Raw genomic sequence first — 44,497 nt, forward strand, 5'->3', positions numbered from 1 at the left:
AAACGAAGTAAGGTGGTAACACGGCAAAACGCCCGTCCTTTCAAAAGAAGGACGGGTTTTTTATTGGCAAAAAGCCTTACGGATGGTTTGGTTTTTACTTATTATAATGAAAACAATAAAAAGGAGAGATACTTGTGGCTAAAGAAAAATTTTATATCACCACTCCCATTTACTACCCCAGTGATAAGCTGCACATCGGTCATTCCTACTGCACAGTAGCGACAGACACCATGGCACGCTACAAAAGACTGCGTGGGTATGACGTAATGTTCCTGACAGGGACGGACGAGCATGGGCAGAAAATCGAAAGAATCGCAACCGCACAGAACATGACCCCCAAGCAGTACACCGATAAGGTGGTTGCGGGTATTAAGGAGCTGTGGAAGCTGATGGAAATTTCCTATGACAGATTCATCCGCACCACAGATGATTACCATGTGAAAGCCGTACAGAAAATTTTTAAGCAGCTGTATGATCAGGGAGATATCTACAAATCCGCTTATGAAGGCTGGTACTGTACCCCCTGCGAATCCTTCTTCACAGAAACACAGCTGAAGGACGGCAAATGCCCCGACTGCGGACGTGACGTAGAACTTCTGAAGGAAGAAAGCTATTTCTTCCGCCTTTCCAAATACGGCGACAGAATCATCAAATATTATGAAGAAAATCCCGAATTCCTGCAGCCCAACACACGCCAGAATGAAATGATTGCAAACTTCCTGAAGCCCGGTCTGGAGGACTTAGCGGTTTCCCGTACCTCCTTTAAATGGGGCGTACCTGTAGACTTTGACCCCAAGCATATTGTATATGTTTGGGTTGATGCACTTTCCAACTATATTACCGCTCTTGGCTACGGCAGCGACAACGATGCGGACTACAAAAAATACTGGCCTGCGGATGTGCATGTTGTCGGCAAGGAAATCGTGCGTTTCCATGCAATTATCTGGCCTGCCATGCTGATGGCACTGAATATTCCTCTGCCTAAGAAGGTATTCGGTCACGGCTGGCTGGTTATCAACGGCGGCAAAATGTCCAAATCCGTCGGGAACGTGGTTGACCCCGTTGTTCTGGTGGAAAAATACGGCGTGGATGCCATCCGTTACTTCCTGCTGAGAGAAATCGCTTTCGGGCAGGACGGCAACTTCACAAACGAAGCACTGATTCAGCGCATCAATTCCGATTTGGCAAACGATCTGGGCAACCTCGTTTCCAGAACCGTTGGCATGATTGAAAAATACTTCGGCGGCAAGCTGCCCGCAGACAGAACCGAAACTGCTTTTGATGCAGACCTCAAGGCAATGGCTGCGGCAACCGTTCCCAAGGTAGAGGAAAAGATGGACAACATGCTTTTCTCCGATGCTTTAATTGAAATCTGGAACCTGATTCGCCGCACCAATAAATATATCGACGAAACACAGCCTTGGGTACTGTGCAAGGATGAAGCAAAGAAGGCAGAGCTTGCAAATGCTCTCTACAATGTTGCGGAAAGCATCCGTATCATCTCCATTTTGATTCAGCCCTTCATGCCCCTGACCCCTGCAAAAATCTGGGCACAGCTGAACATCACAGAGGGTGCGCTGACCAATTGGGAAAGCACAAAGACATGGGGTCTGCTGCCCGCGGAGCTGACTGTTACAAAGGGCGAAACCCTTTTCCCTCGTATTGATATGAAGAAGGAGCTGGAATCTCTGGAGGCTGCCATCAAGGCGGCACAGGCTACCTCCCTTGCAAATCAGGCAAAGAAGGAGGAGCCCAAGAAAGAGGCTCCCGAGGAGGAATATCCTGCCGAAATCACGATTGACGATTTCTGCAAGGTACAGCTGAAGGTCGGTGAGGTCATCGAAAGCAAGGAAGTACCCAAATCCAAAAAGCTGCTGCGCAACGTGGTAAAATTCGGCGAGGAGGAAAGAGTCATCTTCTCCGGCATTAAGGACACCTATGCCCCCGGTGAGCTGGTTGGCAAGCGCGTTGTGGTTGCCTACAACCTCAAGCCCAGAAAAATGATGGGCGAAATGAGCTATGGCATGATTCTGTGTGCGGAAGACAAGGACGGCAAGCTGTCTATCCTCACCACAGATGATAAGGACTTTGAAAGCGGCAGCAGCATCAGCTAATTATGAATTATTTTGATTCTCACGCACATTATGACGACAAGAGATTCAAGCAAGACAGAGAGGAGCTCCTGCGGGAGCTTCTTCCTTCTTGCGGGGTAAGCAATGTCATCAATGTCGGCTGTGATGTGAAAAGCTCCGAAATGAGCATCCATCTGGCTGAAAAATATGACTACATCTACGCTGCCGTCGGCGTACACCCCCATGAGCTCTATGATATGTCCTCGCAAACGATTGCGAAGCTGAAAAAGCTGAGCGAGCATAAAAAGGTCGTTGCCATCGGGGAAATCGGTCTGGATTATTATTACGATACCCACCCGAAGGAATTACAGCGCTTCTGGTTTCGTCAGCAGCTCAGACTGGCGGAGGAAACCAATCTGCCTGTTATCATTCATTCTAGAGATGCGTCGCAGGAAACCTTTGATATCATCAAGGCATCCTCTGTGCGCCGCGGCTCTATCCACTGCTATTCCGGCTCTGCCCAAATGGCACTGGATTATGTGAAGATGGGCTTTTCCATCGGCGTTGGCGGCGTGGTGACGTTCTCCAATGCAAAAAAGCTGGTGGAAACCGTTGCGGCAATCCCTATGGAAAGCATCCTCATTGAAACGGATTGTCCGTACCTCGCACCCAATCCGAACCGCGGCAAAAGAAACGACTCCACAAACCTGAAATATGTGGTCGAAAAAATTGCGGAAATCAAAAATCTGCCCCCCGAAACGGTCGCAGAAATTTCCGAAAAAAACGCGAAATCTTTATTTTTTAAATAATTTTTCAAAAAAAATTTTCGACAGAATCCTTAAAAATCCGAAACTCTCGAAAACCTTGTAAAATCAAGGTTTCCGAGAGTTTTTCTTTGCAAAATGATTGCAGATTTTCGCTATTTCTTTTAATAATAATTGCAATATTTTTTAAAAAAGGTTGCGTAATTGTTACAAATGTGTTAATATATGCAACGTAGAAAGAATAAGATATATCAGAAGAACGATATGTCTTTTATTTTTTGCAGTCAATCAAAAAGCGTAAACATTATGCGGAAGTGACGACTCCCCGTGTAAATAGACTGCGACTGTCCCCCATTCACGGACAGGTCAAGGCATAATCTAATGTCTATCATCGAATAACTACAGGAAACGAAATCCCCTGCCATCCCACAAAAACGGCAGTACGGCTCGTTCAAGGAGGTAAAAATGAAAACACATCTTAGAGTATTTGCTATCGTAGTATTTATATTGGTAATCGGCTGCGGAACAGCATCTGCTTACAGCAAATCCGAATCTATGCAATCTGTAGTCATCAATATGGATGGCGCACCCCGAATGGTTTCCACCGATAAGGAAACCGTAGGTGAGCTGCTGGAGGATCTGGCGGACACCATTGACACCGAATTCTATCTGGAGGACGCAAAGGAAAGCGACCCCATCGAAGCAATGATGACACTTTCTCTGACATCCGTCACAGAAAAAACAGTCGCAACTACAGAAGCGATTGCTTACAAAACAGTAGAACGCACAAACAGCTCCCTGAAAGCCGGCGAAAGCCGCGTGGTGCAGGAGGGCAAGGAAGGCGTTGCATCTGTCATCAAAAAAGAAATCTACCACGGCAGCGAGCTGGTGGATACACAGTTTGTTGAGAAAAAGGTAGTCACAGCAGCACAGGATAAAATCGTTGAGGTTGGCCCCAAGAATGTCGTAAACGGCATGAGCTACTCCAAAGCCATCAGTGCAAAGGTAACTGCTTATACCCCCTATGACGCAGGCTGCACAGGCATCACAGCTACCGGCACAAAGGCAGGCTACGGCACTGTTGCTGTTGACCCTCGTGTGATTCCCCTTGGCTCCAAGGTTTATATCCCCGGCTACGGCACAGCGATTGCCGCAGATACCGGCGGTGCAATTAAGGGCAACCGTGTAGACGTTTGCTACGGCTCCAAATCCGAGGCTTACGGATGGGGTGTCAGAAATGCAACCGTTTATGTTCTGAAATAAAAGAGAGCGCAAAGAGTAAATCCAACCAGATTTACTCTTTTTTATTTGCCCGTATACTTTTCAAAATAAAAAGAGAATTTTTTATCAAATAGAGTCTTGTCTTTTTTCAAAAGGAATACTATAATATATCCACACCCTCCCCCAGGGGGTGGGGGTGCTTAAGAGAGAGGAGAGAGACATATGCAGGCAGATAAAAAAAAGGTAGGCACGTTGCTGAAAACCGCCAGAGGGCAGATTGACGGCATCCTCAACATGATTGAGGAGGATCGCTACTGCATTGATATTTCCCATCAGCTGATGGCAACCATGGCGATTCTCAATAAAGCCAATAAGGAAGTGCTTTCCGCACATCTGAAAACCTGCGTCCGCAATGCCGAAACGGCTGCGGAACGGGATGAAAAAATTGATGAGTTAATTGAAATTATGGGTAAAGTAATCAAATAAGAATTTTTTTATATTCAAAAGAAAAAGGAGGTGCTCCCCTTTGAAACAAAAATTTGACGTAACCGGGATGACCTGCTCCGCCTGCTCTGCTCATGTGGAAAAGGCAGTCGGCAAGCTGGAGGGGATTCAGACTGTAAACGTAAATCTGCTGCAGAACAGCATGGTCGTGGAATATGACGATACCGCCCTCTCAACAGATGACATTATCAACGCCGTAAAAAGCGGCGGCTATGGTGCAAGCGTGCAGGGCGCAACCAACAGCGCCACACAGGAGCCGCCCAAAAACGTAGCATTAGAGGAAATGAAGGTTATGAAGAAGCGTCTGGTTTCTTCCTTCTGCTTTCTGATTCCTCTGTTCTATGTTTCCATGGGGCACATGGTCGGTGCGCCCCTGCCCTCGATTCTTCTGGGGCATGAAAATATGATGATTTTTGCATTGACACAGCTTTTGCTGGCAACGCCCGTTTTAATCATCAATAAGAAATTTTTCGTTGTCGGCTTTCAGGCGCTTTGGAACAGAGCTCCCAACATGGACTCTCTGGTAGCGCTCGGCTCTGCCGCATCCTATATCTACAGCATCTTTGCGATTTACGCCATGGCGTATTATATGGGGCATGGCGACCTTATGACGGCGCATCATTACGCCATGGAGCTGTATCTGGAGGGCGCAGCAATGATTCTGACGCTGATTACGGTCGGGAAATATATGGAGACACGCTCCAAGGGCAAAACCTCCGAAGCAATCAGCAAGCTGATGGATCTGGCACCCAAGATGGCAACCGTCATGAAGGATGGCAAGGAAGTTGAAATTCCCGTGGAGCAGGTTGCCGTTGGGGACATCATCGTGGTGCGCCCCGGGCAGAGTATCCCCGTAGACGGCAAAATCATCGAAGGCTCCTCCGCCGTGGATGAAAGCGCGATTACAGGCGAATCCATCCCCGTGGATAAACAGGTTGGCGACAGCGTCATTGGCGCAACCGTCAATAAAAGCGGCTTCTTCCGTATGGAAGCAACCCATGTCGGCAGTGATACCACCCTTTCCCATATCATCACCTTAGTTGAGGAAGCGAGTGCCTCTAAGGCACCCATTGCCAAGCTGGCAGATCAGGTCAGCGGCATTTTCGTCCCGACCGTCATCACGATTGCCATTATCGCAACGGTCGTGTGGATGCTTGTCGGTCAGCCCTTCTCCTTTGCCCTTTCGATTGGTATTGCGGTTCTGGTAATCTCCTGCCCCTGCGCATTGGGTCTGGCAACGCCTACGGCAATCATGGTCGGCACAGGCAAGGGTGCGGAATATGGGATTCTGGTAAAATCCGCAGAAAGTCTGGAAATTGCACATAAAATTGATACCGTTGTTCTGGATAAAACAGGCACGCTGACAGAGGGTCATCCCGTTGTGACGGATGTTCTGCCTGCGCCCGGTGTGCTGAAAAATCCCTTCCTGCGTGCGGCAGCTTCCATTGAGGCACTCTCTGAACATCCTCTCGCCGAAGCTGTGATGAATTATGCCAAGGAGAAGGAAATTGTGCCACAGAAGGCAGAAAACCTCTCAGCGACCGCAGGACAGGGCATTGAAGCGGATGTGAATGGCAAGCATATCCTAGGCGGCAATCTGAAAATGATGCAGGAAAGAAAAATCGACCTCGGAGATTTCGCCGAAAAAGCGGCAGAGCTTGCGGAACAGGGCAAAACACCGCTGTTCTTTGCGGAGGGAGAAAAGCTCCTCGGCATCCTCGGTCTGGCTGATCCGCTGAAGCCCACAAGTAAGGAAGCCGTGGACAGCTTTCATCAGATGGGGATTGACGTTGTCATGCTGACAGGGGATAATAAACGTACGGCAAACACCATTGCAAGCCAGCTTGGGATTCAGGCGATTGCGGAGGTTCTGCCGCAGGATAAGGAAATGGAAGTGCGCCGTTTGCAGGAAAGTGGCAAAAAGGTTGCCATGATCGGCGACGGCATTAACGATGCGCCCGCTCTCACCCGCGCGGATGTCGGCATTGCCATCGGCGCAGGTACAGATGTTGCCATGGAATCGGCAGATATCGTGCTGATGAAAAGCGACCTCCTGGATGCGGTCACAGCCGTTCAGCTGAGCCACGCAACCATTAAAAATATCAAGCAGAATTTGTTCTGGGCATTCTTCTATAACTGCTGTGGGATTCCACTTGCGGCAGGTGTGTTCTATTCCGTTCTGGGATGGAAGCTGAACCCGATGTTCGCCGCGGCGGCAATGAGCTTCAGCTCTGCCTTCGTTGTCGGCAATGCCCTCAGATTAAGGCTGTTTACCCCCACCCATCAGGCACATTCCGCCGAAAAAACGGCGCAGGTGATAGAGCAAAAAGACGAGAAAAACATTCCAAATGAGGAGGACGTAAAAATGAAAAAGGTATTGAAAATCGAAGGTATGATGTGCAGCCACTGCACAGGCAGAGTAGACAAGGCGCTGAACGATATGGACGGCGTAAAGGCAACCGTTTCTCTGGAGGGCAAATCCGCAGAGGTAGAGCTGACGAAGGATATCAGCGATGAAGCACTGGTAAAGGCTGTCACTGATGCAGGCTATGAGGTTGTAGATATTCAGTAAAAAAATATGGCTGTTTCTATTCCCAAACGGATAGAGACAGCCATTTTTTATTTGCAATGCAGTTACTGCTTTTTCTTTTTCTCTCTTTCTTACAACCGCTTTTCATAATATCTCATAAAGGCAATCCCCAGAAGATACTGCAATACCCACAGCAGGCACAGCACCCCTGTCACCCACCATTCCACACGCAGGAGGGCAAACAGAAAGCTGACCGCAATCAGTACGAAAAACATCACCTGATATGCCTTATGCCCTGCCATCTGCCGCAGAAGCACCTTCCGCTCATCCGTCCGATTGATGCGCGCCACCGTTTCTTTTTCTTCATATTCTGCCTGATGCTCCGGCTTTTTATAATAAAAATATTCTCTCAGACGCAAAAAACCGATTACTGCCCATGCTATTCCCCATGAACGCAGAATATTCGCATAATAGCTGTCCTTCACAAATACGGATACCGCAACAAATATGACCCCTGCCGCCAACAGAAAACCGCCTTTTTTTCTGTCTCTCATTCCGTTCCCTCCTCATAAATAAAAATATCCTCAATCGCCATGCCGAAATAGCGCGCAATCTTAAATGCCAACAGGATAGACGGGTTATATCTCCCGTTTTCCAGAGAGCCGATGGTCTGACGCGAAACCTCCAATGCCCGCGCCAGTTCCTCCTGTCGGATGCCGCGCTCCTTTCGGATTTCCTCCAATCTGTTTTTCATTTCGTTTTCCTCCAAAATGTAAAGCTTACTTTCCATCAGTATATTCCCTTCGCTTTCAAATGTCAAGTAAACTTTCCATTTTTGCATTAAAAAACTCTCCGCAGGAAATTTCGTAACAAAATCTCCCACAGAGAGCCTAAATTTACTGATGATCCTTTAAATATTCATGTAATAATGCTTTCATTTCCGCCATGGTTTCCGCATAATTCAGCTTACCGCGCAGCTCCGCCGCACCGGGCAGTCCCTTCATATACCATGCCATGTGCTTGCGCATTTCCCGAATCCCGATATACTCGCCCTTATAGGCAATCAGCATCTGAGAATGGCGCAGCGCCTTCTCTACGCGCTCCTGTGCGGTCGGCTCGGGCAGAAGCTCTCCTGTTTTCAGATAATGCAGAATCCTCTTGAAAATCCAAGGGTTGCCCTGCGCGCCTCGCCCAACCATGATGGCATCGCAGCCTGTATGCTCCAACAGATTTTTCGCATCCTGCGGTGTGAAAATATCCCCGTTACCAATGACGGGAATCTGCACCGCCGCCTTCACTTCCTTGATGATATCCCAATCCGCCTTGCCGCTGTAATACTGCTCTCTGGTTCTGCCATGCACTGCCACCGCGGACGCGCCGTTTGCCTCGGCAATCTTCGCAATCTCCACCGCGTTGATGTGTTCCTCATCAAAGCCCTTACGGAACTTAATCGTCACAGGCTTTTTCTGGCTTTCCACCAGGGAACGCACGATTTTTCCGACCAATTCGGGCGTTTTCATCAGACACGAGCCTTCCCCGTTTTTCACGATTTTCGGCGCAGGGCATCCCATGTTCACATCAATGATATCAATGGGATACTCCTCGATTTTCTTCGCCATTGCCCCCAGAATTTCGGGGTCGGAGCCGAACAGCTGCACCGCAACCGGGCGTTCCTTCGGGTCAACCTCAAGCAGCTCTGTTGTGTTTTTATTATTATATAAAATCCCTTTTGCGCTCACCATTTCGGAATACACCAGACCGCAGCCCATCTCCTTGCAGAGGATGCGGAAGGGCAAATCCGTCACACCTGCCATGGGCGCAAGGAATACGTTGTTTTCCAATTCCACATTCCCGATTTTCATAACCGTCACCTTCCTTCTTTTTCAAGCTTTCCATGAAAGAAAAAACAGGCAAAACACCTGTTTTTTGACTTATCATTTATTTTTTTCGTATAAAATGCGCAGACCCTTCAGCGTCAATACAGGGTCAAGCACATCAAAAATTTCGCCCTTGGGGTCAATCACCCTTGCCAAACCACCTGTCGCAATGACCTTCATATTCGGCAGATTCAGCTTTTCCTTCAGCTGCTCAATGATATATTTCGTCTGCCCGATATGCCCAAGCACAAGCCCTGCCTGAAAGCTGTCCACCGTGTTTTTCGCAATAATGGTCTTCGGTGCCTTAATCTCGATTTTCGGCAGCTGTGCCGCCTTCTGATACAAAGCCTCTGCGCAGGAGGAAATGCCGGGCGTGATAAAGCCTGTGATAAATTCGCTTTTTTCATTGATGACATCAAAGGTGTTTGCTGTGCCGTAATCAATGACAATGGCAGGGCCGCCGTAAATCTCATTTGCCGCCACAAGGTCAACGATACGGTCAGAGCCGACGGATTTCGGATCATCCCGTTTAATCACAATCCCCGTTTTCATCCCAACGCCGACAATCATCGGTTCGATATTGAAATATTTGCGAATCCCCTGCGTGAGAGAATACATAATATCGGGGACAACAGAGGAAATGATAACCGCCTCGACCTTCCCTGCATCTATCCCTGCCGCATCAAAGAGACCATGAATAAAAATGCCGGTTTCATCTGCTGTGCGATTGCCGCCGGTTGTCATTCTCCAACACTTTACCAATTTTTCTTTTTTATATAAGCCCAAAACAAAGTTGGTGTTTCCAACATCGATTACCAAAAGCATCTGCTTTCCTCCTAATTGACCGAAAAAGCCGGTAATGCTTTTTCATTATCGTTTGTTCCTATTCTTCCTGTAAATCAGCCGCAGTCCATGCAAGGAAAGAACAGGGTCATAGACATCAAAAATGCCCTTTTCCTCCTCATAAATCACCTTGCCCAAGCCGCCTGTGGCAATGACCTTCATATTGGGGCAGTTGAAATGCTCCTTGATTCTCTGAATGATATACTTTGCCTCGCCGATATGCCCGACCACCAAGCCTGCCTGCATGCTCTCTACGGTGTTTTTCGTAATCACGCTTTCAGGGTTCACAATTTCAAACTTCGGCAGATTTGCCGCCCTTTGATACAGAGCGTCTGCACAGGTTTGCAGTCCGGGTGCCGTTATGCCTGTCAAAAATTCGCCCTTCTCACTGACAACATCAAATGTGGTTGCGGTTTCATAATCCACCACGATGGCAGGGCCGCCATACAGCTCATACGCCGCCACAAGGTTGACAATGCGGTCTGTCCCCATTTCCTTCGGGTTTTCCATCCGCAGGTTGATACCTGTTTTCAGACCGGCACGCACCACAATCGGGTCTTTTTTCAAGAATTTTTTAATGCCATTGAGTGTGGAATACATCACATCCGGCACAACAGAGGAAACAATGATTGCCTCAATATCGCATACAGAAACATCAGAATATGCAAACAGGCTGCAAATCAGAAGCCCTGTTTCATCCGCAGTGCGTCCGCTTTTCGTAGAGAGCCGCCAGTTCGCCACAAGATTCTCCCCATTAAATACGCCCAAAACCATATTTGTATTGCTCACATCAATTACCAATAACATAAAACCTTCTCCTATTCGGAATTTTATATGAAGAACAGCGCAGGAAATCCATCCTGCGCCGTATGCATTTACATTTTCTTATTTATGTAAAACTTATGCTTCCTTTTTCGTATACAATGCTCTGTTGACTGCCTTGGAAACAATACCGCCGACAATACAGCTGGAGGGCATTTCCAATGCGCCGTTCACGCCGACAAACGCAACCACGAACATCAGAGGATTCAGACCGCCCAATGTTTCATTGATACCCTGAATAAATTCTGTATTCCAGTAGCAAATAAGCAGCACGCCCATGAAGAACAATGTATTCAGAAATGCCGCAAAAAAGCCGCCGACAAAATAGCAGACTGTTTTCTTTTTATCCACCTTCTGCGCCGCTTTAAAAATCACACCTGTCAGAAAGCCCATCAGCACACGGGTGGGGATGCAAAGCAGGAACGCATAGATCGGGTTAATGTTAAACAGCATCGTGCTGAACGCAGAGGAGCCTGTCACCGCCTGATAAAAGCTGGTTGCGCCGAAAATCAGCCCCAGCCATGCCCCTGCCTTGGGGCCCATCAGCATCGCGCCGATTGCAACGGGAACCATCATCAGAGAAATATCTAACCCGAAGGTATGGAAATATCCCAAGGGAGTTACGCTCATCAGAAGCAGTACCCCTGTCAGAAGGCCCAATGTGGTCAGCTCTCTTGCCGACATTTTTCCCTTTTTGCCTGTTTCTGCCTGTGTGTTTGCTGTTTCGCTCATTTGAAAAGCTCCTTTCATTCTCATTCTCGCAGGATACAAGATGATTTGGAATCATATTTTTCTGTGCCTTACGGCAAGGGGTGTTTCTATGCCTGCCCGAAACGGGTCATGCTATTTCCCCTTTTCTCCGCCGTTGATACACAACCAAATCCATTATAACAGCAACTGCGGATTTTACAATATTTTTTTTGATTTTCTTGTTATTTTTTACACAATCTTATAAGGTTTTCCCCTCTGCTGCCGCTCTGCGCATCAATTCCTCCTTCGCAGGTGCGCCCTCTTTTGTGCAAAAAAGCACATACCACAGCTCCATCGCACGGAACAGCTCCAACTCTTCCTTTTGCAGGCGTTTGATTTCCAGTTCTGCACCGATTTCGTCAAAATCAAAATCACCCTCATGCTTTATAGTCTCAAAATACACATCCCCGTTGTCATCAAAGCCTACCAGAAAAGTGCAGTTCAGCTTTTCTGCCATATAAACGCAGATACGCTTCAAATCCTCTTTAATCGTATCGGGCAGGAATTTAAATTCCTCCTCCATAAAATATTTCTGCTCTTTATTATTGGCCGCCGCCAGAATTTTCTTTGCCATAATGCCTCTCCTTTTTCTCTCGAAGAAAAAGGCCTGCAGTACGGGACGCACTCCAGACCTTCGTTTGCCTTGCTTCTTATTTTGTGCCTTTTTTGTTTACACGGCTCAGGAATTTATCCAGCTCGATGATGGCACGGCCATGTGTGCCTTCGCAGATTTTATCCACTTCGTCATACGCCTTTACAGAGTAGGTCAGCATCTTGCCCTTCACCTCTGTCACCTCTGTTACCACGCGCACCTTCATGCCAACGGGTGTTGCGGCAAGGTGTGCAAGATCGAAGGTTGTGCCTACGGTTTCCCAGCCTTCCGGCAGGAAAGGAGCAACTGTGCCGATTGCTGTGCCTTCAATCCAGGAAATCAGTCTGGGGGATGCGAATACAGGCACCTTATCATTGCCGAAATGAGATGCGGTATCGCCTTCCTCTACGATAAATTCCTTTTCAAATGTCATACCGGGTACGATGTTTTTGAATTCCATAATCCTTAGTTCTCCTCTCTGTTTTCCGCTGTTTCTGTGGGCTGCTCCGCCTCATTTGCAATGCCCAGAACCTCGTTGCGTACCTTCTGGTCAAACAAAGAGCGGAATTCGTCCCCTGTTACCTTTTCCTTTTCTACTAAGAGCTTTGCGGTTGCATGGAGCATTTCCATGTTCTCCTGCAAGAGGCGCTTTGCCTCCCGATAAGCGTCTGTCACAATACGGTTAACCTCCTGATCGATGGTTGCCGCTACGCCTTCGCCGTAATTTCTTGCATGTCCCCAGTCTCTGCCGATAAAGACCTCATCATTATCGCCGCCGAACTGGATGGGCCCAAGCAGCTCGCTCATGCCGTATTTTGTTACCATATCTCTTGCCATGGATGTCGCACGTTCAATATCATTGGATGCACCGGTGGTGATATCCTTGATTACAAGTTCTTCTGCCGCACGACCGCCCAGAAGGCTGATGATTTCCTGTTCCATCATCATTTTTGTCATATACATTCTGTCCTCACCGGGCAGTGGCATAGTATAGCCGCCCGCCATCCCCGTAGGAATGATGGAAATGCTATGGACAGGGTCAAGCTCGCTCAGCACCTCAAAGAGGATGGCATGACCGCCCTCATGGTATGCTGTGATGTATTTTTCCTTTTCGGAAATGACTCTTGTTTTCTTTTCCGTCCCGACACCGATTTTAATCAGTGCCTTCTGGATTTCTTCCATATCAATTTTCTTCTTGCCGTCTCTGGCGGTCAGCAGCGCCGCTTCATTCAAAAGGTTTGCCAGATCCGCACCGGTGAAGCCTGCAGTTGTCTGCGCAACCACCTTCAAATCCACCTCAGATGCCATAGGCTTGCCCTTTGCATGCACGCGCAGGATGGCCTCTCTGCCCTTTACATCGGGTCTGCCGACATAAACCTGTCTGTCGAAACGACCGGGTCTGAGCAGCGCCGGGTCAAGGATATCCGCGCGGTTGGTTGCCGCAATAATAATAACGCTTTCGTTGATGCCGAAGCCGTCCATCTCAACCAACAGCTGGTTCAATGTCTGCTCGCGTTCATCGTGTCCGCCGCCAAGACCTGCGCCTCTGCGTCTGCCGACAGCATCGATTTCGTCGATAAATACAATACTGGGGGCGTTTTTCTTCGCCTGTTCAAACAAATCCCTTACGCGGGATGCACCGACACCGACAAACATTTCCACGAAGTCGGAACCGGAAATACTGAAAAAGGGTACGCCTGCTTCGCCGGCAACTGCCTTTGCCAGCAATGTTTTACCGGTACCCGGAGGGCCCACCAGCAGCACACCCTTCGGGATGCGCGCACCTAACTCCGTAAATTTCTTGGGTGCCTTCAGAAATTCTACCAATTCCTCCAGCTCACCCTTTTCCTCGTCACAGCCTGCTACGTTGTCAAAGGTAACATTGCTTTCCCCGTCAACGCTCATTTTTGCCTTGCTCTTGCCGAAGTTGTTCATCTTTCCGCCGCCGCCCTGCATACGGTTGAACAGCAGAATAAAGATAATAATCATCACAATCATCATGATGAGAGAGGGTACCACCTGAGAAAGCATGCTTTCTCTCTGCAAATCCCCAACGTCAATCTTTACGTCATTTGTCAGGGCTTTTTCATCCAGCACCTGCTGCAATACGGATATACTCGGCACATCCACACGGATGACACTGCCGTCCTTCAGCGTTGCCTCCGCCGTACCGTAGTCTCCGACCTCTGTTCTTCTGGAAACCTCCACAGAAGCCACGTTATTTTCGTCCAGTTCCTTCAACAGGTCGCTGTAGACATATTCCTCCTGCGCCGCATCATTGCGCTGCGGAAGAATCTGTGGGCCTGTATACGCCAGTGCCGCTAAAATAACCACAAAAATCAGCACATAAATTCCGATTGGTTTAAGATATTTGTTCAAGAGCGTTCCTCCTTATTCTCGTTTCTTTCTCCATCTCCGTTTTTCTGTTCCAAATACAGAGACCATATTAAGATATAATTCTAGCATACTTTCCGGAGAAACGCAACGCAGGATTTCAACGGACAGGCTGAAAAAAATCGTCTTTTTTGCAAAAAAGCTCTTACTATTACAGGGAAAAAGAAAAACAGAGGGCTTCAAGGCACTTGCCACCTGTCGAAGCTCCTCTGTTTATTCCTCTGTCTGAATATAAAACAAAACCCTGTTTTGTCTTATCTGTATTTTTTCTTCATCCGAATATCATCCCCGAAGAATTTCAGTGTGGTATATTCCCCAATCAGACGGCTCATCACGCGATCGGAATACTGCTCCATCAGCGCACGATAATCCAGATTGGTGGAAATCACAACAGGGCGTTTTCTCAGCTTTCTGTCATTGACAATGCGGAACAGCTCCGAGGCGGTAAACATCGTTGCAAATTCCGTCCCAAGGTCATCGATAATCAGCAGATCCGCATCCAGAATTTCACTGTCCCAATCGAAGGGCTCTTCCTCCTCCTTGTTGCGAAAGCGCATATCCTCCAGCTGCTTGAAAAGCTGCCCTGCCGTGAGGTAAAGCACCGTTTTCCCATGCTCCAGAACCTCCTTCGCAATACAGTTGCACAGGAAGGTTTTCCCTCTGCCTGCGCCGCCGTAAAGCAAGAGATTTTCCCCCTCCGGATGCTCCGCAAATTCCATCGCTTTTTTCAGATTGCGCTGTGCATTTTCCTTGGGCGAAATGCCCTCCGCAGGCACAACCTCTGTATCAAAGAGACGCAAATCGAAGGTATCGAAATTTTCCAGCTTAATCACATCGCGTACATTGGACTGGTCATACAGCCTGTCCATCAGCTTGCGCCGCATGCAGGTGCAGGGCGTACCTTCGATATAGCCTGTATCCCTGCATTTTTCACATGCGTATTCCAGCTTCAGCAAAGAGGGAGAAAGGCAGTTTTTCGCCAGAAGTGCCATCCGCTCGCCCTGCAGGGCCTGCTGCTTCTGTTTCATTTCCGTCATTGCTTTTTCCCGTTCCTCCGGATGCAGCAGCACCAGCTTTGCCGTAGAAACACCAACCATGGAAAGCGTCTCCTCTATTTCTGCCAGACGCGGAAAGCGCGCATACAGGCTTTCCTTCCGTTCTCGCAGCTCCGCCGCCTTACGCGTCCGCAGGGCATCATATTCCCGCAGGACTTCCTTGTAAATCTGTGTTTTCGTTGCCAATTTTCTCCCCCCAATCTATTTTATCTGTTTTTACCATTTTTCTCTCTGTTCCCGTTCCAATCTCTCCAGCTCCGCAAAATCCCATTCGCTCTGCGTATAATTGATGAAACGATTCTGCTTCTGTGCGCGCTGTGGCTTTTCTGCGGTCTGTGCGGTCGATGTATTCTGCGCCTTTTTCGCCGCAAAGGCGGCATCCTGCGCCTGCACATCCGCGACAGCGGACACGCCTGCCTTTTTCCAATTTTCCAGAATACGGTCGGCGTATGCAAAGGATGCCTTTCCCGTCTGCATAACCGTTCTTTCACAGGCAAGCTTCACCACATCCAACGGCAGCTTATATTCCTGCAGCCATTTTTTCATATAGGCTTCCTCTGCCGCCACAGGCATACGATTCTGCCCAAACGCCTGCAAAATAGAGCGGTAGCCGGTTTTCCGCAGCTCAATATATTCCGCTGCCTTTTCCACAGTATTCACGCCTTCCTCTGCCCAGCCGATAGCGACCTTTTCGATATAGCGCATACCGGTATGCCCGCTTGCGGTGCAATAGGAAAGCAGCAGCTCGATGACCTCCATCGGCAGACCAAGCCAATCATAAAAGCTGAACAGCAGGCTCATATCCTGCTGCGAAAGCATTTTTCCCAGCTTTTTCTGCGCGGAATCAAATAATTTTCTGACCTTATCATTTTTTATGTAAAGTGCCAATTCTCTCGGAGAATAATCGGGGCGTACAGAGGAAACCAATGCAGGTCTTTCTGTTTCCTGCTTTTTCTCCTCCTGCAAATAGCCCTTGCCCTTCCAATAGCCCCAGGCATAGAGGACATCTGTTTCTGTGGCTTTCAGCCGTTCAGCCACCTTCTTCGCATCCTGCCCAACGGCTAATGTCATCAGATAAACCGACACATATAAGGGAGGTGCCTGCGGCAGCTCGGTTTCTATGAAGCTTTTACTTAAACGAATTTCTTCCGCCATACGGCTTTCCTCCTTTCTCACCGGAATCTGTTATTTTCTGAACCTTTATTATACTATATTTCCTTTTGAAAAAACAGGTACACGGGCAGAAAAAATCTCCCTGTTTTGGAAACAGGGAGAAAATCGACTGAGCCATTATTTATCATCATGGTCTTGCTTATTTCTGATATGGGCATTGAAATAATAAATGATGAAGCACAGCACAATCACCGTCAGCGCCATAACCACAATCGTACCGGAATCCTTAAAGCTGATAAAGATTGCCAGAAGCCCCAACAGCAGGCTGATGGTATACATAATCAATACCGCCTGTCTCTGGCTGAAGCCATGGTCAATCAGCTTATGATGCAGATGTCCTCTGTCCGCCTGCATGATGGGCTGATTTTTCGCCATACGGCGCAGCATTGCACAAATCGTATCAAACACAGGCAGTCCAACGCAAAGCACGCTCACAATCAGCGCAAGCAGGGCATAGCCCTTGAATACACCGAGGATACTCGTTACCGCAAGCACAAAGCCAAGGAACGTAGAGCCTGTATCGCCCATAAAGATTTCCGCAGGGTTGAAGTTTCTGGGAAGGAATCCCAAACAAGCCCCTGCCAGTGCCGCCGTTAAGCCAACCGCCGTTGTGCTACCTGTCATAATGCAGAGCACCATCAGGCTCATTGCCGCAATGGAGGTAACCCCTGCCGCCAGACCATCCAAACCGTCAATCAGATTTACCGCGTTCGTCACGCCGACAATCCAGACAAGCGTGATGGGGATACTAAATTTCTGCAAATATGCCGTTACGGGCCAAAGCACCACCTGAATCCGTGTGCCGGAAAAAATGACAATCAGCGCCGCCAGAATCTGCACGCAGAATTTCAGCTTTGCCGGCAGATTTTTCATATCATCCACTACGCCCAAGCCTGCAATCAGCAGTGCGCCAACCAAAAAGCCTGCAAATTGTCTGCTGTCCATGCTTTTATCAAAATAATTCACCATCAGCACCGTAATTGTAAAGCCAAGCACGATGGCTACCCCGCCCATACGGGGCATTGGTTTTTTATGCACACCTCTGTCCTTCGGATAATCGATTGCGCCGCATTTGACGGAAAGCCATTTTGCGAAGGGTGTCGTCACCAGAGTGATGGCGAAGGCACAAGCAAAGGCAGCAATATATAATAACCAGTTATGTTCTACCAAAATCAATCTCTCCTCCCGGGAGTGGTTTTACTTCGTACCGAAGATACGGTCGCCTGCGTCCCCCAGACCGGGTACGATATATCCATGCTCATTCAGACTGCCGTCATCATACGCCGCTGCATAAATATCCACATCGGGATGATTCTTCTGCAAACGCTCCACGCCCTCTGTTGCTGCCAGAATACACAGGAAAATAATATTTTTTACCCCTCTTGCCTTCAGAAAGCCAATTGCCGCATCTGCGGAACCGCCCGTTGCCAGCATAGGGTCTGTCAGAAATACGGTGCGTTCTTCAATATCCAAAGGCAGCTTGCAGTAATATTCCACAGGCTCCAGTGTGGTTTCATCACGATACAAACCGATATGTCCGATTTTTGCCGCAGGCAGCAGGTTCAGAAGCCCATCTGTCATGCCAAGCCCTGCGCGCAGAATAGGAACCATTGCAAGCTTGGTATCAATGGTTTTGCAGGTTGCGGTCGCGATGGGTGTTTTTACCTGTACTTCCTTCAAGGGCAGATCTCTGGTTGCTTCATACAGAAGCAGAGAGGCTACCTCGCCGATAATCTCACGAAATTCCTTTGTGCCGGTCTGTTCATCTCTGAGCATTGCCATTTTGGTATGAATCAGAGGATGCTCGGATACAAATAATTTACTCATGCTTCTTCCCTCTCAATCTTCGATTTGTTTAATTCTTCTGATGTGACGCTCGTCATTGGAAAACGGTGTTTCCAGAAACGCCTTTACAATCTCCAGTGCCAGACCGGGCCCTGTTACTCGTGCGCCCAGCGCCAGAATATTTGCATCATTATGCTCTCTGGTTGCCTTTGCGGAGAACACATCGCCGCACAATGCACAGCGGATACCCTTTACCTTATTTGCCGCAATGGAAATACCGATGCCCGTGCCGCAAATCAGGATACCCTTTTCACATTCGCCTTCGGCAACTGCGTGTGCAACCTTTTTTGCATATTCGGGATAATCTACAGAGGCTTCGGAGTAGGTGCCGAAGTTCTTAAATGCAATTTTATTATCCTCCAGATATTTGATGACTTCCTTCATCAGGGGGTAACCGCCATGATCACAGCCCAATGCCAACATATCAAACACTCCTTTTTTCTTCTTTATTCCGCTTCTAATACCCGATAGCCTGCCGCCTTGTTCAGACGGTTCATAATCGCCATTCCCTCGCCTTTTTCGGAAAAGACCTCGGAATAAACCACATCCACCCCCAGAAAATCAAATTTCCGCAGGGTTTTGAAAAGGTTCGCGCCGATTTCTTCGGGTTTTGCTCTGCTGCCCAGAGAAAGAATGATATCCGCATGATATAGCGTCTTTGTTTCCTCCGTTGCCATCACGCCGACCTTTTTGCCTGCCGCACGTTCCGCCGCCGCAAGCGCGTTAATCCTTTCTGCAACAGCCTTCTGTTCTCCCTTCACCAGAAAAACCTCTGCCTTGGGAGAATAATGCGTATATTTCATCCCCGGTGCTTTTGGTTTAAAATCCGCCGTGGGCTTGTGCAGGATTGCCGGATCAATTTCTACCTGCCCGACAACCTCCTCTATCATTTCCTTTGTCACCGCACCGGGACGCAGAATCATGGGGATTTCGTCCGAAACATCCACAATCGTGGATTCCAGTCCCCATTCTGCCGCTCCGCCGTCCACAATCATATCTATCTTCCCATTCAGATCATACTCCACATGGGAGGCTCTGGTGGGGCTTGGCTTGCCTGAGGAATTGGCGCTCGGTGCCGCAATGGGCAGACCTGCCGCGCGGATAATCGCCCTCGCAACGGGGTGATTCGGAAAACGCACCGCTACGGTATCCAGACCGCCGGTTGCCTTCGCAGGGACAATATCCTTCTTCTTGAAAATCATCGTCAGCGGGCCGGGCCAGAAGGCATCCATCAACGCCTTTGCCTGCGGGGAAACCTCCGCAACAATGCGGTCTAATTCTTCTATTTCGGAAATATGCAGGATTAAGGGGTTGTCCGAAGGCCGCCCCTTCGCAAGATATATTTTTTCACAGGCTGCGCTGTCCAAGCCATTTCCGCCCAGACCGTAAACGGTTTCTGTAGGAAAAGCCACCAGACCGCCCTCCTGCAAAATTTTTGCAGCCGTCTGAATGACTTCTGCGGATGACGCTTGGCGCAGGTCAACCTTTGCCACAATCGTCTTCATAGCCTTACGCGTTTCTGCCGCAGCATTTTTTATATTTTTTACCGGAACCGCAGGGGCAGGGATCGTTACGACCGATTTTTTCGCCCTTTACGATGGTTTTGGATTTCTTCTGTTCCAGTGCAAAATGCTTTCTGGTTTCTGCGTCATAAATACCGTCCCACTGGGGCAGGTTGGACAGATGCTCTGCCTTATATTCAATCATCAGCTTATACAGCTTCTCAAAATCAATATTGATGCAAACCTTTGTGTCCTCTGCCAGAGTCTCCATATCAAAGGGTTCTTCCAGAGATGCGTTCAGACCGTCGATAAATGCAACAATCATTTCTGCTGTCATATCGAAACGTGCAGCCAGCTCCGCAATCGTGCCTTCCAGCTTTGTTACCTTTTCGCCGAGGATATATTCATAGATTTTCTGTTCCTTGGGCAGATATTCCTCCCAAACCGCTTCAATGCTGCGGCCTTCCTGAGAAAATGCCTTCTTCATCCAATCTTCATACAAGCTCATTTATTGTCTCTCCTTTTGTTCTTCTTATTTTTGTACAAATTACTCCATTCTTTCAAATAATACTATGATTTACCCCTATTTGCAACAGAAAATGCAGATTTGCCCGTGTTTTTCCCATGCAGAAGGGCGTTTGCACAACCAAACGCCCCCGAATTTTTCTGTTATGTTTTTGTTATTGTGCATGATAATTTTCAAAGGTAATGCTTTCGATGGTAATATCCTCCACAGGCTTATCGTTTTCATTTGTTTCTGCCGCCGCGATGGCATCCACCACATCCAGACCCTCAAAGACCTGCCCGAAAATGGTATAGGGATTGCCGAAAACATATTCCAGATGTGCCGCGCCGCCGACCTCTTTATAGTGCTCCAGAACAGAATCGGGAAACAGCTGGCTAAAGGTATAATACTTCCCGTCCGTCAGGGTTACGCCCAGCTCCTCGCCTTCGTTATTATCACGGGCATCCCGCAGTGCGGTCAGCGCTTCCTCTACAACGTCCTTTGCCTGTACGATAAAGAACTGACTGCCGTTTGTATTCGCACCGGAATTTGCCATGGCAACCGCACCTCTGTAATAATGCAGCTTCGGGGAAATTTCATCCTCGAAGGCTTCGCCCCAGCAGCTTTCGCCGCCTGTGCCGTCACCCTTCGGGTCGCCCGTCTGCACCATGAAGTCCTCAATCACACGATGAAAAAGCAGCCCGTTATAATAGCCCTTCTTTGCCAGTGTTTTGAAGTTTTCCACTGCCTTAGGTGCTTCTTCGGGGAAAAAGCGCATCTTCACAACCCCCTTGGATGTAGTAATCACGGCGATTTCCTCGCCCTCCTCAGGCATCTGCGCCTGTAAAATTTCCGTGGTATCTACCGTTCCCTTTTCTGCCGTTTTATTGCTATCGTCCTTCGCTTCCTCTTTGCCGCAGCCTGCCGCACAAACTGCCAGAACTACCGCCAACGCCAACGCAAGGTATCTTTTCTTCATTTTCATTTCCTCCGTTTTCTTTTTTCCTAACGTCCATTTTAGTCCATCCGTCTTTGGAGTGTCAATTCAGAAATTCTTAAGATTGCATTAACATTTTCGCTGTTTCTTGCCAAAATCAGCGCATCAAGGCTTTAATCTGCGTCATCACAGCTGCAACGCCGTCCCCCGCAAGGCTTTTTTCCATTGCCGCAACATATTTTTCCTTATTTTCATACAAAGCAAAAATCTCTTTTTTCATCGTTTCTGCCGTCATTTCATCCTCATCCAGCACGCGCGCAAAACCCTGCTTTTCAAAGGAGGCCGCATTGAGAATCTGATCGCCGCGGCTCGCCCTTGCGCTCAGAGGGATGAGCAGGCTCGGCTTTTTCAGTGCCAGAAATTCCGAAATGGAGTTGCTCCCTGCGCGGGAAACCACAAAATCCGCCGCCGCGAATAAATCATTCAGCCCATCGGAAACATATTCAAACTGCTTATAGTCTGTTCTGTTTTGCAGACCTTCATCCAGATTTCCCTTGCCACAAAGATGGATGATATCAAACGTTTTTGTCAGTTCAGGCAGGATTTCACGCAGGCAGTCATTCAGCTTGACCGCCCCCAGAGAGCCGCCCATCATCAGCAGAACAGGCTTTTCGCCGCTGAAGCCACAGGCGGACAGACCTTTTTCTCTCTCCCCCTCGAATAATTCCTTACGGATGGGTGTCCCCGTATGCACACCCTTACCCTTCGGCACATACTGCAGGGTTTCAGGGAAGGTGGCACAAATCACCCTTGCGGAGGGCATAGCAATCTTATTCGCCAGACCGGGGGTGATGTCCGATTCATGGATAATAACGGGAATGTGGTTCTTCTTTGCACCCAGCACAACGGGAACCGCCACAAAGCCACCCTTGGAAAATACCAAATCCGGCTTTAATTTCTTTAACAGACGCTTTGCTTCGCTGATGCCCTTCAGCACCTTGAATACATCCTTGAGGTTCTCCTTGGAAAGATAACGGCGCAACTTCCCTGTGGAAATGCCATAATAAGGGATGCCCTCCGCCTCAATCAGCGTGCGCTCAATGCCATTCTGAGAGCCGATATAAATAACCTCATAGCCTTCCTGCTTCAGATATGGCAGCAATGCCAAATTCGGGGTCACATGCCCGGCTGTGCCGCCGCCCGTCAATACGATTTTCTTGCTCATTTTTTATACCCACCTTTTCAGAGTTTCTCAATTCCTTTTCCTCATTCTAACACAAAACCCTGCCGCATACCATCCTTATTTCCCTGCCAAAAGGCAAGAAGGACAGCCCTTTTGCATAGGATGATAGAAAAAGCAAAAGGAGACAAATATGTATCCATACAACCGAAATACACAGCTATATCATTCCCGTGCGAAGGAAACGCAGGCAGAGAAGCCCTCGCTGCTTGCGCAGGATAAGCGTCTAGAGGAACTGCTTTCCCTCGCCCGTACAGAAGCAACGGAAACCACCCGAAAATTTGAGACCCTTCTTGACCGTGCAGAGCTTTCAGAGGCGGGACAGATTCTCCGCACCATGTATCTGGACGGAAAGAAGCATCTGCGGCTTTTGCAGGAGGTCGGCTTTCTCATTTTCGGCACAACGCCACAGGAAAACGAAGCCTGCGAAACAGAAGAAGCCACAGAAGCCACCGATACCTGCGCCCTTCTGGAGGAACTGCTGCTTGCCGAAATGGATGATATTTCATTCTATCGTGCTCTGCTCTTTGCCATGACGGAAGCAGACCTCCGGAACGCCTTTTTTGAAATCCTGACAGATAAGCAGAATCATGCCGTTGCCCTTTCCCATCTGTATGCAAAATACTTTGGCTAAACCCCTGTAAATTCTCATTTTTTCGTGTTATGATAGAGGAAAATTACACCAAAGAAAGGAAGATACCTATGAGCGACTGTATTTTTTGCAAAATCATTGCAGGAGAAATTCCTTCTGCAACCATATACGAAAATGATGAATTTAAGGTAATTCTGGACAGATTTCCTTCCGGCGAGGGGCATGCACTGATCCTGCCCAAAAACCATGTGCCAAATGTCTTTGAAATCGACCCTGCGCAGGCAGGCAGAGCGTACGCATTGGCGGCAAAGCTGGCAAGAGCCATGAAGGAAGTGCTTGGCTTCACCGATATGAATATTCTGCAGAATAACGGCCCCATTGCCGGACAGACAGTGTTCCATTTTCATATCCACCTGATTCCCAGACGCGAGGATGACGGCATCAATGTGACATGGACCCCCGGCGAACCTACAGATGAGCAGATTGCGGCAGTACAGGCAAAGCTGACAAATCTTATCTAAGCTGACAAACAAAAAGGACATCGGAAAATCCGATGTCCTTTTTGTTTTTAATCTTCAATCTTGAAAGCAACCTGTTCCGCAGAATGGGGCTTTTTCAGCTTCTTTGTATTATGTTCATTTGCCTTTTCCAGATTTTTATTTGCGCTTGCCAACATCAGCTTGATACGGTTCAGCTGGTTGACCTCACTTGCACCGGGATCATAGTCAATCGCAACCACGTTGGACATGGGGTACTGCTTGCGCAGCTCCTTGATGACACCCTTGCCAACAACATGGTTCGGCAGACAACCGAAGGGCTGTGTGCAGACGATATTCGGCACACCGCTATGAATCAGTTCAATCATTTCCGCTGTCAGGAACCAACCCTCGCCCGTCTGGTTGCAGAGGGAAACAATCTTTTCCGCCTCCTTGCCAAGGCTTCTGATGTTTTCGGGCTTATCAAAGCGTTTGCTCTTTTCCAGAGCATCCATCATAGGCTTCTGATACCATTCGATAACCTTCGCCACCAGATTCCCGACAATGCGCGCCTTTCTGCTGCCGCCCAGATATTTTTCCTTCTGCACCTGATTATGACAGCAATACAGCGCAAAGGTCAGCAAATCGGGTACAACCGCTTCTGCGCCTTCGCGTTCCAGAAGGTTGACCAGATCGTTATTTGCAGTAGGGTGGAATTTTACCAAAATTTCCCCAACCACGCCGACTCTGGGCTTCTTGATATCCAACAAAGGCAGCTCCTCAAATTCCCTGATAATGTTGCGGATATTTTCAGAGTACGTTCTTCTGTCTGCCTTGAGCAGGTCTTTTTTCAGCTTTTCTACCCATTTTTCATGCAGGGCATTTGCAGAGCCCTTTACCTTTTCATAGGGTCTGGTGCGGTACAGCACACGCATGAACAAATCGCCGTATACAATCGCCTGCAATGCGCGATGCAACAGGGCGGGCTCATATTTAAAGCCGGGGTTCTTTTCCAGCCCCGCAGGGTTGATGGAGATAACGGGAATATTGGGCATACCCATATTTTCCAGTGCCTTACGGATAAAGGCAATATAGTTTGTTGCACGACAGCCGCCGCCCGTCTGGGTGATGAGAAGCGCCGTACGGTTCAGGTCATATTTACCGGAAAGCAACGCATTCAGCAGCTGCCCGATAGAAATGAGTGCAGGATAGCAGGCATCATTATTGACATATTTCAACCCTGTTTCAATGGCATGCTTATCCATTGCCGCCATTACTTCGATTTTATACCCTGCCTGACGGAATGCAGGCTCCAGAAGCTCAAAATGAATGGGCGACATCTGCGGACAAATGATGGTATATTCCTTCTTCATTTCCTTTGTGAAAAGCACGCGGTGCAGGGAGGCATCCCCTTCCTTAATCTGCACATGCTTTTCCTTTCTGTCCTCAATCGCCGCAATCAGGGAGCGGATACGAATACGCGCCGCACCAAGGTTATTTACCTCATCAATCTTCAAGGCAGTATAAATCTTGCCGGCGGCTGTCAGAATCGATTTCACCTCATCGGTTGTTACGGCATCCAGACCGCAGCCAAAGGAGTTCAGCTGTACAAATTCGATATCCTTCTGCTTCTTTACAAATGCCGCCGCTTCATACAATCTGGAATGATACGTCCACTGGTCACGCACAACGGTGGGACGTTCCACATGTCCCAGATGCGCCACGCTGTCCTCCGTCAGAACGGCAATGCGGTAGCCTGCAATCAGTTCGGGAATCCCGTGGTTAATTTCAGGGTCTGCATGGTAGGGTCTGCCTGCCAGAACAATACCTGTCATGTTATTCTCACGGATATATTTCAGCGTTTCCTCGCCTTTTTTGCGCATATCTCTGCGGAAATTGCCCCATTCCTTCCAGCCGGCTTCCACTGCCGCCTTAATCTCCTTGGCATCACAGCCCATGGGTACAAATTCCTCCTGCATACGCTTGATGACGGTTTCAATTTTATCCAGCGCAAGGAAGGGATTCATGAATTTGATATTCTTTTCCCTCAAATCTTCCACGTTGTTTTTGATATTTTCATTATAGGATGCCACGATAGGACAGTTATAGTTATTATCCGCCGCGGCGCTGTCCCGTCTTTCGTAAACCACACCGGGATAGAAGATAAAATCAACGCCTGCGTTAATCAGCCACATGATATGCCCATGCACCAGCTTTGCAGGGTAGCAGACGGATTCACTGGGGATGGATTCCATGCCCATCTCAAACACTGCCTTGGAGGAGAAGGGAGAAAGCACCACCCTGTATCCCAGCTTGGTAAAGAAGGTATACCAGAAGGGATAATCCTCAAACATATTCAGCACGCGAGGGATACCGACTGTTCCCTTCGTTGCCTGTTCTGCCGTCAAGGGTTCATAATCGAACAGTCTATGGCGTTTATAATCATACAGGTTAGGTGCAGGGTTTTCAATTTTTTCCTTGCCCAGACCTCTTTCGCAGCGGTTGCCTGTGATGAAGCGTCTGCCGCCGCTGAACAGATTGACCGTCAGCAGGCAGTGGTTGGTACAGCCTTGACATCTTGCCATATTGGAATGTACTTCCAATGCGTTCATTTCATCGCGGCTGATGAGCGTGGTCTGATAGCCTGCGGTGTATTTATCTCTGGCAATCAGCCCTGCGCCGAAGGCCCCCATGATGCCTGCGATATCGGGACGGACTGCCTCTCTGCCGCTGATCATTTCAAAGCTTTTCAGCACCGCATCATTGTAGAAGGTACCACCCTGTACAACCATGGATTTCCCCATTGCCTTCGGGTCGGAAATCTTGATTACCTTAAGCAGTGCGTTTTTGATAACGGAATACGCCAGACCTGCGGAGATATCCGCAACCTCTGCGCCCTCCTTCTGTGCCTGCTTCACGCGGGAATTCATAAATACCGTACATCTGGAGCCAAGGTCGATGGGCTGCTTTGCGAACAGCGCAGCCTTTGCAAAATCCACAACGGTATAATTCAGAGATTTTGCGAAGGTTTCGATGAAGGAGCCGCAACCGGAGGAGCATGCCTCATTCAGCAGAACACTGTCGATGACATTATCCTTAATGCGGATACATTTCATATCCTGTCCGCCGATGTCCAGAATAAAGTCCACATCAGGCTTGAAGAACTGCGCCGCCTTATAATGTGCAACGGTTTCAATATAGCCAAGGTCAATCATCAGGGCTTCCTTAATCAGCCCTTCGCCATAGCCCGTCACGCAGGAATTGCGAATCACAACATCCTCAGGCATCATATCATACATTTCATTCAGGCTCTTCATAACCACGTTCAGCGGATTGCCCTCATTGCCTGCATAGAAGGAATAGAGCAAATCGCCATCCTTGGAAACCAGAGCCACCTTTGTTGTAGTAGAGCCTGCATCCACACCAAGGAAGGCATCCCCATGATAATTCGACAGGGGCACGCGTCTTACCTTATCTCTGTCATGACGTTCCTTGAAAGCGGCATAATCCGCTTCATCCTTAAACAACGGCTCCATACGTGAAACCTCTGCCGTCAGCTCCACGCCGTTATCCAGCTTATGCAGCAATGTATCAAAATCCAGCTCTGCTTCGCCCTTATTGGAAACGGCTGTGCCGTAAGCGGCGAACAGATGGGAATTTTCAGGAATAATCGTTGTTTCATCCGTCAGCTTCAGTGTTTCAATGAAACGCAGGCGCAGCTCGGAAAGGAAATGCAGCGGGCCGCCTAGGAAGGCAACATGTCCGCGGATAGGCTTGCCGCATGCCAGCCCTGCGATAGTCTGATTGACAACCGCCTGAAAAATAGAAGCCGCCAAATCCTCTTTTTTGGCACCCTCGTTAATCAAGGGCTGAATATCCGTCTTTGCGAATACACCGCAACGGGATGCAATAGGATAAATCACCTTATATCCCTTTGCCAGCTCATTCAGTCCTGTTGCATCTGTCTGCAAAAGACTTGCCATCTGGTCGATAAAGGAGCCTGTACCACCGGCACAAACACCGTTCATTCTCTGCTCTATGTTGCCGCCTTGAAAATAGATAATCTTGGCATCCTCACCGCCAAGCTCAATGGCAACATCTGTCTGGGGTGCGGTTGCTTCTACGGCATTTGCTGTCGCAACCACCTCCTGAATGAATTCCACACCAATCGCCTTTGCCAGAGCAACGCCACCGCTGCCGGTAATCATGGCAGAGAAAATGGCATTGCCGATTTCTTCCTTCGCTTCCTTCAGAATATCCTTTACTGTTTTTTTGATTTCCGAAAAATGTCTTCTGTATCTGCTGAAGGCAATTTTGTTTTCCTCATCGGCAAGTACAACTTTAACGGTCGTAGAGCCGATATCAATTCCCATTTTATATGTAGTATCGTTTTTATGAGACTGCACTTGTCACACCTCCGTCTTCATAATTCTGCATCTTTGCAGTGGAAATTTCCTTCCACATCTGATATTGAATTTTTGTATATTTTTCTTCCTCATCAATCGTTTCATCCAGCACACGGAGAGCTAAAATGCCATCCTGCATGGCTAAAATCATGGTTACATAGTTTTCCAGATCTATGCTTTTGAGGATTTCTCCTCTTTTCTGTCCTCTTTCCAGAATTTCATAGAGCAGTCCGCTCTTCTTTTTGTTGAATTCCTTAAAATATTCCTCCACCTCCGGAAATTTCTTCATCCCTTCATAAAGCAGGAAATAGAAATTCCGAAAGGCAATCTTTTTGCCGATTTTTTTCTGATAATTCGCAAAGCGCTGGGGCAGGAAAAACCCCTTCCACAGCAGCTCCGCCGTTGGCGTTTCCGCTCTGCTTTTTTCCCATGCCTGCTGCATTTCCTCTGTCTGACGAGAGAAAAAGGGTCTGATATATTTTTCCACCACCTGCTGATCCAGATCGTCTCGGCTTTTGAAGGAATAGTAAAAACCGCCCTTCGTCAGCCCTGCCGCACGAATCAGCTCATTTGTGGAGACCTCGGAAAAACCCTTTTCCAAAAACAACAAAAAGGCAATTTCCAAAATCTCATTTTCTGTTTTCAAATAGGATTCCTCCTCTCTGTTCTCTTTCTTTTTCTCAGATTTTTATGCCTGCGGCTTAACAAAAACTGCCGCCGTCTTCCTTTCACGAAAAAATCAGACCAGTCGGTCTGTACTATTTTATTATATGACTCTGCCCAAAAAATTCAATATTTTTGCCCGTTAAAATCCCGTTAAAGTTGTATACAAACAGGCAAAATAGACACTCGCGGAATGGAAATGCGGCAGTACAAATGCCGATTTGCCAAGGCAAAATGTTGGCATAGGTGCGGGCAAGAAAAAGCAACAGTGCTCCGCACTGATTGGGCGCAGATGCGCAAAAATAGAATGGTTCGCCAACATTAGCGGTTCGCCCGTTTGGAACCTTCTCGGCAAAACAAAGCATTCCACCCTTACTTTTTATGCTAAAAAGTAACAAAAACTTGGAACCCGTTTCGCAATGGGTTCCAAACCTCCGCAACCGAGGAAAGGGACACAAGGTTTCCCTTTCCAAACCCTTCCCCGTAGGTCGGAAACGACATAGATAAAAGCGGCGCAGATGCGCCTGCAACTATTTTATGCAACTATATTGCGTTTTTCGGAAAAATTCAAGATAGCCTGCCCGAAGGATGAAACAGCAAGCCATGCCGAAAAGGCACTTTATACTGCCCGAAGGGACTTGTGGGGAGGGGATATCCAAGGGGAACATTGTTCCTCTTGGACCTCCTGTGGGGGTCCGGGACCCATTGAGGAGGGGTCCCGGGTTTTTTGTTACTTTTTAGCATAAAAAGTAAGAACGAAATTCTTTATTTCGCCAAAAGAGTTCCAAACGGGTGAACCTCTTATCTTCACCAAACGGATTCTTGGCTCGAATGAGCCCATTCAGTGCAAAGCACTGCTAACATCTTGGCGCGGCTGCGCCCCATCGCCGCCAACCCAAAAAGGGCAGTCACAGAATCCTCTGCAACTGCCCTTTTCTTTTTATTCCTTTATTCTGCTTTTGTGACCTCTGCGATTTTTTCCAGCTGATGTGCGATAATCTTATTGCCTGTCTTAATGCAAACCAAATTCACACGATTCAGCCCGATAAATTCCCCAACAATCACATTCTGCTGTATTGTTGTAATCCGAATCTGCATCCCTCTTTTGAATTCCTTGCCCTTGAACGAAAGCACATCGATCGGAAACAGCTCCTTACAACGGTCAATCGCGCGCTTATCGAAGGTCTGAATTACATAGGTTTTTTCTTTGTTTTTCCCGCTTTCCTTGCGGCGCTGAAAAACGCGGTAAATATAGGTCAGGACATACGCCATCCCTGCCGCAAATAAATACTCTCTCCAGCTTAATGCAGCAAAGCCTTCCAATAATCTTTCCATCTGAAAAACCTCCTTTCCGTTGTCCGCCAAAGCGGCAGCAATCGTTTATTTTTTCAGAATCTGATAAATCTCTCGTTTAGACACCCCTCTGTCCTTCGCCGCCTGCTTCATGGCATCCTTCTCGCTCATGCCCTCGGCAACGTATTTTGCGACATGTTCTTCTACAGAAATGCTTTCCCAGCCTTCCCGCTCCGCCTGCCGCTGTGCCTCTAAAGAAAAGCCCTCGCAGACCAGAACGAATTCGCCCTTCGGAGGATTTTCGGAAAAATACCGCAGATGCTCGCCAATCGTTGCCCTGCGTACCTCCTCAAATTTCTTCGTCAGTTCTCGGACAGCCGCCACTTCTCTGCTTTCGCCGAACAGCTCCGCCAATTCCGCAAGTGTATCCGTCAGGCGATGCGGTGCCTCATAGAAAATCATCGTGCGATGCTCCCGCTCCAGCGTTTTCAGAATGGCTCTCCGCTCCTTTTTATCGGGCGGCAAAAAGCCCTCGAACACAAAGCGTCTGGTATCCAGACCGGAAAGCACCAATGCCACCACAGCCGCCGATGCACCGGGCGCAACCGTCACAGGCACACCTGCCGCATAGCAAAGCTTGACCAAATCCGCCCCCGGATCGGAAATGCCGGGCATGCCCGCATCCGTCACCAGTGCGATGCTTTCCCCTGCCAGAAGCCGCTCCACCAGAACAGGCCCCTTTGTGACCTTATTATGCTCATGGTAACTTGTCATGGGTGTTTTAATCTCGAAATGATTCAGTAATTTTAAGGTATTGCGCGTATCCTCCGCCGCAATCACATCCACGCGTTCCATCAGCTTGAGCACCCGCAGGGTGATATCCTCCAGATTGCCGATGGGCGTGGCACAAAGATACAATGTTCCTGCCATAGCCTGCCATAAACAAACGCCTTACGCCTGTCCCTTTCCGTAATAAATCTCTACAATTTCCTCGGTATATTCCTGCGGTGCCTGATAAATCACCAGAGGTGCATCCACCTTCACCATGGGCTTGCCGCCCCTTGCCGCCTCCACCAGAACCATGGTCGGCTCCTTATCGGCGTAGGGCTGCACGAAACGAATCCGCTTCGGCTCCAGCCTATACTGCCGCAGAAGCACCATGATATCCGTCAGGCGGTGCGGTCTGTGAATCATATAAAACCGCCCCAGCGGTCGGAGCAGTCGTGCCGCCGCCGCAACCACATCCTCCAAGGAGCATAAAATCTCATGCCTTGCGATTGCCTTTGCCGCAAAGGGGTTCACCAAGCCGCCACCCTCATTCATATAGGGCGGATTGGATGTCACCACATCAAACGAGGATGCCCCGAACAGCTGCACCGCTTCCTTGATATCCCCCTCTTTGATGGAAACCCGTTCCTCCAGCTCATTCAAAAGCACACTGCGGTTTGCCATTTCCGCACTCTCCGTCTGAATTTCCAGACCGGTAAAATGCTTTCCTTCTGTTTTTGCCGCCAGAAGAATCGGAATAATGCCTGTGCCTGTGCCTAAATCCAGTACATTCTCGCCCTTTTTTACCTTCGCAAAGCCGCTGAGAATGACTGCATCCACGCCAAAGCAGAAGCGCTTCGGGTCCTGAATAATCAGATGCCCGTCCCGATGCAAATCATCCACTCTCTCATGGGGATGGATGGTAATATCATTCCTCATGATGCTTTTCGCCCTCCGGATTCTGCTTGCGCTTCTTCTTGGAGCGAATCAGCTTGATTTCATCCACATGATAGAACCCGATGGTCGGGGGATCGTTCTCCGCCTTTCTGACCGCCGCCTTTACCTGCTGCATCAGCACATTTGTGGTGAGAATTTCACCTGTACCGTCGGGCGTGGAAATAATATCCCCCACGCGGGGCAGCTTTTTATTGAGTTCCTCATAAACATCCTCTTCATATTTCAGACAACACATCAATCTGCCACAGATACCGCTGATTTTTGTGGGATTGAGGGAAAGATTCTGCTCCTTCGCCATCTTAATGGATACAGGCTGAAAATCTCCCAGAAAGCTTGCACAGCAAAGCGGTCTGCCACAGATGCCGATGCCGTTGAGCATTTTTGCTTCATCCCTTACGCCAATCTGGCGCAGCTCGATACGCATGCGGAATACCGCCGCCAGTTCCTTTACCAGCTCACGGAAATCCACACGCCCGTCAGAGGTGAAATAGAAAATCAGCTTATTTCTGTCAAACGTCATCTCCACATCCACCAGCTTCATATCCAGACCCAGACGGGAGATTTTTTCCAGACAAATCCCAAAAGCCTCTGTTTCCTTCTTATGGTTCTGCTCTACGGATTTTGTATCCTCCTCTGTTGCTCTGCGCATCACCTGCTTCAGCGGCGGAACAATGGCCTCCTCCGGCACAAAGCTGTTGCCCTTGATGACTGTGCCGTATTCAATTCCTCTCGCCGTTTCCACGATAGCGCCGTCTTCCTTTTCCAGTTTGATGCCAGCAGGGTCAAAATAATACATCTTCCCTGCCTTCTTGAACCGAATTCCAACTACTTCTATCATTTACCAGTCTCCTTTAAATCCATCAGCATGACTTCCATCGTCAGCCGAAAATTTGCATTCTGTGCCAGACGCATTCGTGCGGTTCTGACTGCGGCTGCCTTCTTCGCCAGAAGTGCCGCAGGCTCCTTCGCCGCCCGAAAGATGGCATCCTTTTTATCTCTTTGTATGAGGTATCCTTCCTCCCGCAGGCTTTTTGCCGTCAGCAGGTCGCGATACCATAATTCCATAATATCCAGAAAACGCAAATCGTTTTTATAGCCCTCCAGATCCTTCGCAAGCAGATAGGCATCCCCCTCGCTCATGGAGGGCAGTGCTTCTAATTTGCCCAGAATATCCTGCCGCATTTCCCGAAAGCCCTCATCCTCGACAAGCTCCAGCGCCTGCCCGATTCTCCCTTGGGCATACGCCGAAAGGATGTGGCTTTCCTCTGCCAAATGACCTGCCTGCATGAGGTAATCCGCAATCGTTTCCGCCGAAAGCGGACGAATTTTCATCACCACCACACGGGAAAGAATCGTCGGCAGAAATGTCTCGGCACGCTCCGCCAGAAGCAGAAATACCACATGGGCAGGCGGCTCCTCAAGCGTTTTTAGAAGCGCATTCTGGCTCTGGATATTCAAGGTATCCGCCTTTTCGATGATATAAATTTTCTTTTCATACTGAAACGGCTTTAAATCCACCGTTTCCAGAAGCTGCTCGCGCACATCCTCAATCGTGTAGGTTTTCCCGTTTTTCAACGGCTGAAAATAAATCACGTCAGGGTGGTTGCCATGATTGAAGGCATGGCAGCTTTTGCAGCTGTCGCAGGGGCGTTTTTCGCCTTCGCATTGCAGCGCCTTCGCAAAGGTGTTCGCAATCAGCCGCTTGCCTGCCCCTGCGCCGCCCAGGAAAAGATAGGCATGGGAGCTTCTTCCGCTCGCGGCAGAACGCCTAAGCTGCTCCACCAAAGGGGTATTCCCTCGGATTTCCTCAAATGTATACAAATCCGCCGCTCCTTTCCTTGGATTTTTCCGGAATCAATATTTGTGGAACTGCGCCACATCCAGTACAAATACCGTTGCACCGCCGACCTTTACCTCAATGGGTGCCAGAATCAGCCCATGCATCGCACCGCAGGAGGAGGGCAGTGTCGCATACTGGGTACGCGCCTTGCTGTTTTCCTCGATGATCTTCAGCGCGCCTTCTACCTTTTCATCCTCCACGCCTGTCATAATGGTGGTGTTGCCTGCGCGCAGGAAGCCACCCTTTGTGGAAAGTCTCGTTACCTGAAATTTTGCTTCGTTCAGATGAGAGATTACTTCGCTCGCATCCTCGTCCTGAATAATCGCAATGATGAGTTTCATAAAAACCCCTCCTTATTTTTGTGGCGCAAAGCCAAATACTCTGTCTAACGCTTTTCGGATATCCGCAAAGACAGCCTCGGCAGGTCTGTCCGCATCAATATCCGCAATTCTTGTGCTGTTTTCCTTCGCAAGCTGCAAATAGCCTGCATACACCGCTTCATGAAATGCCGCCTTTTCCTGCTCCAGACGGTCAAGCACATGCCCGTCCTGTCGGTTTTTCCGCGCCATCCCCGCCGCAGGGGTGATGTTCAGAAAAATCGTCAGATCCGGCTCCACGCCGCCTGTCGCAATGCGGTTTACCTCTGCCACCATATCCCCAAGACCTCTGCCGAAGCCCTGATAGGCAATGCTGGAATCGGTGAAACGGTCAGAAAGCACCGTCTTTCCTGCTCTGAGTGCAGGAAGAATTTTTTCCTCAACGTGTTGTGCGCGCGCCGCCGCATACAGCAGCATTTCCGCACGCCCCGTCAAGTCCCTGTTGGCAGGGTCAAGAATCATCTCTCGGATTTTTTCTGCCATCGGCGTACCGCCCGGCTCTCTGGTCAGAAGGACTTCCTGCCCCATCTCTGTCAGATATGCCTCTATTTTCTGCATCTGTGTGGATTTGCCGCTGCCATCGCCGCCCTCCACGGAAATAAAATAGCCTTTCATCATACACCTCTGCGTAAAAATCATAAAAACCCTTGCCCGCCGCAGGCGAGAACCCGAAAAATGGGTATACGCTTGCTAATTGTATATTATAGCATATCCATCATAAGGACGCAAAGAAATTGCATGGAAATTCCTGCTGCGGCGGCAAAATTTACGATGAAAAATCAGCCCTTCAATCAAGTTGAAGGGCTTGTAAAAAATACGATATTCTATTTTTCCGTTTGCTCTAAATGCTTCAAATGCTCTGTTAAAACTAAATTGATATATTGCGAAAAAGAACGCTGTTGCTCCTCCGATAATTCCTTCACTCTTTTTACAATGTCTTCATCCAGCGTAACGCTGACCTTCTGTTTCAGTGGTCTCATCTTTCCTCACCTCTAACCAAACAATACTACATCCTCGCCCTTAGTATTGACTATTCGCCTAAAGTAGGATAAAGTAGTATGATAAAACAGAGGTGATTTTATGTCGGATTTCTCTTTCAATTTGAAAAAATATCGAAAACGGAAAAATTTATCACAATGCAAACTAGCAAAGACTCTGCACTATGGCTGTACTGCCATCGCAAATTATGAATCCGGCAGAAACGAACCTTCTATTGATTCTCTGATTAAATTGGCAGAAGCTTTAGATGTAACCATTGATGAATTGGTCGGCATAAAACAAAAATCAGATGAACTGCATCTGCTTTCCGCTTTTAAAAAATTGGATAACCGTAAAAAACAAACCGTGTTGTGCCTCGTTGATGCCCTTCTGTCTCCATAAGATAAAAGGTCTTTTTTTGTCCGCCCACAGGGAATTCTTCGATGAAATATTTTAAATGCAACGCATTTTCCTATTTCAGAGAAGATTTCCCGAAGGTTGCGGACGTTGACAGACCCATAAATTCTGGGTATTCTGAAAAAACAAATAGGAGGATACCCACATGAATACCATTACCGCAATCAGAAACCGCATCTTGCAGCTTTGCGAGGAACGTAACCTTACCATCAATAAACTGGCAACGATTTCTGCCGTTTCCCCTTCTTCTCTGAAAAGTATCCTCTACGGAAATAGCAATAACCCAAAAATCCTCACACTGAAAATGCTCTGCGATGGTCTGGATATTACCCTTGCAGAATTTTTCGATACCCCAGAGTTTAATACACTGGAACAGGAAATTAAATAATCGTCCGCCCACAGGGAATTCTTCGATGAAATATTTTAAATGCAACGCATTTCCTATTTCAGAGAAGATTTCCCGAAGGTTGCATTATATCCGCACGAAGGAAATTCTTTCCCGAAATATTTAAAATACGAAGTATTTCTTTTTTCGGGGAAGATTTTCCGAGGTCAGCGGACTATTTAACTTCTCGTCCGCTCGCAGAGAATTCTTTTTCAAAATATTTAAAATGCGTAGCGTTTGCCTTTTTTGAAAAAGATTTCTCAAGAATAGCGGACGTTTTATCCCTTCCCCTCAAATATCATTCATAAAATCCCCTCCCCTTCATATATTTGCATAGAGACAAAGTGTGGATTTGTTTGGCATTTTTGCAAAAGAAGGATACTTGATTCAGAATAGGAGGGTTTTTATGCCGTTGACATTGGCAAAGGAAACAATGGATATGAACTGGAAGGACGCTGCCGCAAGCGGTTCCTCTCAAATTCTTCTGGAAGGAGATATGATCGTCCCCGACAGTAAGCCGGATCTGCAGGAAATCCTGCGCTGTCAGGGAAACGTGAAAATCAGAGAAAAACGCGTCACCGATGACCGCATTTCCTTTTCGGGCGATCTGGAAATCTCTGTGCTCTATCGGGCAAAAAACGGCGAGCGTCCGCTGTATGCCATGCAGGCAAGCCTGCCCCTTGAGGATTTTTTACATATCGACGGTCTGGAAAAGGATATGGAAACCTCCCTTGATGCTGTCCCGGAGCATCTGGACTGCCAGATTATCAATGATAGAAAAATCGGCGTGAAGGCTGTCCTTGGCGTGACCGCAACAGGCGAGCGTCAAAATCATACAGAAATTTTGAGCGGTATCAGCGGTGAGGGCATTGAATGTCTGCAAGGCATACTGCGGATGGAGCAGAACACCGCTCCCCTGAAAGACCGCTTCACCGTCAAGGAGGAAATCACCCTGCCCTCCGCCAAGCCCGAAATTGCAGATGTCCTCTGGCAGACCATCGACCTCACAGAGCAGGATATTCGCGCCATGGATGGTAAGGTAATGGTGCGCGGCAATCTGCGTATTTGTATGCTGTATTGCGATACCGAGGGCAATCTCGGCAGCTTCTGCGAAAAAATCCCTTTTAGCGGCTATCTGGAGGGGGAAGGCATCGAGCCGAAAACCGAATTGACCGGCACTTTGCAGATTGAGGATGCAAAGCTGACCCCTACCGTAGATGAAGACGGCGAGGCAAGACAGCTTGCAGTCGATGTCGCTGTCAGCGCCGCCTTGCAGGGCAGAGAAACCGTTGAACGGGAAATCCTGCAGGATGCCTATGCCCCGGCAGGCACAGTCACACTCGAAAAGGAAACCGTCACCTACCCCGTCACCGTCGGCAGCGGAAAAAACCAATTTTCTCTGAAGGAACGGATTCACTTAGAGGAAAGCGAAAAGCCTCTGCTCCGCGCAGAGGAGGTTTGGGGCGAGGTGCGCCTTTCCGAAGCACGCACCACCACAGATGCCGTAGAAGCCGATGGCGTTCTGACCGTCAGCCTGCTGTATCACTGCGAGAATGACGAAACACCGCTCTGTATGCTGGAACGCGGGATTCCCTTCGGGCAAATGATGGAGCTGCGTGGCGTGGCTGAGGGCGATGCCGCCGCTGTGCAGCTGCGTCTGGATGATCTGGATTTTCAGATGCTTTCCGAGCAGGAGGGCGAACTGCGTGCCGCCGTCACCATGGAAGCCGTTGTCCTGCGAGACGAAACGGCGGAAATCGTGAAGGATATCACGCCGGAGGAGGAAGCAGCCCCCTCCCCCATGGCAGGTGCGGTGATTTATATGGTACAGCCGGGGGATACGCTCTGGAAAATTGCCAAGCGCTACCGCACAACAGTGGAGAATATTCTCGCGGTCAATGAAATCGAAAACCCCGATCTTATTTATCCCGGGCAGAAGCTGCTCATCATCAAACAGATTCATTAAAAAAATCGGGCTTGTTGTCTGTATTTTGCAGACAGCAGGCCTTTTTTCTTGCAGAAAAGCATTCTTTTGCCTTATGGTATAAAAAAACTATTTTTTCAGAAATGAAACCTTTTTCGACTTTTCGGGATATATAAGAGTGTAAGGCGCTTTACAAATCCTTTTACACTTACAAAAGAAAGTAGGTTTGAAATGGCAGAGGAAGAAAAGCTGCTCATGCGGCTCAAAAATAGAAAAAGAAATGCAATCGACGAAGCAATCGAGGTCTATACCCCCTATCTCAGCACGGTTCTTTATAATATGCTCGGGAACCGACTGCCGAAGGAGGATATCGAGGAAATCCTATCAGATGTGTTTGTAACGCTCTGGAAGAACGCAGATACCATTGATTTGGAAAAGGGTACGCTGCGTGCCTACCTCGCCGCGGTTGCCCGAAACTTCGCATTAAAGAAATTAAATAAGCAGAGAGACTACACCAGCCTTGACGAAATTGAGCTTCCCGACGAAGCCGCAGTTTTGGAGGAGAACACAGCAGACAGTGTTGTCTGGGATGCCGTTATGAGCTTAGGGGAACCGGATAATGAAATCTTTGTGCGGTATTATAAATTCGGTGAAAAAATCCGAGAAATCGCAAAGGCGACCGGCGTAAACCCATCTACCGTAAAAACCAAGCTTTCCAGAGGAAAACGAAAACTGAAAGAAATTTTATTACATGCGGAGGGACTGTTATGAAGCAAAAAAACGACTTGTTTGAAGAATTAAATATCAATCCAAAGAACAGGGATGTTTGCAGTCCGTTTGCCGTTGATATACAGGCAATCAAACGGAATGTCAACCGGACACTCGATTCCGCATATACAGAAAGGAAGACTGTCATTATGAAATCCAAAAAGAAAACAGCATGTATCGCCCTTGCTGCAACACTGGCGCTCAGTGTAACGGCGTTTGCCGCAAACGGACTGGTATCCAACTGGTTCAGCTCCTCTTCTTCCTTCGCGGATTATAAAACCCTGCCAACAGCACAGCAGGTGAAGAAGGATATCGGCTATACCCCCATTCTGATTGACAACTTTGCAAACGGCTATGCCTTCCAGGATGGAAACATCATCAACAATAATCTGACGGATGAAAACGGCAATTCCATCGAAAAATTCAAATCCGTTTCCTTTGACTATGAAAAGGACGGCGACATTGTTATCTTTGCACAGGATAAATACAATTCTCAGGCGGAATTGCAGGGCAGTGTCGCAAAAACTGTCGGAGATACCGATATTTACTACTACAGCTACACAAATAAGGTTGTTCCTGCCGATTATGAACTGACGGATGCAGATAAAGCTGCCAAAGCAAACGGCGATCTGGTATTCAGCTATGGCTCTGCGGAAGTGGAACTGAACGAGATACAGAGTGCTACCTTCGTAAAGGACGGCATGCAGTATCAGTTATTGCAGATTAACGGCAAACTGAGCGGAGATGAACTTGTAAAAATGGCGGAAGAACTTGTAGCTTAAGTCGAAAACGGGGCTTGTACAAAAAGAAGCGGTGAAACGAGGGAGTGTTTCACCGCTTCTTTTATTCTGAAAAGGAGGACCTTGTCTTTTTCCCACTCATCTCCGCAAGCATAGCGCCGCCTAAGATGCATCCCACGCCCAGAAGCCGCAGGAGACTCATCCCCTCCCGCAGCAGCACTGCCGAAAGCACCACAGCCGAAAACGTCTCCAGATAGCCCAAAACCGCAATGCTCTGCAATGCCTATCAGTCTCTTTTGCAGCAGGCAGGGGATGTAAAGGAGCTTACCGCAGGGCTGATTCGCATCGGAACCTTTTCCAGTGTTGCAACACATTGGCTCCCCAGTATCATCAGGGAATTTCAGAAGGATTATCCCAATATCGAATATGAATTTCTTCTGGGGGATTATCGCGAAATTGAAGCATGGATTCAGGAAGGGCGGGTAGACTGCGGCTTTCTCTGCCTGCCCGTCCGTCCCGATTTGGATACGATTTTTCTGGAACGGGATGATTTTCTTGCTACCCTCCCTACAGCACACCCCTTAGCGCAGGCGGAGCGCATCTTTCTTGATGCCCTCTGCAAAGAGCCGTTTCTGATGCTGGAGAAGGACAAAAATGCCGAAATTGCCGATTTTTTCCGCAGAGAAGGTCTTTCGCCCAATGTCCGTTTTACTACTTGGGATGATTACGCCATTCTCTCCATTGCGGAAAGCGGTCTTGGGGTCAGCCTTCTGCCTCGTCTGATTTTGAAGCGGATTCCCTATCAGGTGGCGGTAAGAGAAACCGTTCCCTCCTTCCATCGAGATATCGTCCTTGCCCTGCGCGACAGAAAAACTGCTCCGCTTGCCGTCAGACGGTTTCTGGAATATCTCCCCCATCGCTAAAAATTTTTCTGTGCAAAAAAGCATTGCCGGAGCATTTCTCCGACAATGCTTTTTATGTTATGTTTACCGAATCCTTCCCAAAGGGAACAGGCGGAAAAACACCTTCCCCTTCAAGTCCTCACAGGGAATTGCACCCATGTTGCGGCTGTCAAAGCTTTCCCCACGGTTATCCCCCATCACAAATACCGTTCCCCTCGGCACAGTCATATCCACCAGACCGTCCGTTCTGCCGTGGATATATTCCTCCTGCAATCTTGCTCCGTTCACCTCCACACCGCCATCCGCCAGAATCCGGATGTGGTCGCCCTCTGTGGCAATGATGCGTTTTACCACCGTTTTTCCCCCGTCCGCATCATAATAATGGAACATCACAATATCGCCCGTTTCATATTTTTCCTGCATCGTCGCAAAGCGGCTCATCAGCACGATTTCCCCATCCTTCATGGTCGATTCCATGGAGCTGCCCGAAATCCGCATAGGCCAGCAGAAGAAAAACAGAATCACAATAATCACAGCCGCCTGCAGGATGGCTTTTCCCCATTCTTGTAAATGCACGTTCATTCCTTCACAACCTTCGGCGGCGAAGCTGTTTTATGTAACCCCCGCCCAAGGGCAGGGAAACGATTGGGGCTTCCCCCAGATTGAAACAAATTCGCCAAAATTCTCTATATTAGTATAAAAGATTCAGCCGAAAGACGCAAGGGACTTTCCGATGGAAAATTACGGTTATGACTCGCTCGGCTCAATTCTTTTTCGCAAAACGCCAAGCAGGAGCATCCCGACCAGCGCCCCCAGAATAACCGCTGCCAGAAAGCCGAAGGGATGACTGATGACGGGCAGAACGAAAATGCCGCCATGCGGTGCGCGCAGTCCGCAGCCAAAAAACATGCTCAATCCCCCTGCCACCGCAGAGCCGATAATACAGGCAGGCAGAACGCGCAGAGGGTCAGCTGCCGCAAAGGGAATCGCCCCCTCCGTAATAAAGCATGCCCCCATAATCAGATTTGCCACGCCGGACTGCCGTTCCTTTTCGCTGAATTTATCCCGGAAGGCGAATACTGCCAGTGCCAACGCCAACGGCGGCACCATGCCGCCTGCCATAACCGCCGCCATAATCTGAAATTCATTACTCGCAAGAGATGCCGTACCGAATACATACGCCGCCTTATTGATCGGACCGCCCATATCCACGCTCATCATACCACCCAGAAGAACCCCAAGCAGTACACGGCTACCGGTGCCAAGCCGCGCCAGAAGCCCGTAAAGCGCTTCATTCAGCCATGCCACAGGCGGATTGATAATCAGCTGAATCAATAACCCCATCAGGAGAATCCCGAAAACAGGGTAGAGCAGAATGGACTTGATTCCCTCCAGAGAACGCGGCAGCTTATCAAAGAGCTTCTTCAGCAGCAGAATCAGATACCCTGCCGCAAAGCCTGCCAGAAGCGCCCCCAGAAAGCCACTGCCGCCCTCCTTCGCCAGAAAGCCGCCCACAAAGCCGGGTGCAAGCGCAGGTCGGTCTGCAATCCCCATCGCGATATAGCCTGCCAGAATCGGGAGCATAAAGCCAAACGCCGCATCCCCGATTGCCTTGAAAAAGGCAGCCTGCGGCAGGTTGGAGCCGAAATTGGCAGGATTCAGGCTGTAATCATCCAAAAGGAACGCAACCGCAATCAGAATACCGCCGCCGATGACAAACGGAAGCATGTGCGAAACGCCGTTCATCAGATCACGATAGACCTTCTTCCCTCTGCCGCGGACTTCCTCTCTGCCGTCCGCCATTTCCACATCCTTACCCTCGCCGTAAACAGGTGCTTCGCCCTGCAAAATCTTCCCAAGCAGCACCTCCGGCTTGCGAATCCCGTCCGCAACAGGCACCTGCAAGACCCTTTTTCCATAAAACCGCTGCATCTCCACATTTTTATCCGCCGCAACAATAATTCCCTTCGCCGCTCGGATTTCCTTCGCCGTCAGCACATTTTTCGCACCGCCGCTCCCGTTGGTTTCCACCTTAATGGTAATGCCCATCTCGCGCGCCTTGTTTTCCAGACTTTCCGCCGCCATGAAGGTATGCGCAATCCCCGTCGGGCAGGCAGTCACCGCCAGAACGTCATAATCATATTCCTGCTTTTCCGCAGTCTCCGCAAAGCGTTTTTCCTCCTCTATGCTTAAAATATGCAGAAATTCTGCCGCATCCTTTGCCGCAGTCAGCCTTTTGCGAAAATCCTCATCCATCAGCATGGCGGCAAGCCGTTCCAATACCTCCAGATGCAGCTCCGCCCCCTCCTCAGGCACCGCAATCATAAATAATAAATGCACCGGCGCACCGTCCGCACTCGCGAAATCCACGCCCTGTGGCACAACCATCGCCGCCAACGCCGCCCGTTTCACCGCACTGCTTTTGCCATGTGGAATGGCAATGCCCTCACCGATGCCTGTGGTAGAAAGGCGTTCTCTCTCTAAAATTGCCTGCTTGAATTTCTTTTTATCCTCTAAACTGCCGCTTTTCGCCAGCAGCTCCACCATCTGCCCGATGGCATCCGCCTTATCCTGTGGCTTTCTGCCAAGAGCAATGCTTTCTTTTTGCAACAACTCCGAAATTCTCATCGAAAATACATCCTTTCTTAACATTCCTCACGAATGATATTGATGGTTTCGTCATATAATCTCCGAATTTCTTCCCCCGTTGCCAAGGTTTCACAGAATGCACTCGCACTGCCTGCCGCAACACCCCATTGTAGCGCCTCACAGTAGTTGCCCGTTTTCACCCATCCTGCCACAAAGCCGCCCACCATAGAGTCCCCCGCTCCAACAGCATTGACTAGCTTTCCTCTCGGGGCTTCGCCGAATAAAATCTCCCCCTCCGCCGTCAGAAGGATTGCCCCCTCCGCCGCCAGAGAAATCAGCACATTTTTCGCCCCCATCTCCTGCAGGCGTTTTCCCTGTGCAATGATTTCCTCGCGCGTGAATAAACGTCTTTCCGCCAGCTCCTCCAATTCCTGAAGGTTCGGCTTAATAAGAAACGGCTCATACCGCAGAGTTTTCAGCAGCGCCTCCCCCGTCGCATCCACAACCGTATCAATCTCACGCCCCTTCAATAAATCCAGGATTCTTTCATAAAAATCCTGTGGCAGCGAGAGCGGTACGCTGCCCGAAATAATCAGAATATCTCCTTTCTGCAGGGTGCTTATCTTCTCAAAAAGCGCCTGCACCGCCGCCTGATCTACCGCAGGGCCACTGCCGTTGATTTCGCTGCCTTCCTGCCCCTTCAGCTTCACATTGATACGGCTGAAACCCTTTTCCAAACGGACAAAATCCGTCCGACAGCCGCGCCGTCGCAAATCCTTCTCAATAAAATCACCCGTAAAGCCTGCCAGAAATCCCAGCGCACGATTACTTACACCTAGATTCTGCAAAATCATAGCGACGTTGATACCCTTGCCGCCCGAAAAAACCGCCTCATTCAGCGCACGGTTTACCATCCCTAGGTGAAATTCGCCCAGTTGCACCACATAATCCACCGAAGGATTCACCGTTACCGTATAAATCAAAGTCATCCCTCCGTTTCGTAAGCTTCGTAAATTGTTGTTAGTATATCCGGATTTTACAGAATTATCAATCCATCCGCTGATTCGTAGCTGCATTTCCCTACTTTTTCACGTTATACCGAAAAAAGGGTCGAAACAATTTTGATTGTTTCGACCCTTTCTTTACATCTGCTTACGCACCGTCCGGTATTCATCCTCCAAACGGTAATAGGGACAGCCGCCTTGAAAGCTGTCCGTGAGAAATTTTTCCATTTCATCCTCATCCAGATTCACTTCGCAGAAATATTCCTCAAATTCCTCGTCATATCCAAAATACATACAGGTTTCGCAATTTGACTGCATAGAATTTCCCCCGTTCCTCTTTCTGTATTTTTCCTCGCTGTTCGCAATAAAAAGACCCTCACCGCATTTCGCAGGAGGGATACTTTTTTGCATAAAAAAAGTGGAAGTTACAGGGCTCGAACCTGTGACCCTCTGCTTGTAAGGCAGATGCTCTCCCAGCTGAGCTAAACTTCCACAAAACGACTCAGATGGGGCTCGAACCCACGACCTCCGGCGTGACAGGCCGGCGCTCTAACCAACTGAGCTACTGAGCCATATTAAAAATAGCGAATCGTTTTTCTTTTAAAAAAATGGCAGGGGCAGAAGGATTCGAACCCTCGACATTTGGTTTTGGAGACCAACGCTCTACCAGCTGAACTATACCCCTGTATAACGGCCTCCCACTTGGGTGGGATTACACCTTCAAAACTGAATACAAACTTAGCAATCCTTGAGTAATCTTTTTTTGGTCAAGCCCTCGATCTATTAGTATTG

General features: G+C 48.7%; 46 protein-coding genes, 3 tRNA genes and 1 other annotated feature (1 of these 50 cut by a window edge). Of the genes, 13 read left to right on the forward strand and 36 right to left on the reverse strand.

Annotation, left to right across the window (positions count from 1 at the left end; translation table 11 throughout):
• Positions 1-43: a binding site (T-box leader), on the forward strand (it extends 200 nt beyond the left edge of the window).
• A 91-nt stretch (positions 44-134) separates the two neighbouring features.
• The 5 genes from metG to GPK49_RS06210 all read left to right on the forward strand — a co-directional run bounded on the left by metG (position 135) and on the right by GPK49_RS06210 (position 7,133).
• Positions 135-2,114: a methionine--tRNA ligase gene (metG, locus tag GPK49_RS06190; RefSeq protein ID WP_215677045.1), complete on the forward strand. Its 1,980-nt coding sequence runs from the start codon at positions 135-137 to the stop codon at positions 2,112-2,114.
• A 2-nt stretch (positions 2,115-2,116) separates the two neighbouring features.
• A complete protein-coding gene (locus GPK49_RS06195; RefSeq protein WP_118581119.1) occupies positions 2,117-2,881 on the forward strand; it encodes a TatD family hydrolase in 765 nt (254 codons plus the stop codon).
• Positions 2,882-3,301: 420 nt separating this feature from the next.
• Positions 3,302-4,099, forward strand: coding sequence for a G5 and 3D domain-containing protein (locus GPK49_RS06200; RefSeq protein ID WP_016407049.1), 798 nt, complete (start codon positions 3,302-3,304; stop codon positions 4,097-4,099).
• A gap of 180 nt (positions 4,100-4,279) precedes the next feature.
• Positions 4,280-4,543 carry a metal-sensing transcriptional repressor gene (locus GPK49_RS06205; RefSeq protein WP_016407048.1) on the forward strand — a complete coding sequence of 88 codons (264 nt, stop codon included), beginning with the start codon at positions 4,280-4,282 and terminating at the stop codon, positions 4,541-4,543.
• A gap of 40 nt (positions 4,544-4,583) precedes the next feature.
• Positions 4,584-7,133: a heavy metal translocating P-type ATPase gene (locus GPK49_RS06210; RefSeq protein WP_215677046.1), complete on the forward strand. Its 2,550-nt coding sequence runs from the start codon at positions 4,584-4,586 to the stop codon at positions 7,131-7,133.
• Between the two features lie 89 nt (positions 7,134-7,222).
• Here the strand turns inward: GPK49_RS06210 and GPK49_RS06215 are convergent, their stop codons facing one another.
• The 18 genes from GPK49_RS06215 to GPK49_RS06300 form a co-directional block, all read right to left on the reverse strand.
• A complete protein-coding gene (locus GPK49_RS06215; RefSeq protein WP_215677047.1) occupies positions 7,223-7,645 on the reverse strand; it encodes a hypothetical protein in 423 nt (140 codons plus the stop codon).
• Complete coding sequence (locus GPK49_RS06220; protein ID WP_118581244.1) at positions 7,642-7,845, reverse strand: helix-turn-helix transcriptional regulator; 204 nt, start codon at positions 7,843-7,845, stop codon at positions 7,642-7,644. Before GPK49_RS06220 ends, GPK49_RS06215 begins: the two co-directional genes overlap by 4 nt.
• Positions 7,846-7,987: 142 nt before the next feature.
• The gene (gene dusB, locus GPK49_RS06225; RefSeq protein WP_215677048.1) at positions 7,988-8,953 is read right to left on the reverse strand and encodes a tRNA dihydrouridine synthase DusB; all 966 of its coding nucleotides are present in this window, start codon (positions 8,951-8,953) and stop codon (positions 7,988-7,990) included.
• A gap of 72 nt (positions 8,954-9,025) precedes the next feature.
• The gene (locus tag GPK49_RS06230) at positions 9,026-9,793 is read right to left on the reverse strand and encodes a type III pantothenate kinase (RefSeq protein ID WP_215677049.1); all 768 of its coding nucleotides are present in this window, start codon (positions 9,791-9,793) and stop codon (positions 9,026-9,028) included.
• 45 nt (positions 9,794-9,838) lie between these two features.
• Positions 9,839-10,618 carry a type III pantothenate kinase gene (locus GPK49_RS06235; protein ID WP_215677050.1) on the reverse strand — a complete coding sequence of 260 codons (780 nt, stop codon included), beginning with the start codon at positions 10,616-10,618 and terminating at the stop codon, positions 9,839-9,841.
• A gap of 93 nt (positions 10,619-10,711) precedes the next feature.
• Positions 10,712-11,365: an ECF transporter S component gene (locus GPK49_RS06240; RefSeq protein WP_243108021.1), complete on the reverse strand. Its 654-nt coding sequence runs from the start codon at positions 11,363-11,365 to the stop codon at positions 10,712-10,714.
• Between the two features lie 217 nt (positions 11,366-11,582).
• Positions 11,583-11,957 carry a DUF6145 family protein gene (locus GPK49_RS06245; RefSeq protein ID WP_016407040.1) on the reverse strand — a complete coding sequence of 125 codons (375 nt, stop codon included), beginning with the start codon at positions 11,955-11,957 and terminating at the stop codon, positions 11,583-11,585.
• Positions 11,958-12,033: 76 nt separating this feature from the next.
• On the reverse strand, positions 12,034-12,435 hold the full coding sequence (locus GPK49_RS06250; protein ID WP_016407039.1) for a thioesterase family protein: 402 nt from the start codon (positions 12,433-12,435) through the stop codon (positions 12,034-12,036).
• Between the two features lie 5 nt (positions 12,436-12,440).
• Entirely contained in the window at positions 12,441-14,354 is a 1,914-nt protein-coding gene (gene ftsH, locus GPK49_RS06255; RefSeq protein ID WP_016407038.1) for an ATP-dependent zinc metalloprotease FtsH, read from the reverse strand.
• Between the two features lie 269 nt (positions 14,355-14,623).
• Complete coding sequence (locus GPK49_RS06260) at positions 14,624-15,610, reverse strand: ATP-binding protein (protein ID WP_215677051.1); 987 nt, start codon at positions 15,608-15,610, stop codon at positions 14,624-14,626.
• Between the two features lie 30 nt (positions 15,611-15,640).
• On the reverse strand, positions 15,641-16,579 hold the full coding sequence (locus tag GPK49_RS06265; RefSeq protein ID WP_016407035.1) for a DnaD domain protein: 939 nt from the start codon (positions 16,577-16,579) through the stop codon (positions 15,641-15,643).
• Between the two features lie 135 nt (positions 16,580-16,714).
• Positions 16,715-17,767 (reverse strand): MraY family glycosyltransferase, encoded by a 1,053-nt coding sequence (locus GPK49_RS06270; protein WP_016407034.1) that lies wholly within the window; start codon positions 17,765-17,767, stop codon positions 16,715-16,717.
• Positions 17,768-17,794: 27 nt separating this feature from the next.
• The gene (gene upp / locus GPK49_RS06275; RefSeq protein WP_016407033.1) at positions 17,795-18,424 is read right to left on the reverse strand and encodes a uracil phosphoribosyltransferase; all 630 of its coding nucleotides are present in this window, start codon (positions 18,422-18,424) and stop codon (positions 17,795-17,797) included.
• 12 nt (positions 18,425-18,436) lie between these two features.
• A complete protein-coding gene (gene rpiB, locus GPK49_RS06280) occupies positions 18,437-18,865 on the reverse strand; it encodes a ribose 5-phosphate isomerase B (protein ID WP_016407032.1) in 429 nt (142 codons plus the stop codon).
• Positions 18,866-18,888: 23 nt separating this feature from the next.
• The gene (locus GPK49_RS06285) at positions 18,889-19,947 is read right to left on the reverse strand and encodes an L-threonylcarbamoyladenylate synthase (protein WP_016407031.1); all 1,059 of its coding nucleotides are present in this window, start codon (positions 19,945-19,947) and stop codon (positions 18,889-18,891) included.
• 4 nt (positions 19,948-19,951) lie between these two features.
• Complete coding sequence (locus tag GPK49_RS06290; RefSeq protein WP_016407030.1) at positions 19,952-20,452, reverse strand: SEC-C metal-binding domain-containing protein; 501 nt, start codon at positions 20,450-20,452, stop codon at positions 19,952-19,954.
• Between the two features lie 172 nt (positions 20,453-20,624).
• Complete coding sequence (locus tag GPK49_RS06295) at positions 20,625-21,428, reverse strand: peptidylprolyl isomerase (RefSeq protein ID WP_215677052.1); 804 nt, start codon at positions 21,426-21,428, stop codon at positions 20,625-20,627.
• 115 nt (positions 21,429-21,543) lie between these two features.
• Positions 21,544-22,611, reverse strand: coding sequence for an undecaprenyldiphospho-muramoylpentapeptide beta-N-acetylglucosaminyltransferase (locus GPK49_RS06300; protein WP_215677053.1), 1,068 nt, complete (start codon positions 22,609-22,611; stop codon positions 21,544-21,546).
• Positions 22,612-22,759: 148 nt separating this feature from the next.
• Between GPK49_RS06300 and GPK49_RS06305 the strand changes: the two genes are divergently transcribed.
• Together GPK49_RS06305 and GPK49_RS06310 are read left to right on the forward strand one after the other, a co-directional pair.
• Positions 22,760-23,260 carry a hypothetical protein gene (locus tag GPK49_RS06305; RefSeq protein WP_215677054.1) on the forward strand — a complete coding sequence of 167 codons (501 nt, stop codon included), beginning with the start codon at positions 22,760-22,762 and terminating at the stop codon, positions 23,258-23,260.
• A gap of 68 nt (positions 23,261-23,328) precedes the next feature.
• Entirely contained in the window at positions 23,329-23,739 is a 411-nt protein-coding gene (locus GPK49_RS06310) for an HIT family protein (protein ID WP_215677055.1), read from the forward strand.
• Between the two features lie 47 nt (positions 23,740-23,786).
• Here the strand turns inward: GPK49_RS06310 and GPK49_RS06315 are convergent, their stop codons facing one another.
• The 10 genes from GPK49_RS06315 to GPK49_RS06360 form a co-directional block, all read right to left on the reverse strand.
• On the reverse strand, positions 23,787-28,067 hold the full coding sequence (locus GPK49_RS06315) for a 2-hydroxyacyl-CoA dehydratase (RefSeq protein ID WP_215677068.1): 4,281 nt from the start codon (positions 28,065-28,067) through the stop codon (positions 23,787-23,789).
• A gap of 19 nt (positions 28,068-28,086) precedes the next feature.
• Positions 28,087-28,746, reverse strand: a complete 660-nt coding sequence (locus tag GPK49_RS06320) for a TetR/AcrR family transcriptional regulator (RefSeq protein ID WP_215677056.1) — start codon at positions 28,744-28,746, stop codon at positions 28,087-28,089.
• 965 nt (positions 28,747-29,711) lie between these two features.
• On the reverse strand, positions 29,712-30,098 hold the full coding sequence (locus tag GPK49_RS06325) for a hypothetical protein (protein ID WP_215677057.1): 387 nt from the start codon (positions 30,096-30,098) through the stop codon (positions 29,712-29,714).
• A gap of 45 nt (positions 30,099-30,143) precedes the next feature.
• Positions 30,144-30,986, reverse strand: coding sequence for a 16S rRNA (cytidine(1402)-2'-O)-methyltransferase (gene rsmI, locus GPK49_RS06330; RefSeq protein ID WP_118581158.1), 843 nt, complete (start codon positions 30,984-30,986; stop codon positions 30,144-30,146).
• Positions 30,987-31,007: 21 nt separating this feature from the next.
• The gene (locus GPK49_RS06335; protein WP_118581161.1) at positions 31,008-31,763 is read right to left on the reverse strand and encodes a tRNA1(Val) (adenine(37)-N6)-methyltransferase; all 756 of its coding nucleotides are present in this window, start codon (positions 31,761-31,763) and stop codon (positions 31,008-31,010) included.
• Positions 31,753-32,619: a PSP1 domain-containing protein gene (locus GPK49_RS06340; protein WP_118581164.1), complete on the reverse strand. Its 867-nt coding sequence runs from the start codon at positions 32,617-32,619 to the stop codon at positions 31,753-31,755. The genes GPK49_RS06335 and GPK49_RS06340 overlap by 11 nt, the downstream gene beginning before the upstream one ends.
• A complete protein-coding gene (locus tag GPK49_RS06345; RefSeq protein ID WP_215677058.1) occupies positions 32,616-33,602 on the reverse strand; it encodes a DNA polymerase III subunit in 987 nt (328 codons plus the stop codon). Before GPK49_RS06345 ends, GPK49_RS06340 begins: the two co-directional genes overlap by 4 nt.
• 33 nt (positions 33,603-33,635) lie before the next feature.
• A complete protein-coding gene (locus GPK49_RS06350) occupies positions 33,636-33,962 on the reverse strand; it encodes a cyclic-di-AMP receptor (RefSeq protein ID WP_215677059.1) in 327 nt (108 codons plus the stop codon).
• Positions 33,963-33,974: 12 nt separating this feature from the next.
• Positions 33,975-34,613 (reverse strand): dTMP kinase, encoded by a 639-nt coding sequence (tmk, locus tag GPK49_RS06355; protein ID WP_318283858.1) that lies wholly within the window; start codon positions 34,611-34,613, stop codon positions 33,975-33,977.
• A gap of 209 nt (positions 34,614-34,822) precedes the next feature.
• Positions 34,823-34,978, reverse strand: coding sequence for a ribbon-helix-helix domain-containing protein (locus tag GPK49_RS06360; protein WP_016407015.1), 156 nt, complete (start codon positions 34,976-34,978; stop codon positions 34,823-34,825).
• A gap of 100 nt (positions 34,979-35,078) precedes the next feature.
• Here GPK49_RS06360 and GPK49_RS06365 point away from each other — a divergent pair, with 100 nt between their 5' ends.
• From GPK49_RS06365 to GPK49_RS06385, 5 genes are all read left to right on the forward strand, one after another.
• Entirely contained in the window at positions 35,079-35,378 is a 300-nt protein-coding gene (locus GPK49_RS06365) for a helix-turn-helix domain-containing protein (RefSeq protein ID WP_016407014.1), read from the forward strand.
• Between the two features lie 160 nt (positions 35,379-35,538).
• Positions 35,539-35,781, forward strand: a complete 243-nt coding sequence (locus GPK49_RS06370; RefSeq protein ID WP_118581173.1) for a helix-turn-helix domain-containing protein — start codon at positions 35,539-35,541, stop codon at positions 35,779-35,781.
• Positions 35,782-36,184: 403 nt separating this feature from the next.
• Positions 36,185-37,744, forward strand: a complete 1,560-nt coding sequence (locus GPK49_RS06375) for a DUF3794 and LysM peptidoglycan-binding domain-containing protein (RefSeq protein ID WP_215677061.1) — start codon at positions 36,185-36,187, stop codon at positions 37,742-37,744.
• 189 nt (positions 37,745-37,933) lie between these two features.
• Entirely contained in the window at positions 37,934-38,473 is a 540-nt protein-coding gene (locus GPK49_RS06380; RefSeq protein ID WP_215677062.1) for an RNA polymerase sigma factor, read from the forward strand.
• On the forward strand, positions 38,470-39,252 hold the full coding sequence (locus tag GPK49_RS06385; protein WP_215677063.1) for a hypothetical protein: 783 nt from the start codon (positions 38,470-38,472) through the stop codon (positions 39,250-39,252). The genes GPK49_RS06380 and GPK49_RS06385 overlap by 4 nt, the downstream gene beginning before the upstream one ends.
• Before the next feature lie 61 nt (positions 39,253-39,313).
• Here GPK49_RS06385 and GPK49_RS06390 read toward each other — a convergent pair whose 3' ends face one another.
• The gene (locus GPK49_RS06390; protein WP_215677064.1) at positions 39,314-39,490 is read right to left on the reverse strand and encodes a hypothetical protein; all 177 of its coding nucleotides are present in this window, start codon (positions 39,488-39,490) and stop codon (positions 39,314-39,316) included.
• On the opposite strand from GPK49_RS06390, the gene GPK49_RS06395 reads away from it, so the two are divergent.
• On the forward strand, positions 39,480-40,133 hold the full coding sequence (locus GPK49_RS06395) for a LysR family transcriptional regulator substrate-binding protein (protein ID WP_215677065.1): 654 nt from the start codon (positions 39,480-39,482) through the stop codon (positions 40,131-40,133). The two genes, GPK49_RS06390 and GPK49_RS06395, sit on opposite strands and share 11 nt — an antisense overlap.
• Before the next feature lie 63 nt (positions 40,134-40,196).
• On the opposite strand, the gene lepB is transcribed toward GPK49_RS06395, so the two are convergent.
• The 7 genes from lepB to GPK49_RS06430 all read right to left on the reverse strand — a co-directional run bounded on the left by lepB (position 40,197) and on the right by GPK49_RS06430 (position 44,390).
• On the reverse strand, positions 40,197-40,694 hold the full coding sequence (gene lepB / locus GPK49_RS06400; protein ID WP_118581191.1) for a signal peptidase I: 498 nt from the start codon (positions 40,692-40,694) through the stop codon (positions 40,197-40,199).
• Positions 40,695-40,859: 165 nt separating this feature from the next.
• Entirely contained in the window at positions 40,860-42,740 is a 1,881-nt protein-coding gene (locus tag GPK49_RS06405) for a PTS fructose transporter subunit IIABC (protein WP_215677066.1), read from the reverse strand.
• 17 nt (positions 42,741-42,757) lie between these two features.
• Positions 42,758-43,684, reverse strand: coding sequence for a 1-phosphofructokinase (gene pfkB / locus GPK49_RS06410; RefSeq protein WP_016406613.1), 927 nt, complete (start codon positions 43,682-43,684; stop codon positions 42,758-42,760).
• A 159-nt stretch (positions 43,685-43,843) separates the two neighbouring features.
• Positions 43,844-44,023, reverse strand: coding sequence for a DUF6472 family protein (locus GPK49_RS06415; RefSeq protein ID WP_016406614.1), 180 nt, complete (start codon positions 44,021-44,023; stop codon positions 43,844-43,846).
• Between the two features lie 101 nt (positions 44,024-44,124).
• Positions 44,125-44,197, reverse strand: a tRNA-Val gene (locus GPK49_RS06420).
• 6 nt (positions 44,198-44,203) lie between these two features.
• Positions 44,204-44,277 (reverse strand) — tRNA-Asp (locus GPK49_RS06425).
• 37 nt (positions 44,278-44,314) lie between these two features.
• Positions 44,315-44,390 (reverse strand) — tRNA-Trp (locus GPK49_RS06430).
• Between the last annotated feature and the right edge of the window lie 107 nt (positions 44,391-44,497).

The organism is Clostridium sp. MCC345 (assembly GCF_018785345.1).
Classification (GTDB): domain Bacteria; phylum Bacillota; class Clostridia; order Lachnospirales; family Anaerotignaceae; genus Anaerotignum_A; species Anaerotignum_A faecicola.

Excerpts from the sequence above, each read along its gene's own strand:
- GPK49_RS06335 (WP_118581161.1), bottom strand. The coding sequence starts at position 31,763 with ATGAGGAATGATATTACCATCCATCCCCATGAGAGAGTGGATGATTTG.
- GPK49_RS06310 (WP_215677055.1), top strand. The coding sequence starts at position 23,329 with ATGAGCGACTGTATTTTTTGCAAAATCATTGCAGGAGAAATTCCTTCT.
- GPK49_RS06195 (WP_118581119.1), top strand. The coding sequence starts at position 2,117 with ATGAATTATTTTGATTCTCACGCACATTATGACGACAAGAGATTCAAG.
- GPK49_RS06290 (WP_016407030.1), bottom strand. The coding sequence starts at position 20,452 with ATGAGCTTGTATGAAGATTGGATGAAGAAGGCATTTTCTCAGGAAGGC.
- lepB (WP_118581191.1), bottom strand. The coding sequence starts at position 40,694 with ATGAACGTGCATTTACAAGAATGGGGAAAAGCCATCCTGCAGGCGGCT.
- GPK49_RS06380 (WP_215677062.1), top strand. The coding sequence starts at position 37,934 with ATGGCAGAGGAAGAAAAGCTGCTCATGCGGCTCAAAAATAGAAAAAGA.
- GPK49_RS06340 (WP_118581164.1), bottom strand. The coding sequence starts at position 32,619 with ATGATAGAAGTAGTTGGAATTCGGTTCAAGAAGGCAGGGAAGATGTAT.
- GPK49_RS06265 (WP_016407035.1), bottom strand. The coding sequence starts at position 16,579 with ATGGCGGAAGAAATTCGTTTAAGTAAAAGCTTCATAGAAACCGAGCTG.
- GPK49_RS06385 (WP_215677063.1), top strand. The coding sequence starts at position 38,470 with ATGAAGCAAAAAAACGACTTGTTTGAAGAATTAAATATCAATCCAAAG.
- GPK49_RS06295 (WP_215677052.1), bottom strand. The coding sequence starts at position 21,428 with ATGAAGAAAAGATACCTTGCGTTGGCGTTGGCGGTAGTTCTGGCAGTT.
- GPK49_RS06230 (WP_215677049.1), bottom strand. The coding sequence starts at position 9,793 with ATGCTTTTGGTAATCGATGTTGGAAACACCAACTTTGTTTTGGGCTTA.
- GPK49_RS06405 (WP_215677066.1), bottom strand. The coding sequence starts at position 42,740 with ATGAGAATTTCGGAGTTGTTGCAAAAAGAAAGCATTGCTCTTGGCAGA.
- rsmI (WP_118581158.1), bottom strand. The coding sequence starts at position 30,986 with ATGGCAGGAACATTGTATCTTTGTGCCACGCCCATCGGCAATCTGGAG.
- GPK49_RS06350 (WP_215677059.1), bottom strand. The coding sequence starts at position 33,962 with ATGAAACTCATCATTGCGATTATTCAGGACGAGGATGCGAGCGAAGTA.
- GPK49_RS06315 (WP_215677068.1), bottom strand. The coding sequence starts at position 28,067 with ATGGGAATTGATATCGGCTCTACGACCGTTAAAGTTGTACTTGCCGAT.
- GPK49_RS06360 (WP_016407015.1), bottom strand. The coding sequence starts at position 34,978 with ATGAGACCACTGAAACAGAAGGTCAGCGTTACGCTGGATGAAGACATT.
- GPK49_RS06325 (WP_215677057.1), bottom strand. The coding sequence starts at position 30,098 with ATGGAAAGATTATTGGAAGGCTTTGCTGCATTAAGCTGGAGAGAGTAT.
- GPK49_RS06300 (WP_215677053.1), bottom strand. The coding sequence starts at position 22,611 with ATGAGCAAGAAAATCGTATTGACGGGCGGCGGCACAGCCGGGCATGTG.
- GPK49_RS06245 (WP_016407040.1), bottom strand. The coding sequence starts at position 11,957 with ATGGCAAAGAAAATTCTGGCGGCGGCCAATAATAAAGAGCAGAAATAT.
- GPK49_RS06375 (WP_215677061.1), top strand. The coding sequence starts at position 36,185 with ATGCCGTTGACATTGGCAAAGGAAACAATGGATATGAACTGGAAGGAC.
- GPK49_RS06285 (WP_016407031.1), bottom strand. The coding sequence starts at position 19,947 with ATGAAGACGATTGTGGCAAAGGTTGACCTGCGCCAAGCGTCATCCGCA.
- GPK49_RS06235 (WP_215677050.1), bottom strand. The coding sequence starts at position 10,618 with ATGTTATTGGTAATTGATGTGAGCAATACAAATATGGTTTTGGGCGTA.
- tmk (WP_318283858.1), bottom strand. The coding sequence starts at position 34,613 with ATGAAAGGCTATTTTATTTCCGTGGAGGGCGGCGATGGCAGCGGCAAA.
- GPK49_RS06200 (WP_016407049.1), top strand. The coding sequence starts at position 3,302 with ATGAAAACACATCTTAGAGTATTTGCTATCGTAGTATTTATATTGGTA.
- upp (WP_016407033.1), bottom strand. The coding sequence starts at position 18,424 with ATGAGTAAATTATTTGTATCCGAGCATCCTCTGATTCATACCAAAATG.
- GPK49_RS06395 (WP_215677065.1), top strand. The coding sequence starts at position 39,480 with ATGCTCTGCAATGCCTATCAGTCTCTTTTGCAGCAGGCAGGGGATGTA.
- GPK49_RS06205 (WP_016407048.1), top strand. The coding sequence starts at position 4,280 with ATGCAGGCAGATAAAAAAAAGGTAGGCACGTTGCTGAAAACCGCCAGA.
- dusB (WP_215677048.1), bottom strand. The coding sequence starts at position 8,953 with ATGAAAATCGGGAATGTGGAATTGGAAAACAACGTATTCCTTGCGCCC.
- GPK49_RS06240 (WP_243108021.1), bottom strand. The coding sequence starts at position 11,365 with ATGAGCGAAACAGCAAACACACAGGCAGAAACAGGCAAAAAGGGAAAA.
- GPK49_RS06220 (WP_118581244.1), bottom strand. The coding sequence starts at position 7,845 with ATGAAAAACAGATTGGAGGAAATCCGAAAGGAGCGCGGCATCCGACAG.
- rpiB (WP_016407032.1), bottom strand. The coding sequence starts at position 18,865 with ATGTTGGCATTGGGCTGTGATCATGGCGGTTACCCCCTGATGAAGGAA.
- GPK49_RS06250 (WP_016407039.1), bottom strand. The coding sequence starts at position 12,435 with ATGGAATTCAAAAACATCGTACCCGGTATGACATTTGAAAAGGAATTT.
- GPK49_RS06365 (WP_016407014.1), top strand. The coding sequence starts at position 35,079 with ATGTCGGATTTCTCTTTCAATTTGAAAAAATATCGAAAACGGAAAAAT.
- GPK49_RS06305 (WP_215677054.1), top strand. The coding sequence starts at position 22,760 with ATGTATCCATACAACCGAAATACACAGCTATATCATTCCCGTGCGAAG.
- GPK49_RS06415 (WP_016406614.1), bottom strand. The coding sequence starts at position 44,023 with ATGCAGTCAAATTGCGAAACCTGTATGTATTTTGGATATGACGAGGAA.
- GPK49_RS06370 (WP_118581173.1), top strand. The coding sequence starts at position 35,539 with ATGAATACCATTACCGCAATCAGAAACCGCATCTTGCAGCTTTGCGAG.
- GPK49_RS06215 (WP_215677047.1), bottom strand. The coding sequence starts at position 7,645 with ATGAGAGACAGAAAAAAAGGCGGTTTTCTGTTGGCGGCAGGGGTCATA.